Below are 57,671 nucleotides of genomic sequence, written 5' to 3' on the forward strand. Positions count from 1 at the left end.
GCCCCCGGTGACGCAACGCGTGATCGGCCAGAATAATGGCCATCATCGCCTCGCCGACGGGCACAGCGCGAATGCCGACACAAGGATCGTGCCTGCCCTTGGTGACAATATCGGTATCGCCCCCCCGAATATCAACCGTCCGGCGAGGGGTAAGGATGGAAGATGTCGGTTTAACCGCAAAACGCACCACGATCGGCTGACCAGTCGACAGCCCGCCCAGAATACCGCCAGCGTGGTTGCTGAGAAAATCCGGCCGCCCACTGTTACTGGCCCGCATTTCGTCGGCGTTTTCTTCGCCGGTCAGTTCAGCAGCGGCGAAACCTTCGCCGATCTCGACCCCTTTAACCGCGTTAATGCCCATGAAGGCACTGGCAAGATCGCCATCCAGCTTGCCATAGAGCGGCGCGCCAAGCCCGGCGGGCAGACCATCGGCCACCACCTCGACCACCGCACCGATCGAGGAGCCTTTCTTGCGGATCCCTTCCAGATATTCCTCCCACGCCGCCACAGATGATGCATCGGGGCAGAAGAACGGGTTATTGGCCGTTTCCGCCCAGTCCCAGTTTTCCCGCCCGGCTTTCAAAGCCCCCAGCTGTGCCATGGCGCCATGGACCGAGAAATTCGGATAGAGCGAGGCCAGCACCTTTTTGGCCACCGCACCGGCGGCCACCCGTGCCGCGGTTTCGCGCGCCGAGGAACGCCCGCCCCCGCGATAATCCCTCAGGCCGTATTTGACGAAATAAGGATAATCGGCATGACCGGGGCGGAACTTGTCGCGGATGTCGCCATAATCTTTGGAGCGCTGATCGGTGTTTTCGATCATCAGCGCGATGGGGGTGCCGGTGGTCAGCGGCAACTCCATCCGCTCGTCCTGAAACACGCCCGACAGAATCCGTACGGCATCGGGTTCCCGCCGCTGGGTAACGAATTTGGAGCCCCCGGGCTTACGCCGATCGAGATCAACCTGAATGTCGGCTTCGGTCAGTGGAATACCGGGCGGGCAGCCGTCGATGACGCAGCCCAAGGCGGGCCCATGGCTTTCGCCAAAGGTGGTGACGCGGAACAGCTGACCGATAGTGTTGAACGACATGAAAAAGGCCCCAACGTTTTATAACGATGGGGCCCAGTATGAACGCATTTAATTGCGAATTGAAACCGTCAGGCTTCAGTTTTCTTCACCACCAGATCGGGGGCGTCTTCGGCCTTCATACCGACGACATGATAACCGGAATCGACATGCAGGCATTCGCCGGTCACCGCCGTGCCCAGATCAGACAGCAGGAACAGCGCCGCCTTGCCAACTTCTTCGGTGGTCACGGTGCGGCGCAACGGGGCGTTATATTCGTTCCACTTGAGGATCAGGCGGAAATCACCAATACCCGAAGCGGCCAGGGTCTTGATCGGCCCGGCGGAAATCGCGTTAACGCGAATCGCCTGCTTGCCGAGATCTTCGGCGAGATAGCGCACCGAAGCCTCCAGCGCCGCCTTGGCCACGCCCATCACGTTGTAATGCGGCATAACCTTTTCCGCGCCGTAATAGGTCAGCGTCAGCATGCTGCCGCCATCTTTCATCAGCTTTTCCGCGCGCTGGGCAATGGCCGTGAACGAGAAGCAGGAGATGTTCATGCTCATGGCGAAATTATCCGCCGTGGTGTCAACATACCGGCCCTTGAGCTGTTCCTTGTCGGAATAGGCAATGGCATGAACGACGAAATCAATCTTGCCCCAAACCCTTTCGAGCTCGGCAAAAGTGGCATCAATCGAGGCTGGATCGGTGACATCGCAATCGATAACCGCTGCGGGATTCAGCGGTTCGACCAATGGCATCACACGCTTTTTGAACGCTTCCCCCTGATAGGTGAAAGCGAGCTCAGCGCCAGCCTGATGCAGTGCCTCGGTGATCCCCCAGGCGATTGAGTGGGCATTAGCGACCCCCATAATCAGACCGCGCTTGCCTTTCATCAGGCCTTCAAATGCCATGAGTTTATCTCCGATCATATTTCAGGTCCCCTAATGCTCCGAAATTGAAGAAAAAATCAAGAAAGATGACGTGAGGGAACTGTGGGATACCCTATTTTCTCTTAACTGCGAGGATGAGCAAACCGTCAGAATGGTGAAAAAAACGCCACCCCTTAGCTGGCATCTTGTTGAATTTATGGCGTTGGTCAATCTAAAGATGTGGTATAGAGTTATGATGGGACCGGTACCGGGGCAGACATTCCCTGTCGGCCACTTTTATGACGGAGCCCATCATGTTCCGATGGTGTAGCGTTGGTCTGCGATTTGATGTGCTTTTGCGGCAGGGCTGGCTCAGGCCGGTAGGCAAGCAGGTGCTGATTGTTGCCGCCGTTCTGTTAGCCGCAGCGCTGCTGCTGCTGGCGGTCAATTATGAGCATTTGCGACGCAGCTACGCCCTGCACGAAAAGACCGACGCCACCTTTATGATGCTCAGCCGCACGGAAGCAAAACTGGTCGGGATGGAAATGACCACCCGCGGCTATGCCCTGACCCGCGATCCAAGTTTTCTGGCCATGCAAACCAGCGAGCGACGGGACCTGCTTGCTCAGTGGCAGCAACTGGATGCGGCCCTGTCTGATGAACCGGCCCAGAAGGCATCCTTCGAACGCTTGCGCCCACTGATTCAGCGCCGGCTCGATCTGTATGCCTATCTTTCGACCCCGGCCCATGCCGCCGAGGTGGCCCACGCCATCACCGATCCGGCCACCCGTCAGGTGATGCGCAACGCCCAGACTGCACTGGCCCAACTGCGCCTCAACCAGTTGGTTTTATTGAAAGAACGTCAGGAATCAATGAGCGTTCAGGTGCGCACCACCGCGGCAGTGACCGCCATCATAATCTTGCTGGCGTTTGCAGGCGTGGTTTTAGGGATTGTGATGACCATGAGCGGCAACATAAAATCCACCCCGTGAGGCCTTACGCTTTGATGCCCCACACTTAAAAGATGGCGGAGCGCACCAACATCACGGAGTTCAAGGGATTTTGACCGATATGCCGAATAAGCCACCGCGCGTAGCGATATGCTTTCCGTCTGCCGATACCGTGCAGGCGGATTTCGCCCTCGCTTTGTCCGGTGTGTGTCTGGCCACCCGCGGGGTGGAGCTGGTGGTGATCAACCCCAAAAGCTCAATCGTAGCTGTGGCGCGCAACAACGGTGTCGAACGGGCGCAACAGCGCGAGGCCGATTACATCCTGTTCCTCGACAGCGACATGATCTTCCCAGCCGACACCCTGATGCGGCTACTGGCCCATAAAAAGGATATTGTCGGCGCGCTTTATACCAAACGGCTGCCGCCATATGAAATTCTCGGCACGCCACTGCCCGATGCCACGCCGGACGCAAACGGGCTGGTCGAAATGAAGCGCCTGCCGACCGGCTGCCTAATGATCGCCATGGAGGTTTTCAGCAAACTGCCCGAACCCTATTTCCACTTCGGCATCAATCCGGAAACCCACAAACTGCTGGGCGAGGATTACGCCTTTTGCGACGATGCCCGCTTCGCCGGTTTCTCTTTGTGGGCCGACATGAAATTGTCGCAGGAACTTGGCCATATTGGCCAGCATATCTGCCGGGTGCCGACCGCCCAGCCGTAAAGACGTCCCCTGCCCGGTCTTTTGTGCCATGACAACGGACCGGACAGGGCCAGAAAACCAGTAGCGTAGCCAGATTGTCCGATCAGAGTGTAGGCAGGGACCGCCAATCTGACATAAGCTGGCAGCCAGAATCGTATAAAAATTGAAATACCGTCCAAACAACAATTTTGAAGGTGACGCACGATGCGGATTGTGATGATCGGTTCAGGGTATGTCGGGCTGGTTTCTGGTGCGTGCCTGTCAGAGTTTGGCCACAACGTCACCTGCGTTGACAAGGATGCGGGCAAGATTGATGGCTTAAAGAACGGCATTATTCCGATATTTGAGCCCGGGCTGGACGATGTGGTGGCCGCCAATGTGCGTCAGGGCCGCCTGTCGTTTTCGACCGATCTGTCCGAAACGGTGCCGAACGCCGATGCGGTGTTCATAGCGGTGGGCACGCCGACGCGCCGTGGCGATGGCCATGCCGATTTGAGCTATGTCTATGCGGCGGCGGAAGAGCTGGCGCAGTATCTGACCGACTATACCGTGGTGGTGACCAAATCGACGGTCCCGGTGGGCACCAACCGCCAGGTGGCCGAGATTATCACCAAGGCGCGGCCTGATGCCGATTTCGACGTGGCCTCGAATCCGGAATTTTTGCGCGAAGGTTCGGCAATTGACGATTTCCGCCACCCCGACCGCGTTGTGGTCGGCTGTGAGACCGAACGGGCCCGCACGGTGATGAAGGAAGTCTACCGTCCGCTCTACCTCAACGAAACGCCGATCGTCTTCACCACGCTGGAGACGGCGGAAATCATCAAATACGCCTCGAACGCCTTTCTGGCGACCAAGATCACCTTCATCAACGAGATGGCCAATCTGTGCGAGAAGGTCGGCGGCAATGTGCAGGACGTCGCCCGCGGCATGGGGCTGGACGGGCGCATTAATCCGAAGTTTCTGCATGCCGGTCCGGGCTATGGCGGTTCGTGCTTCCCCAAGGATACGCTGGCGCTGCTCAAAACGGCCCAGCAATACGGCACGCCGACCCGCATCGTCGAGGCGGTGGTGACGGTCAATGACGAACGTAAGCGCCAGATGGGCGAGCGGATCGAGCAGGCCTTTGGCGGGCTCAAAGGCAAGACGGTGGCGATTCTGGGCCTGACCTTCAAGCCCAACACCGACGACATGCGCGATGCCCCGGCCTTATCGATTGTGCCGTATCTGCAGGAAAAGGGCGCCATTATCCGTGCCTTTGACCCGGAAGGGGGCAAGGAAGCCAAGTCCCGCCTGGGGCTTGATCTGTGCGCCGATGCCTATGATGCCATGAGCGGGGCTGACGGTGTGGTGATCCTGACCGAGTGGAACCAGTTCCGCGCCCTTGATCTGGACAAGGTCAAAGCCCTGCTGAAGCGCCCCCTGATGATCGATCTGCGCAATATCTACCGCCCCGATATGATGGCCGAAGCGGGTTTTGATTATCACAGCATAGGGCGGGTCAGCCGGGCGGCCGTCGAATCCTGACTGCCGCTTGATGCACCATGGGCTAGCACTTCATTCTGATACAGGTGTCGGTGCGTGCCGAAAATCCGCATCATGGTAAAATTGGTTTAATCATCCGTCCGCTTGCGTTACAGTCTCCAAAGGCTTGTTGAAACGTTTCGACAAAACGAAAAGAGACGTGGATGATCCTGGTTTATGCACCATTGATTGGCGCCGTAATTGGTATTTGGCTGATCTGTCTCGTTTTCTCGCGTCAGCATCGTTGTGCGCGGCCTTATCTGCTTGGCACCGGCGTAATCCTTACCGTTTTCGGGCTCAGTCTCGCGCTGCTGGGACTGAATTTGCAGTCCTATGTCCGTCTGGCCCCCCACCCGGTGGCGGCTGTGGCGGTCAAAACGCTCTATCCGGTCGCCAAAACCTACAGTGTGACGGTGCAGCGGCTTGATGGGGAACGGCGCAGCACCACCTGCATATTACAGGGCGAAGACTGGGCTTTGCAGGGGCATGTCCAGCAATGGCAATGGTGGGCGTTTTTCACCGGCCTGAAGCAAAGCTATGTCGTCGACCGCATTGTCGGGTTTGGCCATAATGGGCAGATCTCGACCAACTGTAGCCTGCTGCCGCCCCGGCCGAAGCTGGACCCCTATCTGCCCGGCGGATTGATCCGTTGGCTGATCGATGCGGCGATGCAGACCGAACGGGCGATTGGCCAGACGCCGCTGCGCCCGCTGAACGATGGCGCGCTATATCGGGTTGATATCGGCCCCAGCGGTTTTGTCGCGACATCGCAAATGCTGTCGTCACAACTGGCCGCCGTCAGCACAACCGAGATTCGCTAAATACATCGATAGTAAGGGGAAATGGTGTTGGCTTCAGCCAGCCCAGTCTTGCGCCGTCATACCGACGGCGTTGGGAATGCACATATTATAAGGGATTTTTGGAGGCCACGCCCGGAATTGAACCGGGGTACACGGTTTTGCAGACCGTTGCGTCACCACTCCGCCACGTGGCCTCGAGACACAGATATTGTGTGCCCTTCGCTATAGTATCTTGTCGCGCCGGGCAAGCCCCTGATGCGTCATGAACCATTCTGACAGACAAATTTGCACAGATGTCAGGCCGCAGTTTTGCGCTAAACACAAAAAGCCGCCACCCCGGAGCCCCCCGATATTCGCGCCACGGCCCAAGACCATGGGGCAGAAAATGCGAATCATTCCCGCACGACGCGGTACGAAACCATAAAAAACCGGTGCGAATCGTTTTAAGGCTCACCAATCTGTGCCCTTACAGCCCTGATATAGCGGCCATCTTTCATAATCTTAAAAGGTGAATGTTAAAATATACAGCCAATAAGAGCATTACAAAGACGATGCGGCAGCATGAACAGGGTATTACAGCCAAACAAGCGCCGTAGATCCTTGACGGAATCGTCAAAAGTGCCCTTAAGTTGTCATGTTGCTAACACCTTCTTTGCCTTTCTGGCGTAACCGTAACAAGGTAAACATTTAGGTAAGAGACGGCCGGAGCGCGCCATGGCATCGAGTCCACAAAACGAACCGACGATGGAGGAAATTCTCGCCTCCATCCGTAAGATCATATCCGAGGATTCGACCTCACAGGCCCCGGCTGAGGAAGAATCGCTCGCGCAGGAGCTGCCTGAACCGGAATCAGCCCCTGAACCGACAACAGAACCCGACCCCGAACCAGCCGCCGAGCCTGATTTCGGCCAGGAACTGGCCGCCGCCACCGAAGAAGAAGATGATGACCTGCTGGAACTGACCCCGGAGATGGAGCAGGACACCGCCCTGGCGGGTGACGATATCGCTTTTGGCGATCCCGAGCCGGAACCAGAAGCCGCCCCCCTTTTGGACGTGGCACCAGAAGAGCCGGTCGCCGAAGCCGAGCCTGTAATCGAAGAACCGGTATTGCCGGAACCAGAACCAGAGCCCGAACTGGCCGCCCCCGAACCCGAACCTGAACCTGAACCCGAGCAGGAATTAAGCGTACCCGATATGAATATGATGACGCCGCCTGCGGCGACCGAATCCGACAGTATGTTTTCGGAAAAATCGCGCCGTGCGTTAGACGATGCCATGGCCAATCTTGACCGCACCATAGTTGACGAGGAAACCGCCCACCGGGCCAGCAACCTTGAACAGACCGTCGGGGCGATCATGCTTAACGCCATGCGCGAGAAGGTTGACCCCGCCGTTAACCGCTGGCTGAGCGAGAACCGGGCCGAGATGATCGCCCATATGAAACCCTTTGTGCGTGAATGGCTGGACGAGAATTTCCCCGCCCTGCTCGAAGAAGCGGTACGCAGCGAAGTGGCCCGCACCATCAAGCTACGCAGCGCAAAAAGCTGATCCCTTAAGATTCCCGGCCCCAAAAGCCGCTAAAAGGCAAAAAGGCTTGACGGTGTGGCCCCTCTCATCTTTTCAGAGGGCGCCCTACCGTTTAAAGCCTTTTTGCCGTTTTTCATGGAAAGTGTACGATGCTCGACAAGACGTTCGATCCCAAGGAAGTGGAAGCCCGCATTTTTGACCAGTGGGTCGCCTCTGGCGCGTTCAAAGCGGGACGCCGGCCGGGAGCCGAGCCCTTCTGCATCGTCATCCCGCCGCCCAATGTCACCGGTAAGCTTCATATCGGCCACGCCCTCAACAACACCCTGCAGGATGTGCTGGCCCGGTTCGAACGCATGCGCGGCAAGGACGTGTTGTGGCAGCCGGGCATGGACCATGCCGGTATCGCCACCCAGCTGGTGGTCGAACGCGAACTTGCCAAGCAAGGCAAGAAGCGCACCGACATGAGCCGCGAAGACTTCATCAATCAGGTCTGGCAGTGGAAGAACGATTGCGGCGGCGCCATCCTTAATCAGCAGAAGCGTCTGGGCAATTCGGCCGACTGGGACCGCGCGCGCTTTACCATGGACGAAGGGCTGTCCCGCGCCGTGCTGAAGGTCTTCGTGCGGCTCTATAACGAAAAGCTGATCTATAAAGACAAGCGCATGGTCAACTGGGACCCCAGCTTGCAGACCGCCGTGTCGGACCTTGAGGTCGAAAGCATCGAGACCAAGGGCAATCTGTGGCACCTGAAATATCCGGTTGAAGGCACCGACGATTTCATCATCGTCGCCACCACCCGGCCCGAGACCATGCTGGGCGATACCGCCGTGGCGGTGCACCCCGAAAACGAAAAGCTGAAGCATCTGATCGGCAAGCAGGTTCGCCTGCCGCTGGTGAACCGGCTGATCCCGATCATTGGTGACGAACATGCCGACCCGGAAAAAGGCACCGGCGCGGTGAAGATTACCCCGGCCCATGATTTCGACGATTGCGAGGTTGGCAAGCGGCATCCCGAAATCGGCTTCATCAGCATCCTGACCAAAGACGCCAAGATCGTCAGCGATAACCCGGATATTCCCGAAAAATATCGCGGTCTCGACCGTTTTGCCGCGCGCAAGGCGGTGGTGGCCGATTTTGAAGCGCTGGAACTTCTCGACAAGATCGAGCCGATTGTGCACGCCGTGCCGCATGACGAAAAGACCAAGTCGGTCATGCTGGAACCGATGCTGACCGAGCAATGGTATCTCGATGTCCGCCCGCTGGCCGCCAAGGCGATCAAAGCGGTGGAAGACGGCAAAACCAAATTTGTTCCGGAAAACTGGGGCAATGTCTATTTCAACTGGCTGCGCAACATTCAGCCCTGGTGCATCTCGCGTCAGCTGTGGTGGGGCCATCAGATTCCGGTGTGGTATGGAATCCGCCTCGTTTATGAGCCGAAAATTGATATTGAAGTAGTGCCATTCGTCGCCGAGACGGAAGAAGAGGCTGCAAATCTTGCCATAAAACATTTTGGGCCAGGCGTACTCACCCCAAAATCGAATCCCGATGAAGCAATGGAAGCCATTCGGTTGCATGGCGGCGGACGGGTGAAGGTTGGAGAGAAAATAGTTTCTCCAGAGATCTATTTTGCACGCGACCCCGATGTGCTCGACACCTGGTTCTCCTCGGCGCTGTGGCCCTTCTCGACGCTGGGCTGGCCCCCAGAGACTGCAGACCAGACGGCGGAACTGAAGCGCTATTACCCGACCTCGGTGCTGATCACCGGTTTTGACATCATCTTCTTCTGGGTCGCCCGCATGATGATGATGGGCATCCACTTTATGGATGGTGACGTGCCGTTCGAACGCGTGTTCATTCACACCCGCGTGCTCGACGAGCACGGCAAGAAGATGTCGAAGACCAAGGGCAATGTGGTTGACCCGCTGGAACTGGTCGATGCCTATGGCGCCGACGCGCTGCGCTTTACACTGGCGCTGGCTGCGGGCCTTGGCAAAGACATGCGCATCGGGCCGAGCCGCGTGGAAGTGAACCGCAACTTTGCCACCAAGCTATGGAACGCCACCCGTTTCTCGGAAATGAATGGCTGCCAGACCGTGGCGGGCTTTGATCCGTCTGCCGTCAAACAACAGGTCAACCAGTGGATCGTGGCCGAAACCGCCGCCGTGGCCGCCGATGTCACCAAAGCGCTGGAAGATCTGCATTTCAATGATGCTGCGGCTTCAGCGTACCACTTTGTCTGGGACGTGTTCTGCGACTGGTATCTCGAATTTGCCAAGCCGTTGTTCCAGGGTACCGACGAAGCCGCCAAGGCCGAAACCCGCGCCACCACGGCCTGGGTACGCGATCAGATCCTGAAGCTGCTGCACCCCTTCATGCCCTACATCACCGAGGAGCTGTGGGCGCGGACCGAGGTGCCGGAAGCCCCGCGTGGGTCTTTGCTGATCGAAGCGGCATGGCCCGACCTTTCCGCCCTGCCCGCCTTTGCCGATGCGGCGACGGAAATGCGCTGGGTGATCGAGCTGATCGCGGGAACCCGTTCGGTGCGTGCCGAAATGAATGTGCCTGCCTCGGCCAAAATTGATCTGGTGCTGGTGGGGGCAAATGATCAGACCGCCGCCCGGCTTACCCGCCACGCCAGCCTGATCCTGACGCTGGCCCGCCTTGCCACCGCCACCATAGCGGCAAGCGTGCCCGCAGCCTCGGCCCAGTTTGTTATTGGTGAGGCCACCGTGGCCCTGCCGCTGGAAGGCGTGATCGACATCGCCAAGGAAAAGCTGCGGCTGGAAAAGGACCTCAAGAAAGCGAGTGACGAAATCGCCCGCTTTGAGGCCAAACTGAACAATCCGCAGTTCGTCGCCAAGGCACCGGAAGATGTATTGACCGAACAGCGTGAAAAGCTGGCCGAGGCACAGGATTTACAGAAGCGCCTCGGCGAAGCCATCGCACGGCTGGGTTAAGCACCCGATTCAAGGCACACGAAAAAAGGCCGGTCTTACGACCGGCCTTTTTTTATCGCACATCATCCTGAGCCCTCATCCCGAGCTTGTCGAGGGAGGCGGAGCATGAGGGAAGATGCGGAACCTTACGCCTTTTCAAAGGCGGCAGAGATGATCAGGGTGACATCGTCACCAACGGCGGGCAGGTACGGCATGATGCCAAATTCGCTGCGCTTGATCTTACCCGAAACCTCGAAACCGGCCGTGTACTGCTTATCGACCACATTGATGCCCGAGGCGTTGAATTTCGCCTTCAGCGTGACCGGTTTAGTCACACCATGAAAGGTCAGATCACCGGTGACATCCGCGGTATCTTTACCGGTGCGCACAACCTTGGTCGAAACAAAATGAATCTGCGGGAATTTTTCAGCGGCAAACCAGTCGGCGCTTTTCAGTTCGCCATCCAGCTTGGCATTGCTGGTCGAAACCGAACCCGTTTCAATGGTGACATCCAGCTTGGGGGCCTTGTCATCCAGATCCAGCGTGCCGGTGGTTTTGGTAAACTCGCCATACCAGGTTGAAAAGCCCAGATGGTTCACCGCGAACAGAACGCGGGTATGATAGGGCTCGACCTTGTAAGCGCCGCGGGTCACCTTGGCCGGATCGGTATTGATGCCATCGGCACTGGCAGGGGCTGCAACAAGAAGCCCGCCAGTCAACCCCAACAGCAGCGCAGCAAAAATCGTATTGCGTAACATGTATTTCTTCCTTTTTTGATAGCTGTAGCAAACGGACACTTGTGCAGGATAAGGCCCCCGCACCGACCACCCGGTGCGGGGGGATACTCAAAATCAGAACGGCGCGTCGATATCGACGACGTCGATCAGTTTGTGATTGACGAACTCTTTCAAACCAAGGCCAAGCAATTCGCGGCCATAGCCTGAACGACGCACACCACCGAACGGCAGATCGGCTTTGACCATCGTGGGGTGATTGACGAACACCATGCCGGTCGAAATTTTCGCCGCCACTTCCACGCCATGCTTGGGGTTGGAAGTGAAGACCGAACCACCCAGACCAAAGGGCGAGTCATTGGCAATGTGAATCGCATCGGCCTCGTCTTTGGCTTTGAGGATCATCGAGACCGGGCCGAAGAATTCCCAATAATAGGCGGGATTATCCGGCGTGACATTGGTCAGAATGGTCGGCTGGACAAAGGCACCTTTGGTGGGAACCTTGGGACCAACCTCGCTTGCAGTGGCACCATGCTTCACGGCTTCGGCGATCTTCTGCTTGACCTCGTCCGCCGCGCCCTGTGACGACAGCGGGGCCAGCGTGGTGGCCGGGTCCATCGGATCACCCGCCTTCAGGGCCGAAACACCCGCGGTGTACATGGCAAGAAACTCGTCATAGATCTTATCGACGATAATCATGCGCTTGGACGATACGCAGACCTGACCACCGTTCCAGTGACGACCAAATACGGCCCAGCCCACAGTCTTATCGAGATCCGCATCACCCAGCACGACGAAGGCATCCGCCCCGCCCAGCTCCAGCGTGGATTTCTTTAAGGCCTTGCCCGCGATGGACGCGACTTCGGCACCCGCACCTTCCGAACCGGTCAGCGCCACGCCCTGCACGCGCGGATCATTGAGGATCAGCGAAATCTGTTTGCGCGTGGCATAGAGATTTTTAAAGCCACCTTCGGGCAAACCCGCCTTCAGCATCAATTCTTCAAAAATCGCCGCCGACTGCGGCACATTCGAAGCATGCTTGAGCAGCATGGTATTACCTGCCGACAGCTGCGGCGCGATGATGCGTGCGATCTGGTAATAGGGGAAGTTCCACGGCTCGATCGCCAGCAGCACACCCAGCGGTTCGTGCACTAAAATAGCTTCACCCTCGGCCGGATCGGCGACCGGAAGCTTCTCCGGGGCGAGCAATTTCTCGGCATAATCGGCATAATATTCAAAGATTGCCGCCGACAATTCGACTTCGGCCTCGGCCTCACCGATGATCTTACCCATCTCCAGGGTGAGCAGCTCGGCATAGCTACGCTTGTCAGCGCGCAACAGTTCCGCCGCCTTGCGCATGACCCTGGCCCGCTCGGCAAAGCCCGTATCCTTCCATTTCAGAAAGGTTGCATGGGCTTTTTCAATGGCAGCAGTCACCTCGGTGTCGGTGGCATCGTTGAAGGTTTTGACCACTTCACCGGTATAGGGATTCGTTGTTGCATAAGCCATTTTATATCTCCGTTTGTGCAAATCCTGTTACAAGCGCTTCTTCACACCCGAGACATCTCTGACATGCGGCTAGCCGGAAATTAGCAGGTAAAAATCCGACTACGGATCATTTAAGTTAAACGAACAAACGCTAAGGGTCTATTTAGGTAGGTATACAAATTGTTCAGATTAGACCGTAGATTTGCATAGGCGTTATTCGTCCAGCTCATATATCCAGAAAAAGTATGGCTGTTGGAAGGCTGCCGCCCCGGCGGGGGCCGGGGCGGCGTCCCCATCTTAGCCGTGCAGTTTGGCGGCCACCTCGGCCACGCGCTTGCCCTGATAACGGGCACCATCCAGCTCGTTCTCAGACGGCTGACGCGAACCATCGCCACCGGTAATCGTTGTCGCGCCATAGAGCGAACCACCCGATACCACAGTGCTTTCATGCAATCCGGCATAGCCGGAATCGAGGCCGACAATGACCAGACCAAAATGCAAAAGGTTGGTGATGAGCGAGAACAGCGTGGTTTCCTGACCGCTATGCTGCGAACCGGTCGAGGTGAAAGCGGCGCCAACCTTACCGTTCAGCGCGCCACGGGCCCACAGCCCACCGGCCGCATCAAAGAACGCCGCCATCTGCGACGACAAGCGGCCAAAGCGGGTACCCGTGCCGATGATGATAGCATCATAATTCACCAGATCCTGGACAGTTGCCACCGGGGCTTTCTGATCAAGCTTGAAATGCGCCGCCTTAGCAATTTCTTCCGGCACGGTTTCCGGCACGCGCTTGATATCAACGGTGGCACCAGTGCTGCGGGCACCTTCTGCCACAGCTTCGGCCATCGTTTCGATGTGGCCATAGGTCGAATAATACAGAACCAGAACTTTTGCCATTTTCAGATTTCCTTGAAGTGTCATATGAGGGTTAAGCGGGAAGTCTCAGACCAGCTCATCCGAGCTATGGCTGATGTTTTCCCGGCGTTCGGGGATAACGGGAACCGGATCCAGACCGGCGACAAGAACGCCGATCTGCATCAGATTATCGATGACGGCGCTAAGCGATATCCTGGGCGTGCCATAGGCGTTGGCCCATTTCCGGTCTGCCTTGGCAATCAGATAGCGCATGGTGACATCCGTCTTTGCACTGACTTTGCACAAATGTTCGGAAACGGCGTGATGCACATTGCCGACACGTTTTGCGGCAGAGAATATCTGTTCCATTTTCATGTCCCTCCGCATGTCAGGCGGTCACAACGAGCACCAGCTCGCTGTCGGTTTCGGCCAGAATTTCGAGTGCCTTTTCGCCAGCAATCGCCACCCCGTCGCGGGCGCCTGCGCGCACGCCATTCACGGTGATGCTGCCCGAGGCAGCCACCAGATAACCATGACGATTGTCGTCAAAGGCATAATTTACCGTCTGCCCGGCGGGCACAAAGGCGCCCAGCACACGGGCCTCGGCCCGGATCGGCAAGGCGCCGTCTTCGCCGAAACCACTGGCCAACACGGCAAAGGCCCCGGCCCGGTCAGCCTTGGGAAATGGCTTGGTGCCCCAGCACGGCTCGCCGCCTTTGCGGGTGGGCTGGATCCAGATCTGGAACAAAGTGGTGGTTTCGGCTTCGCGGTTATATTCCGAATGGCGGATGCCACTGCCTGCGCTCATCACCTGCACATCGCCCGCAGCGGTACGCCCGACATTACCCAGGCTGTCCTGATGCGTGATGGCACCGGTGCGAACATAGGTGACGATTTCCATATCGCGATGCGGATGGGGGGCAAAACCACTGCCGGGGGCGATTTCGTCATCGTTCCAGACCCGCAGAGCGCCCCAGTCCATCCGCATCGGGTCATAGTAGCCCGCGAACGAGAAATGGTGCCGCGCGTTGAGCCAGCCATGGTCGGCATGGCCGAGGCGGGAAAATGGTCTGAGCTCCAACATGATCGTCCCTTTTCAGTGGCGGCGCGTCACGCGCCCCTTTTGTTGAGTAATTAGATAGGATGTTCGTATTGACAAAAGAATAGAAACTTTAGAAACTCATTGTTTCCGAAAGTGATCCAATACCCCTGCCTGATCTGGAAGCCATGGCCCTGTTTGCCAAAGTCGTCGAACAACGTTCCTTCACCGGGGCGGCGACCGATCTGAACCTGTCCAAAGCGACGGTTTCAAAGGCCATTGACCGGCTGAAAAAGCGGCTTGGCGCAAGGCTGTTCCACCGCACCACCCGCAGCCTGACACTGACCGCCACAGGCCAGATCCTGGCCGAGAAAGCGGCGGCGATCCTCAACGCTGGGGAAGAGGCCGAGGATCTTGTTCTGTCGCAATCAGCCGCCCCGCGCGGGCGGATACGCCTGACGGTGCCGATGTCGTTCGGCCTGCGCCATGTCAGCCCGCTGATCCCGGATTTTCTGACGGCCTATCCCGAGGTGCGGATCGAAATTGATTTCAGTGATGCCCCGGTTGATCTGGTCAGACAGGGTTTTGATGCCGCGCTGCGCATTGCGGCGCTGCCGGATTCCTCGCTGATGGCGCGGCGCATCCGCAGCGTGAAGACCTATATTCTGGCCGCACCGGAAGCTTTGGCGCGCTTCGGCACACCAAACCACCCGCTGGCGCTGGCCGGTAAGCCCTGCCTTTGCTACACCCACGAAATGACGGTGCTGCCCTGGCAATTCCGCCGGGGCGCCGAAGCCGCCACCATCCGCCCGGATGGACCGCTGCACGTCAATAACGGCGAGGCGGTGATGGCGGGCCTGATTGCCGGTCAGGGCTTTGGTATGCTGCCGGACTTTCTGGCCGACGATGCCATTGCCGCCGGTAAGCTGGTTGTGGTGCTGCCTGACTGGTTGCTGCCCGCCAGTGCGTTGCACTTCGTCACCCCACCCGGCAACCCACGGCCCAAACGCGTCGAGTTGCTGGGACAGTTCTTTGTCGAACGATTAAAGCGCAAACGCTGACGCTTAGCGCCGCGCCAGATGCGATCCGGCGTTGCGCGGCAAGGTGAGGGAATCCCAGACCGCCGCCACCATCACCACCGCCACCAGCGCGAAGGCAATACGGAACGACATTTCCTCGCCACTCGACACCGAGCGGCCAATACGCCAGCATATTGCCCCCAGCGCCACCCCCAGCCCCGTGCCAAGCTGGTTGGCCACCGAGGTCAGTGTGTTGGCGGCGTTCATTTCAGACTGGGGCACATCGACATAGGCCAGGGTGTTATAAGCGGTGTATTGCATCGAGCGCGACATGCCGCCGATGAACAGCACCGCCGCCATCAGCATCACCGGCAGACCGGGGGCGAACAGCGCGCAGGCACCAATGCTGACGGCATTGATGAGGCCATTAAAGATCAGCACATTGCGAAAACCAAAACGGCGCAACACATAGGTGGTGCCCGGCTTCATCACCAGATTGCCGATAAAGATCGCCATCATCATCATGCCCGCATCAAACGAGCTGAAGCCGAAAGCGAGCTGAAACATCAGCGGCAACAATAATGGCACTGCGCTTAGGGACAGCTTAAACAGCGAGCCACCCCACACCGTTACAGCGAAGGTTTGGGTCCGCAGCGCCCTCAGGCCGATCAGCGGATAGGGACAGCGCAGTAAATGGCGCACCGCTACAATGCCAAGCCCGAAACCGACGACGGCGCACAAGCCGACATACAGCCAGTTGATATTGGCGCGCCCCAACAACTCGGCCGCAGCCAGCAGCGTGAACAGCGAGATACCGGTCAGCACAAATCCCACGCTGTCAAAGGGCCGCGGCGCGCCGGTGACGTTGGGGATTTTCCACCATGCCAGCGCAATTGCGATAATGCCGAGCGGGACATTGAGATAAAAAATCCAGCGCCAGTCGGCATGATCGGCAATGAAGCCGCCCAGCGGCGGCCCCAATGCCAGCGCAATCAACGTGGGCCAGGTCAAAAAGGCGATGGCTTCGAACAATTTTTCTTTGGGTGTGACGCGCAAGACCACCAGTCGGCCCACCGGCACCATCATCGCCCCGCCGATACCCTGCAAAATGCGTAAAGCCACGAAGGCCGTCAACGACCCAGCCATACCGCATAACAGCGAGGCGATGGTGAAAATCGCAATCGCCGCTGAGAACACCCGCTTGGCACCGAAGCGATCGGCAATCCAACCGCTGATCGGAATGAAGACCCCCAGTGTCAGCATATAGGCGCTGATACCGATGCTAAGGTCGACGGGGTGGACAGCAAAATCGCGTGCCATATCGGGCAGCACCGGGGCAATCACCGTGCCGTCGAGATTTTCCATGAAGCCGGTGCCCGCCACAATCAGGGCGACGATGGCATTCAGCCCGGTAGCGGAAGCAACTTTAACGGGGGTATCAATCTGATCGTTCGGCACAGCACATGACCTAAGTTCATCCGTACAAAGACCGCACGTCAAACAAGGACAACCGTGTCGGCGTGACACCCTTGCCTTGCCCGACAAGCATGGCAAAAAAAAGCCAAAATAACGTGAATGTCAGAGTTTACTGTATACGTCATGAACAGCCGGTTGCGCGCCCCCCCATCCACCGCGGGGTAAACCCAAAAGCCCGCCAGCCCGTGTCAGCTCAGCCCCCAATGCGCCGCAATGCGCGGCAGACTGGTTTCAATCCAGTCGGCCAGAATGCGCACCTTTTCTGCCGCCTCGCCCCCGATATCGGTCAGGCGATATTCAACATGCGGTGGTACTTCCTGAAAATCGTGGCGCAGAACAAACCCATCCCCTTCCAGATTTTGCAGGGTCTGGGCCAGCATCCGTTCGGAAATCCCACCAATCTGACGGCGCAGGGCACTGAACCGCTGCGGTCCCTGTTCCAGGATCAGCAGCACCAGCACACCCCACCGGCTGGTCATATGGCTTAAAACCTGCCGCGCCGGGCAGGCGGCTGCCATCAGATCCCCCCGCCCGGCGATGGCGTCGAGCAACAGGGAGGGGGCGGTTTTAGACATTTTAACACTTACCTTTTTGTGCGTACTTACGAAAAGTAAGTACGTCTATTATATGGTACCTGTCAACCAATCAGGAGCCTTTCCATGAGCATTGCCGTTACCGGTGCCACCGGCCAGCTTGGCCGCCTTGTTATTGCCGAACTGAAGAAGCGCGTTGCCACCAGCGAGATTATTGCGCTGGTCCGCACACCGGCCAAAGCCGCCGATCTGGGCGTTGCCGCCCGCGAGGCCGATTATAACCGCCCCGAAACCCTGAAAACCGCACTTACGGGCGTTGAAAAACTGCTGCTGATCTCGTCGAGCGAAGTGGGCAAACGCGGCCCCCAGCATCAGGCCGTGATCGATGCCGCAAAGGCCGCCGGGGTTACGTTTATCGCCTATACCAGCCTGCTGCATGCCGATACCTCGCCGCTGGGTCTGGGCGTTGAACACCGCGCCACCGAAGCCGCGCTGGCGGCTTCAGGCATACCGCACGCCCTGTTGCGCAATGGCTGGTATAGCGAGAACTATGCCGCCTCCATTCCCGGTGCGCTGGCATCTGGTGCCTTCATCGGCAGTGCGGGGGATGGCAAGATTGCCTCGGCTGCGCGGGCCGACTATGCCGCCGCCGCGGCAGCCGTCCTCACCGCCCCGGATGCGGCGGGCAAGATCTATGAACTGGCCGGTGACGAAGCCTATACGCTGGCGGATCTGGCGGCGGAGATTTCCCGCCAGACCGGCAAGACCATTCCCTATCACAATCTGACCGAAGCCGATTTTGCCGCCACACTGGTCAAGATCGGTCTGCCGGAGGGGCTGGCCAACATGCTGGCGGATTCTGATGCGAGCGCTGCCAGGGGCTGCCTGTTCGATGACAGCCATACCTTATCAAAGCTGATCGGCCGGCCCACCACCGCGCTCAAAGACGTAGTTGCCGCCGCACTGCAATAATCCCAGCCCTACAAACCGGCAACCACCCAAAGTGTTTGCCGGTTTGTTTTACCGGTTAGGCTGGCGCATCAGATGCGCGCCGGTTTTACGCGGTAATTTGAACGAATCCCACAGCGCCGCCAGCATCACCAGCGTCACCAGAATGAACGCGATGCGAAACGACATTTCTTCGTTATGCGACAGCGCCAGCCCGATGCGCCACGCGATTGCCCCCAGCGCCACCCCCATACCGGAGGAAAGCTGCATCGACACCGCCGCCAGCGTGTTAGCCGCGTTCATCTCTTTTGAAGGCACATCCAGATAGGCCAGCGTGTTGTATGCGGTAAACTGCAGCGTGCGCGACAGCCCGCCGGCAAACAACAGGGCGATCATCAGGCTCATCGGCAGACCGGGGTCGAAGAAGGCGCATACCGCAATGCTTACCGCGTTGAGCAGCCCGTTGACGATCAGCACTTTACGGAAACCATAGCGACGAATGACAAAGGTAATTGCCGGCTTCATCGCCACATACCCGGCAAACACCGCCATCATCATTAAACCGGAGGCAAACGCGCTGTAGCCAAACGCCATCTGGAACATCAGCGGCAGCAGGAATGGCACCGCCCCCAGACTGAGGCGAAACAGCGAACCACCCTGAACCGAAATCGAGAACGTCTGTACCCGCATCATACCGAGGTCGATCAGCGGATAGGCGCAACGTTTCAAATGGCGCACGGCAAAGCCGCCGAAAGCCAGCCCCGCCACGATAAACACCCCAACCCGGCCCCAGTCGATATCCGCCCGCCCCATCAGCTCGGCCGCAACCAACAACAAAAACAGCGAAATACCGGTCAGCACAAAACCAATGCCGTCGAAGGGACGGCGTTCGCCATAGGCATCGGGAATTTTGAACCAGGCCACAATCAGCGCGATGGCCCCCAGCGGCAGATTGACGAAGAAAATCCAGCGCCAGTTGGCGTGGTCGGTAATCAACCCGCCCAAGGGCGGCCCCAGCACCAGCGCCAGCGCCGTTGGCCAGGTCAGCAGGGCAATCGCCTCCAGCAGCCGTTCTTTGGGGGCAACCCGCAGCACCACCAGACGGCCCACCGGCACCATCATCGCCCCGCCAATACCTTGCAAGACGCGAAACACCACAAAGCCGGCAAGTGAGCTCGCCGTAGCGCATAACAGCGAGGCCAGGGTAAAAATCGCGATGGCCGCGCAGAAAACCCGCCGTGCACCGAAGCGGTCGGCAATCCAGCCGCTGATCGGTATGAACACGCCCAGCGTCAGCATATAGGCCCCAATACCGATATTGAGATCGACCGGGTGAACAGCAAAATCCCGCGCCATAGCAGGCAGGGCTGGCCCAATGACGGTACCGTCAAGATTTTCCATAAACCCGGTGCCCGCTACGATCAGCGCCACGACGATGCTGAATTTGTATGGGGCGGCCATGGAGGCGGATTGGGGGGCAGGCTCTGCGGTATCGGACAAAACGGCCATCCTTTGCACTGGCCAATATTACCTTGGCCAAGACCATCGGGCGAACGCGGCGTAACAACCCTTTGGGTTGCTGCGGCATCGCCGATCCCGTCCATAAAGAAAAGCAAAACTTCCGTGATAGACTTACGAAAGGTTGATCCTTTATGGATTTAGCGTTAACGGCGGCAGGCTTGCCGCCACGCAGACAATTACCTAGAGTAAAATTGTACGATGATCCGGAGAATATAATGCACAGCGTCAGCGCCCTGCCCCGCCCACAGCTTCGTCTGCGTCAGGTGGGAATGGTGTTTCTTGGTACCGCCCTTCTGACACTTTCGTCCTATATCGAGGTGCCGATGTTCCCGGTACCGATGACGATGCAAACGCTGGCGGTTACCTTTATCGGCGCATTTTATGGCTGGCGTCTGGGCGCGATCACCGTATTGGCCTGGCTGATGGAAGCCGCTTTTGGCCTGCCAGTGCTGGCCGGTGGGGCTGCAGGCTTTGCCCCCTTTGTCGGGCCGACGGCGGGCTATCTGATGGCCTTTCCGGTGGCCGCAATGGTCAGTGGGCTGATCGCCGGACCGGGCAACCATCTGTTACGCAATCTGGCCGCCATGATTGCGGGCAATGCGATCTGCCTGATGGGGGCCCTGTGGCTGGCCCGTCTGGTCGGACCGGAAATGGCGCTCTATCTCGGCGTGATACCATTTGCACTGGGCGCACTGGTCAAATCGGGCATCGGGGCCGTCGGCCTCGTGCTACTGCGCCGCTAAGCGCCTGATTGGAAAAAATGCTCCGGCTCAGGCCGCACCATTTACTCTGTACACTGACCTATATCGGGCGGGGCTACAGCCCCGCCTTCACCGCCAATATGGATGCGATCTGCGCCCGGCTCTGCACCGGTGAAACCGCCATCATCGTCAGCGGGGCGGACGACATCTGCGCCCCCTTACACAACACCGATCAGGATCATTGCCGGAACGCATCCGTTACCACGCGCGATACCTCCGCCGCAGCAGATCTTGGCATTGTGGTTGGAGCGTCCCTTACCCCACGCGCTCACCTGGCCCGCTGGCGCAAAGATTTTTCCGCCGGAATAATCCGCAGCGCCTGCACCGGGTGCCCGTGGCACGATCTGTGTACGAATATTGCTGCATCCGGATTTGCAGGTACGAAGTTCACCACACCGGGTTAGACCCAAAATAAAAAGGGCCGCCATCGGCAGCCCCTTTAATGCAAAATTATCTTCCTACGCAATTTACGCCAGATCGGCACGCAACTGCTGACGCAGCACGTCGATCGGGATCAGCTTGCCGTGATATTCAAACTGCCAGAAGGTCCAGCCATTGCAGGATTCCGCACCCTGCACATGGGCGCCAATGCGATGGATCGAGCCGGTAGCATCCCCGCTAACCAGCGTACCATCGGCGCGCACCTTAGCCCGGAAACGCTTCTGCGGCCCCTGCAACATGGTGCCGGGCGGCAACAGACCACGCTCGACCACCCAGCCAAAAGGAATACGTGGCTCGGCCCGTTTGGACTTAGTCACCGCAATGGCTTCCGGATCGGTCGGTGAAATCGTGGCAATACGCGAACGGGCAATGCGGGCGTAACCCGGATCGCGTTCGATACCGATGAATTTGCGGCGCAGTTTACGCGCCACCGCACCGGTGGTGCCCGAACCAAAGAAAGGATCGAGCACGATGTCGCCCGGCTTGGTCGAGGATAAAATCACCCGGTAGAGCAGGCTTTCCGGCTTCTGGGTCGAATGGGCTTTGTCGCCGTTTTCGTCCTTGATGCGTTCATGGCCCGAGCAGATCGGCAGCGTCCAGTCTGACCGCATCTGCACCTCCTCATTCAGCGCCTTCATGGCCTCGTAATTGAAGGTGTAGATGCTCTTCTCGCTTTTGGCCGCCCAGATCAGAGTTTCATGGGCGTTGGTGAAGCGCTTGCCGCGGAAATTCGGCATCGGGTTCGACTTGCGCCAGATCACATCGTTGAGGGTCCAGAAATGGAGATCCTGCAATGCCGCACCGACGCGGAAAATATTGTGATACGAGCCGATCACCCACATGGTGCCGTTGTCTTTGAGAACCCGACGCGCCTCAGCCATCCAGGCGCGGGTGAAGCTATCATAATCGGCAAAGCTGCCAATCTGGTCCCATTTATCATCGACGGCATCGACCTTGGAATTATCCGGTCGACGCAGCTCGTTTTTCAGCTGCAGATTATAGGGCGGATCGGCAAATACCACGTCAACGGAACCTGCCGGCAGGTTGCGCATCGTCTCAATGCAGTCGCCCTCGATGATACGATCGACAGCGTCTTCAAGCTTGATTTCCGGCATGATGCCGCCCCTCTTTAACCATTAAGAGGCGCAATGTGATTCGTTTGTGATTCGCCGTCAAGAGTCTTGTGAATCAAAGTGTTAGCGAGACTCTAATTTGAGTCTCACCGATTCGTCACCTACTACATCTAGTCATTATGGATGAAGCTCAGACGATGGTGCGGGGTGGTCCCCAACGCCAAAATCGCATCACGATGTGATTTGGTGCCGTAACCGGCGTTCTGCTCCCAGCCGTAACCGGGGTATTCGAGGGCAAGTTTGGCCATCAGCCGGTCACGCGTCACCTTGGCGATGATCGAGGCCGCACCAATCGACAGCGACTTGCCATCGCCTTTGACCACCGCCTCGGCCGGGATGGCCAGACCAGGCAGCTTGTTGCCATCGACCAGCGCATATGCGGGCTTCACGTTAAGCCCCGCCACCGCGCGGCGCATGGCCAGAAAGGTCGCCTGCAGAATGTTGATCTGGTCGATCTCCTCCACACTCGCCTCGCCAATGGCAAAAGCCACCGCGTCGGCGCAGATCGTATCGAACAGCGCTTCGCGTTTGGCGTGAGACAGTTTTTTAGAGTCATTGATCCCGGCCGGAATCCGGGCGGGGTCCAGAATGACCGCAGCGGCCATAACGGGGCCAGCCAACGGCCCACGTCCCACTTCGTCAATACCGACGATGGGGGAAAACCCTTTGGCGATGGCGGCGGTTTCAAAAGACAGATCAGGCATGATGCCGGTATAGCGCAGGATGGCAATAAACCAAACAAAAACGGCCCGGATTGCTCCGGGCCGTTTCGTATCCAATCGCGAATATTAGCGCTTGGAGAACTGGAAGCTCTTACGCGCCTTCGGCTTACCGTACTTCTTACGTTCGACGGATCGCGGATCGCGGGTCAGGAACCCACCGGGCTTCAGAGCGGCGCGCAGCGTCGGCTCGTAAGCGACCAGCGCACGGCTGATACCGTGACGGACCGCACCGGCCTGGCCCGAAAGACCACCACCATCAACCAGGATCATGATGTCGAACTGACCATCGCGGCCAGCGGCATTGAGCGGCTGACGGACGATCATACGCAGCACCGGACGGGCGAAATAAACCTTTTCGTCCTTGCCGTTGACCGTGATCTTGCCGCTGCCGGGTTTGATCCAGACGCGGGCCACGGCGTCCTTACGACGGCCAGTGGCATACGCACGGCCGAGCGCATCACGCTTGGGCGCACCGGGTTCAGTGGATTGAGTGGCGCCAGCCTGCGGCTTCGCCTTGATCAGCGTTGATTTCAACTCGCTGAAGCTTTTGACTTCTTCGGCCATATCAAATCGCCTTTGCCGGATGATAGTTGGTGTTCTTGGGGTTCAGCTTCGCCACGTCGAGCACAACAGGGCTCTGTGCAGCATGGGGATGCTCAGCACCCGCATAAACCCGCATGTTGGCGAGCTGACGACGGCCCAACGGACCATGCGGCAGCATACGTTCCACGGCCTTTTCGAGAACACGGCCCGGGAACTTGCCCGCCATGATCGCACCAGCAGTACGTTCTTTGATACCGCCGATATAGCCCGTGTGGTGGTAATACACTTTTTTCTTCAGCTTGGCGCCGGTCAGGCGAACCTTGTCCGCATTGATGACGATGATATTGTCACCATCATCCATATGCGGGGTATAGCTGGGCTTGTGCTTGCCACGAAGACGCAGCGCGATGATCGTTGCGAGGCGGCCGACCACCAGCCCTTCGGCGTCGATCAGCACCCACTTCTTCTCGATCTCGGATGCCTTGGCCGAGTAGGTGTTCATATGTCTTTCTCCAGTGCCGGGGGCGGCCGCTTAAAAGACCGCGCATCCCATTCGCGAGGTGCCGTCTATACGGAGCGTTTTGCCGTCCGTCAAGCGCAATAAGTGTATATATCATGGGCATTTCTGTTAAGCGGTACTATATTACCGCATATATTTGACCGCCCCACCCCTGGCGTATTAAATCGCGCCCCAAGGATCGCGCGTCGCACTAATTACACAATTAAATGTGCAGAATAATAAATTCTGCATTGACGTGACGATAATTTAGTGATTAAACATATTATCCCCTGCGGAATGGGGATGGAAAGACGCCCAATGCCTGACTACGCCGACAGTCTTATCAAATCCGTCCTGCGTTCAACCAAAGTGATCGCCATGATCGGTGCCAGTGCCAACCAACAACGCGCGAGCTATTTCGTGCTCGGCTACCTGCTCGACCACGGTTACGAAGTCCACCCGATCAACCCCGGTCTGGCCGGTCAGGAAATTCTCGGCCGCAAGGTCTATGCCGCACTGAAAGACGTGCCCGCCCCCGTTGATATGGTCGACGTGTTCCGCGCCGCCGATGCCGTGCCCGGCATTCTGGACGAGGTTCTGGCCGAAAAAGACCGCCTGGCGATCAAGACCCTGTGGTTGCAGCTTGGCATCGTGCATGAAGAAGCCGCCACAAAGGCCAGCATAGCGGGGCTTACCGTCATCATGGACCGATGTCCCAAGATCGAATATGGCCGTTTTTCCGGTGAAATCGGCTGGATGGGCGTTAATCGCGGCATCATCGACAATCGCAAGCCGGCGCTGTTCCGCAAGGGCGGCTCACTGAAGTGGAATTAAGTACTCGTGATTTTGGCGGGGCAAGGGCCCCAGAGGGAGAATAAAATGGCAGAGTATGGTTTCAATACGTTGAGTGTTCACGCTGGTGCCCAGCCCGATCCGGCCACCGGTGCCCGCATTACGCCGATTTATCAGACGGCATCCTACGTTTTTGAGAACGCCGAACAGGCCGCAGCCCGTTTTGGCCTGCGTGAATTCGGTAATATCTACTCGCGCCTGACCAACCCGACCACCTCGGTGCTGGAAGAACGCATTGCGGCACTGGAAGGCGGCTCGGCTGCCGTTGCCGTCTCCTCGGGCCACGCCGCACAGTTCTCGCTGTTGTTTGCGCTGCTCAGCCAGGGTGATGAATTCGTCGCCGCCACCCAGCTTTATGGCGGCTCGATCAACCAGTTCAGCCACACCTTCAAGCAGTTCGGCTGGAATGTGAAATGGGCCGACGGCACCAATCCCGAAAACTTCAAAAGCGTTATCACCGAAAAGACCAAGGCGATCTGGATCGAAAGCATCGCCAACCCGGCGGGCACCTTTACCGACATCGAAGCCATCGCCAAGATTGCCCACGCCCATAACATTCCGCTGATCGTCGACAACACGCTGGCGACGCCGTACCTGATCCGCCCGTTTGAATGGGGTGCCGACGTCATCACCCATTCGGGCACCAAATTCCTCAACGGTCACGGCAACTCGATCGCCGGTCTGGTGGTCGACAGCGGCAACTTCAATTTCGGCAATGGCCGCTACCCGCTGATCACCGATCCCAACCCGTCCTATCACGGGCTGAAGTTCTGGGAGACCTTCGGGCCGAAGCTGGCACTGGCCGTGGTGCTGCGCGCCCTGGCCCTGCGGGATCTGGGCCCGACGCTGGCCCCGTTCAATTCCTTCCTGACACTGACCGGTATCGAAACCCTGCCGCTGCGCGTGCAGCGCCATAGCGACAACGCCCTGACGGTGGCCAAATGGCTCAAGACCAACCCGCATGTGTCGTGGGTCAATTATGCCGGTCTGCCCGACAATCCGAGCTATCCGCTGCAGCAGAAATACGCCCCCAAGGGTGCGGGCAGCGTGTTTACCTTTGGCGTCAAAGGCGGCTTTGATGCCGGCAAGAAGCTGGTCGATAACGTCACGCTGTTCAGCCATCTGGCCAATATCGGTGACACGCGCAGCCTGATCATTCATCCGGCATCGACCACCCACAGCCAGCTTTCCGGCATTGAGCTGGAAAAGGCCGGTGCCGCCCCCGATGTGGTGCGCCTGTCGGTCGGTATTGAAGATCCGGCGGACCTGATCCGCGACCTTGAACAGGGTCTGGCCGCCTAAAAGGTCCGTTCCCCGTCTTAAAACCCCGTCACGCTCTCTCCCGACAGGGTTCACTGACGCCCCACTTCCTTACTCAGGGAAGTGGGGCTTTTTTTATCGGCTAAGATCGATGGCCTTACCATCGGTATCGCGGCCCGGCTTTAGCCCCTGCAAATGGAGCACCGTCGGGGCGACATCGATCATCCCGATCCGGGGCAGGATTTTGCCCGCCGCCACGCCATCGCCCCAGGCATAAAAGATTGCCTGCATGTCCGCCCGCTCGGGCAGAAAGCCATGCATGGCGTTAAACCATTTGACCTCGGGCGCATAAATCGCCGGTCCGGATGTGTTTTCTGCTCGCGCCGCAATATCGGGTTTCATCAGTTCATGCCCCTCAAACGCATAGGGCGGATGGGTGATGAGGAGCAGATCACCAACACGCGGCCCGTCACCAATCTGCACGAAGGCGGGAAAATGCCCCCTGCGATAGACCGCAAAAACATCGCGGTATTTCGCCAGCGCCTGCGCCACCCGCTGCGGATTTTCACCGGGCTTGAGATACAGCATCGCCGTGCCGCTGCCATACGCAGCTTCGGCCGTGAAATGATGCAGGCTTTCAAGCCGGTCGATATTGATGACTTTATCGACCTTGGTCATGCCGTGATCGGCACCAACCACCAGCGTCACCTTTGCCCCAGTGGGTTGGGCCACAATCGCGTCCATCAGCCGCCCGATAACCGCATCGGCCCGCGCTACGGCCAGCTTTGTCTTGTCGCCATGCACGCCATCGCCATGGGCGACAGAGTCCGGGTAGTCGAAATACAGCGCAATCAGGCGGGGCCGTTCAGTATCGGTGCGGTTCAGCGCCGCGATAGCTTTGGCGAGAATGGTCTCGTCATCCTCATGCGCGCTCCACGGCACCTCCGCATTGATGGTGCTGGCGGCAGCCCCGGTTTTGCTTGACCAGCGGCCGACGATATTAAATGCCGCCGCCTTCACGCCCTGCCGTTCAGCCGCCTGCCACACCGCCTCGCATCCGGTGCGCCAGGCGGCGTCGGCGCGATCTGCCTTGGTATCATAGCGGCCCCGCACCGGGTCACGGAATTCGTTGGCGACGATGCCATGCTTTTGCGGCTGGCAACCGGTCTGAAAGCTGGTGTGGTTGACCATCGACAAGGCTGGAAACACCGGAACGAGATGGCGGGAAGATACCCCCTCAGCCGCCAGCCGGTCGAAATGTGGCGTGGCGACACCCTCCATCATGAAAGGTGAAAAACCGTCAAACAGCACCACGACCACGGTGCGATCTGGTGCCGGTGCCCCACCGGCCCAGGCCGCCCCACCCACCATTGCCAATAAAACCGCCGCAGCGGCAGCCCTTAGCCCACCCAATTTTGCCATCTTACGCATGGCGTCCCCCAGCATCTGTGCAAAGGCGGCAGTACCACGCTTTTATGGCAAGGCCAAAACAGTACGGGCACCTCAGCCTTTTGTGATGCTACCGGTGTCAGGAATTGGTATATCCTTATTCGCGTAACAGACCGCAGCATAAAGCGGCATCGATAGCGGGGAGTATTATGGCTGGAAATTTTGGATGCAATCGGCGCATCCTGATCGGCGCTGGGGCCACCCTGGCCGCAGTGGGGGCCATCACCAGCCCGGCATTGGCCGGGGCGCCGGCCCGCCCGGTTGCCAAAACCGATGCCGGACCGGTGCGCGGCGAAAATCGCGACGGCATTCTGGTGTTCAAGGGCATCCGCTATGGCGCTGACACCCGCCTTACCCGGTTCCAGCCCCCCGTAAAGCCGAAGCCATGGCACAGTGTGCAGGACGCCACCCAGTACGGCCCAGCCTGCCCGCAGGCGAGCAAGGAAGCCGGACAGAGCGAGGATTGCCTGTTCCTCAATGTCTGGACCCCGGCCCTGCATGACGGGGCCAAACGGGCCGTGATGTTTTACATTCATGGCGGCGCCTATGCCGGGGGATCGGGTTCCGACCCGGTGACCGATGGCGCCAATTTAAGCCGCCGCGGCAATGTCGTGGTGGTCACCGTCAACCACCGGCTCAATGCCTTTGGCTATCTCTATCTTGGCAGCGACGGACCATGGCCCGACAGCGGCAATGCCGGGCAGCTTGATCTGATTGCCGCGCTGAAATGGGTGCGTGAAAACATCGCCGAATTTGGCGGTGATCCCAATACTGTCATGGTGTTTGGCCAGTCGGGCGGCGGGGCCAAGATCGCCACGCTGATGGCGATGGAAAAAGCCGCCGGATTGTTCCATCGCGCCACCACCATGAGCGGCCAACAGCTCACCGCATCCGGCCCCCTGCACGCCGCGGGGCGCACCGATGTGTATCTCAAAGCGCTGGGGCTGGACCGCAGTCGGCTAGCCGCACTGAACGAAGTGCCAACCGACGCTCTGGTGCAGGGGCTTAAAGCCACCGATCCGATCATCGGTTCGGGCGGGGTCTATTTCGGCCCGGTGCTCGACATGCGCAATCTGATGCGCCATCCATTTTACCCCGATGCCCCGGCGATCAGCGCCCAGATCCCGATGATGATCGGCAACGCCCATGATGAAACCCGCGCCTTCATTCAGGCTGACTGGGCCTACAATCTGACATGGGAAGATCTGCCCCAGCGACTGGCGGAAAACATGCGGGTGGACATACTGCCCGGCCATGTCATTGCCGAATACAAAAAGCTTTATCCCGGTATTTCAGCCAGTGATCTGTTCTTCGCCGCCACAACCGCATCACGGTCCTGGCGTGCCGCGATTGAAGAGGACGAGGCCCGTGCCAAGGCCGGATGCCCAGCCTTCGCCTATCAGGTTGATTGGCGCACGGTGCTGAACGGCGGCAAACTGCGCGCCCCGCACACCATCGATATTCCGCTCGCCTTCAACAACACCGATGTGCCCGGCGCCATCACCGGGACCGGCCCGGAGGCAAAAAAAATGGCTACCATCGTCAGCGAATGTTTCATCGCCTTTGCCAAGACCGGCAATCCGCAAAATGCCTTGGTTAATGACTGGCAACCTTATTCCCTGAAAAATCGCGAAACACTGTTGTTCAATTTACCTCCGCGTATGGTTAACGATCCACGTGGGGCGGAACGCCGGATATTCGAAAAAGTTCCGTTTATTCAGCAGGGTACCTAACTGACAGCCCTTCCTGATTGCGGACGCGGGTAAATCCTCCAGTAACAACTTGTGCGTTTTTCTCTCAAAAAATAAACGTAGTGGTTATATACATTCATTACCTTGTCGGTGATTGATGAGAGAGATCGGCCGTGCTGCAACAAACTCCGGTTGAGATCAGAGCTTTGGCATCGCCCGCCTTCCTGGAGCGCGGTTGTGTCAATGTGATTAGCATTGCCACAATCAAGGAAGAGGCGGGCCCACGTTGGGCGCGCATCCGTACCAACGTTTACGACCGGCTGGAAACACTGCTGCGTCAGCGCCTGGGTCCATCGGACTTTTTCGCCCGCATTGAAGAGACCAAATACATCGTCACCATGCCGTCGACCGAACCGGAAGACGTCAACATCATCTGCATGCGTGTCGCCTTTGATCTGTGTACCAACCTGCTCGGCCAATGCGACCTCAAACAGGTCAGGGTCCTTAAGGCGGTCAATGCTGGTGAAAACCAGATGCAGCTGGTGGAAATTCCCACCGAGCGGCTGTCGATCCTGGCGGAAAAAGCCGGACTGGGAAACGAGGAGGCGGCCCATCCACCAGCGCATGGCGGTGATGGGACCCATTTCAAGACCGATGATAATTTCCCCGCCACCAATCAGACCATCAATGTTCACGAGGGGGTCGACGACCGCGTCAAAACCCTGACTATTGTGCACCAGTTCGTGCCGCTGTGGTCGGCCGCCAACAATGCCATCACGACATACATTTGCGAACCGCGTCAGATCATGACGCTGGATATTCCCCGCCGCACCATCACGGTGCCGCAATTATCACTTAAAGAACGTGGCAAGATCGAGCTGGCAACTTTACGCGAAGGCGTTGCCAAGCTCACCTCCTGCATTGAAACCGGCAACCGTTTCATCCTCGCTCTGCCGGTTTCGTTCGATGTGCTGGGCACACCGAGCGGACGGCTGGAATATCTCAACGAATGTCGCAATTTCTCTAATCAGTACCGGCCCTATCTTGATTTCATCATCACCGATGTCCCGCACGGCATTGCACACACCCGCCTCAGCGATCTGGCCAATACATTGCGCCCGTTTGCCCGCAGCGTGTCGGCCACCGTGGCACCGGGCACCCGCAATCTGGCCCCCTATCACGGCATTGGCCTGCGCTCGATCGGCTATAACCGGCATGATTTTTTGCAGGAACATCTGTTACGCCACGAAGATGTTCATGCACTGGTGCAGGCGGCACGCGCCCAGCGGCTCAGCACGTTCCTGCTGGGGGTCCGTAAACTCAACACTCTGCAGATGGCCTATAGTGGCGGCATCCAGATGCTGAGCGGACCGGCCATACTGCCCGCCACCCCCGACCCCAAGGGCATGATGCGGCTAACCTGGGAAGAGATCGTCAACAGCCACACGCTGCTGTCGAGCTAAACCACCAGCAAGCCGCGACCCACTTTGGGGGGCGTTAGGCTTTCCCCTCGCAACGCCTGATCCAAAAACCGGTACCCACTTTTTGGGGCGTTGCGTTATTCCCCCGCCAGATTGGAGAAACGGGTGAAGCGGTCGTCGAACTGCAGCTCGAACGAATTGGTCGAGCCGTGGCGGTGTTTTTCGATCATCACCAGCGCCTTACCCTGTACCCGTTCCATCCGCTCGGCCCACTTACTGTGTTCCTTACGCTCGTCTTCCGCCCCGTTAAGGTCAGGTTCGCGCGATTTCAGATAATATTCTTCACGGTACACAAACATAACCACGTCGGCGTCCTGCTCAATCGAACCGGATTCACGTAAATCCGACAACACCGGGCGCTTATCATCACGGGCATCAACGCCACGCGACAGCTGCGACAGCGCCATTACCGGCACATTCAGTTCCTTGGCCAGGGTTTTGAGGCCTTTGGTGACTTCCGTAATTTCCTGCACGCGGTTTTCGGCTTTGCGCGACGGCGAGATCAGTTGCAGATAGTCGATAACGATCAGCCCGATATTCTTTTCGCGCTTCATGCGGCGGGACCGTGCCGCGATCTGTGCAATCGAGATACCGCCAGTATCGTCGATATAAAGCGGCAGGGTGGTCAGTTCCTGCATCGCCAGCACGAACTTCTCCCACTCGCTGTCGGAGAATTTACCGTTACGGATCTTGTACATCTCCAGCTCGGCCTGCTGCGACAGAATACGGGCGGCCAATTGCTGGGCGGCCATTTCGAGCGAGAAGAACAGCACCGGCGCACCGGCGGTGTTTTCTTCGCCCGCCGCCATATCCCGCACATAAAAACGCGCGGCGTTAAACGCCATGTTGGTGGCCAGCGCGGTCTTGCCCATACCCGGGCGACCGGCGACGATCAGAAGGTCGGATTGCTGCAAACCGCCGAGCAAACCGTCGATATCGGTCAGGCCGGTGGAAACGCCCGAAATGCGCCCACCACGAGCCTGGGCCTTTTCGGCAATCTCGACCGCGCGGCGCAAGGATTCCGAGAAATCGATCGGACCTTCGCCATATTTATTGGTTTCTGAAACGCGATAAAGCGCTTTTTCGGCATCGCCGATCAGATCCTGCGGCGTCTTATCCTGCGGCGATTCATAAGCCCCGTTGACGATATCCTCGCCGATGCGCACCAGCGTGCGGCGGGTGAACAGATCCTGCAGAATCTTCGACAGATCACGCACATTGGGCAGCGCCGGGGCGGCATCGGCCAGACTGCCCAGATAGGCATGACCGCCAACCTCGACCAGCCCCGGATCGGCCTTCATCGCGGCATGCAGGGTCAGCGGTGTGACCGCCATCGTGCCGCGCTCAAGGAAAACCGTCATGGTAGCGTAAATGCGCTGATGCAACGGATCGTAGAAATGCTCAGGCTTGAGCTGACCGGCGACGGCCTCCAGCGCGGCATTATCAACCAATATCGCGCCGAGCAGTGCCTGCTCGACTTCGATGTCATAAGGGACGTGACGAACGGCTTCGCGATCCATACTGTTGCCCATGTGGTAGCAAAAGACGCGAATCAACAGACATGCCCCCCTCCCCGCAAGAGGGAAAACGCACTCGCCCCACTTTCATGAACAGTTTAATGCCACTGGCGACATAATCTTGCCCGCTGAGCGCACCACAGCAACATTCGCTTGCATATTTTCGTGGCAATTGTCCGTATGTCTCAAGGGACATGGCCCATAACAGTACCGCCTGCCCAGCTCGTTACAGCGTGACAGGCGGCAACCGTCATCAAAATGTCTTCAGAACGCTTATTGGGCAGCAAGCGCGGGATAATCCGTGTACCCCACTTCACCGGCCCCATAAAAAGTTTCCATATTATAGGGATTGAGCGGCGCACCGGTGCGCAGGCGTTCCACCAGATCGGGATTGGAAATGTAATCCTTGCCAAAGGAAATCGCATCGGCCCAACCGGCATCCAGTGCGGCCTGCGCCGTCTCACCGGTGAAGCCTTCATTGCCAATCAGCGGACCGCCGAACGCCTTTTTTACCGCCGGGGCGATGCTGTCATCACCGCTATGTTCACGCAGGAACAGGAAGGCGATACCGCGTTTGCCCAACTCGCGCGCCGCATAGCTGAAGGTGGCGAGCGGATTACTGTCGCTCATTTCGAAGCTGTCACCACGGGGGGCGAAATGCACACCGACCCGGCCGGCACCCCACACCGAAATGGCAGCGTCCGTCACTTCCAACAGCAGGCGTGCCCGGTTCTCGACCGGCCCGCCATAGGCATCCGTGCGTTTGTTGGTGCCATCCTGCAAAAACTGATCAATCAGATAGCCGTTGGCGGCATGGATCTCGACACCATCAAAACCGGCCAGTTTGGCGTTCTCGGCAGCCCGGCGATAGGACGCGATCAAAGCCGGAATCTCGACCAGCTCCAGCGCCCGCGGCGTCACATAGGACCGCATCGGCCGCAAGAGACGGACATGGCCAGACGGCGCAATCGGGCTGGGCGCGACCGGTAAGGCCCCCATCAACAGCTCGGGGTCGGAAATGCGCCCGACATGCCATAACTGCATGACAATGGTGCCGCCCTTTTCATGCACGGCCTCAACAATCGGCTTCCAGGCTTCGACCTGCTCGGGCGAATAGATTCCCGGCGTAGCGGCATAGCCCGCCGCCAGAGGGTCAATCACCGTGGCTTCGGTCAGGATCAGCCCGGCCGTGGACCGCTGCCGGTAATACTTCACCATGACCGGTGTCGGTACCCGGCGGTCAGCCGTGGCACGGGCCCGCGTCAGCGGCGCCATGACCAGGCGGTTGGCAAGCTTCAAATCACCAAATTTTGTAGGATCAAAAAGGGATGGCATCGCAGGATCTTTCTGTAGGGGCAGCGCATTGTAATCGTGATTGTTACAGAAAATAAGAACCCGCCCATGGCTCTGCAAGGGCGGGTCCGCAACCATTTGCGCAAGGGGGCCGAATTACTCTTGCAGCAGGCCCGCAACGAAACCGTGCAGGCCCGGCTGACGCACCCGTTTCAGCCGCTCGGCCTTCAGAATACTGACAATCTGGGTGAACGCGGTTTCAAGATCGTCGTTAACCACGACATAGTCATATTCGGCCCAATGGCTCATCTCGTCATTAGCCTTGGCCATACGGGCGGTCAGCACATCCTGGGGCTCGTTCCTGCCGGTCAGGCGCTTGACCAGCTCGGCCTTGGATGGCGGCAGGATGAAAACCCGCACCAGATCCGCCGGCACCTTCTGGCTGAGCTGCTGGGTGCCCTGCCAGTCGATATCGAACAGCACATCACGGCCACGGGCCAGCGCATCCATCACCGGGGCCTTGGGCGTGCCGTAACGGTTCTCAAACACCGTGGCATATTCGAGAAACTCGTTCTCGCTCACCATATGTTCGAAGTCGGGCCGGTTGACGAAATAATAGTCCTTACCGTTGACCTCGCCGGGGCGGGGAAACCGCGTCGTCGCCGAAACGCTCAAGGTAATGTTGGCATCGCTGGCCAGCAGCCTGCGCGCCAGGGTCGATTTACCCGCCCCTGACGGCGACGACAGCACCAGCATCAAACCACGCCGATCCATCACATCACTCCACATTTGCCGATTGTTCGCGAAACTGATCGATCACCGACTTCAGTTCAAGACCAATCGTCGTCAATTCAACATCCGAGGATTTTGAGCATAAGGTGTTGGCTTCGCGATTAAATTCCTGTGATAGGAAATCAAGCTTGCGGCCCGCCGCAGCACCCACATCCACCAGCCGCCGGGCTTCAGCGACATGGGCAGTCAGCCGGTCCAGTTCCTCGCGGACATCGGCACGCACCGCCAGCAATGCCACTTCCTGCGCCAGCCGTTCCGGCGTCACCGTACCGGGGGCAACCAGATCGGCCAGCTGTGCCACCAGACGATCACGCAACGCGGCAGGCTGGGTTGCCGCCAGAGTGGCCGCCTTTTGTGTCAACTGTTCGATGGCATCGATATCGCCAGACAGCAAAGTGGTAAGCTTGGCGCCTTCGTTAGCGCGCGCCTCGGCCAGGGCCGCAAAGCATGCCTCCAGCGTGACCAGAACAGCCTCAGCAGCGGCGGCTTTTTCTTCGCGCTCATCACCCTCATCATCCTGCACAATGACGCCCTTGAGCGCCAGCAAGCCATCTACGCGGGCAGGCGATAAACCGGTCTGCATTGCCACATCTTTGGCAATGGCCACGGCGGCATCCAGCGCCGCTTTATCAATGCGCAGGCCTTGGGTGATCCCGGCCTTTTCCAGCGTCAGGGTGACCTGCAAATTTCCCCGCTTGAAATGGGCGGCAGCCAGAGCACGAACCTTAGCCTCGATCGCCTCGAACCCCGGCGGCAGGCGCAGGCGCAGCTCAAGCCCGCGACCATTAACGCTTTTGGCCTCCCAGCGCCAATGCGCCCAATCATTTGCACCCTGCGCATCGGCGAAACCGGTCATGCTGACAAGCGCCATGGAATACCTTTCCTGCTTAAGCCCCGACCGTGTCGCCACCAGCGGAACCTATCTACGGCTTAAAAAAATAGCGGACGGAAGAAGACTCTTCCGTCCGCTAGGATATTCCGCCCCCCGGTGGAGGGCAATGCGCTGCCGCATGACGCAGCAGAGCGGTGCTTAAAATTCTTCCCACTTCTCGTCCGGCTTGGAGAGTTTCTTCGACACCATCACCGCAGCCGCCTTTTGCGCCGGGGTGGGGTGAGCCGTGGACGCCGCTGTCGGCACAGCCTTCAGCATTGGCACCGGGCGCCGCGCAGATTCCGAACGGACCGGGGTTTCCGGTTTAGCCTCAGCCGCAGGGCCAGAATTCTTGGCAACAGCCTGACGGATCTGAGAAATCTTGGCCAGCGGGGCTTCACGATAGCCTTCAACCTTGAACCGGTTGAGCAGCTGCACCAGTTCTTCGGCCTGCTCGGCCAGAGAACGGCTGGCAACGGTGGTTTCCTGCACCATAGCCGAGTTCTGCTGGGTCACCGCATCCATATCGTTGACGGCGGTATTGATCTGCTCCAGCCCGGTCGACTGTTCCTTGGCCGACGCCGCGATCTGCCCGACAACATCGTTGATGCCAACGATCTGCGAGACGATACGTTCCAGCGTCTTGCCGGTTTCGCCGACCAGCTCGACACCCTGATGCACCTTGGTGCTCGAGATGCCGATCAGGCTCTTGATTTCCTTGGCCATCTTGGCGGTGCGATGCGACAGCTCGCGCACCTCGGTCGCGACCACGGCAAAACCGCGCCCCGCTTCACCGGCACGCGCCGCCTCGACACCGGCGTTCAGGGCCAACAGGTTGGTCTGGAACGCGATTTCGTCAATGGCACCAACGATCTGGCTGATCTGATCGGAGGAGGTCCGAATCTCGTTCATCGCCTGAACCGCATCGGTAACAACGTGGCCGGAGCCGACGGCATCTTCCTTGGCGGCAGAGATCGACACGCCGACATTGGCGGCGCCTTCAGCGGTGGACTTGACCGTCGCGGTGATCTCGTCGAGTGCCGCCGCCGTCTCTTCCAGCGTTGCCGCCTGATGTTCGGTGCGCTTGGACAGATCATCGACCGCCAGATTGACATCGCCCGAGCCGGACTGAATCACGCTGGTGACTTCGCGGATGGTGCTTAAGGTTTCGCCCATCTTGTCGAGCGCGGCATTAAAGTCGTCGCGCAGGCGACGATATTCCGGCGGCACCGTACCCGAAATACGATAGGTCAGATCGCCTTCAGCCAGATGGTCGAGACCGGCGGCCAGCATGGCCACCACTTCGGCCTGTTCCAGGGCTTTGGCTTCCTGTGTCGCCTGATGCTCCTCACGCAGGCGCACAATGCGCTGCTGATTTTCGCGGAAAGCTTCCAACGCGGTAACCAGCGCCGCACCGGTGGCCTGCAAGGTGGTGGCCCGCGACACTTTGGCGCCACTGCCGCCCTCACCGCCCATGGTCTCGGCCTGAATGTCGGCGGTGACCTTGGTGATGACCTGCAACGTGCTTTCCAGCTCAGCGATAGTGCGATTAAAATCGGCCTGCAGCGTGCGATACTCTTCCGGGAACTGCTCGCTCAAGCGGTAGGTCAGATCGCAGGCCGCCAGATGGTCAAGCGCGGTACCCAGCGCGGCAATAACCCCGGCCACTTCCTTGGCCCGGGCAGCCTGCGCTTCCTCATTTTCCTTGCGCATCTGAATCATGCGCAGCTGATTGTCGCGGAAGACCGTCAGCGAACGGATAATCGCCCCCATCTCGTCCTTGCGTTCGAGAGCAGCCAGATCAATCCCGTTATCACCGCCCGCCAGCTTTTCGGTGGCATCGGCAATTTTGCGGATATCGTCACGGGTATTGAACGCGCTGATCCAGGCGACGCCGAGCACTAACAAAAATGTGATGAGCGCTTCTAGGCCAAGCAGCCAGCTGGTACGCACCGCAGCGGCCTCGCTGTCGGCGGCGCTGGCATTGGTGGCATCCTGGGTCTGTTTCACCACAGTGGCCAGCGTTGCAACCATCTGCTTATAGCTGGCTTCAAACGGTTCAATGAAACTGGCGGCGGCGGAAAAATCGGCGGTCATCATGCTGCCAACCAGATCAGCAGCACTACGGGTTTCTTCCACCTGCTTACGCAGTTTGGCGAATTGCGGGCGCTCGTCTTCGGGCGCGGCATCCTCGACCGTTTTGACGTCCTTTTCGATCTGAGCCAGATCCGACACCAGAGCCTTGCTCTGCGCCTCGATCTTGTTGGGCTCGATCTTGCCGGCCTGATGGGTCAGCAGCAGATACAATCGACCGTGCGTTTCGGTAATTCGCTCGGAAATCCGTTGAATCTGGATGCTGTTGGCCATGTCGACATGGACGGCCTTCTGGAATTCCGCCACGGACTGCATCTGGGCGTAAACGGCAACCCCCGCCGTTACCGCCAACATGAACAGTGCCAAAACCGGCGCGAACCCAATCTTAACGATAAGCGGCAAATCAGCCAGACGAATACGCTTCACGACACTTCCCCGTTAACTGATCGTCGCGTGATGCTCCAAGTGTGAACACACGCCGTCACCTTTTATTATCATAAGCAGCAAATTATGCCACACGTACCAGAATAAAAAACAAGCTACTAACGCATACCTTATAAAAGCCTCAAATCCTTTACTACTTGTTAAGGCTAACCGAGAGAGTTGTCATATCGCTGACAGCTTGTCGTTTACGTTAATTATCACTAAAGTTGCCAGATATGGTCCACGGAGAAACCGGGGAACACGAAACCGTAAGCACTTGAGAGACTATAAGCCCATGCGTAAGTATTTTGTCCTGGCGGTCGCGCTGACCGGGATTGCACTGACGGCCGGGGGAGTTCAGGCCGCCAGTTTGGCTGAAGCCTATTCCACCTGTGTCAGTAAATTTGCCAGCCCGAAGCAGAGCGCGTCCGTGATGCTGCAATGCACCGCGGCCGACGGCAAGCTGACCGACTGCAAAGTGTTGGAAGCGCCAACCCCGAGCAATGGCTTTGACAAGGCTGCGATCTGCGTTGCCGATGCCATTCCAGTTGGTTCCAAGACCGGCTCGATCAAAGTTCCAATTCGCTTTCAGGCGAACTGATCTGGCCTAACTGCACAGCGTGCGGCTTAATCCTCAAAGCCGCACGCTTGATGCGAAGATAAATATAGAATTTTAGTAAAACTTAATCACTCTGCTTACGGATTATTTTTTAGCCTGTTGTTTCTCAAGCTTACGCCAATGGCGCACATTACGAACCTGCTCATCTATGGTAGCGGCGAAGGCATGGCCGCCGCTGCCATCCGCGACAAAATACAAATCTTTGGTATCAGCCGGATTGAGCACCGCAGCCAGTGAGTCGCGCCCCGGGTTACAGATTGGCCCGGCCGGCAGGCCCGTCACCACATAGGTGTTGTAGGGCGAGCTGCCCTTAATCTCGCTCTCACGGATACCGCGGCCAAGCGGATAGCCCTTGGTAATGCCGTAGATGATCGTCGGGTCGGATTGCAGCTTCATGCCCTGACGCAGCCGGTTGATGAAGACCGATGCGACATGGCGCCGTTCCTCGGGCAGTGCAGTTTCCTTCTCGACCACCGAAGCCATGATCACCGCTTCGCGCTTAGTTCTGAACGGCAGCCCCTTGGCGCGGGTTTCCCACAACTGGTCGATCACATCCTGCTGCGCTTTTTGCATCTTGGCGAGGATTTCGGTCCGCGTTGTACCGCGCTGGAATAAATAGGTTTCCGGCAGCAGACTGCCTTCTTCCGGTGTTGCAGGTTTATCACCGGTCAGCGCCGGATTGTCGGCAAGGATATTGACCGCCATCTGGCTGGTCAGCCCTTCGGCAACGGTCACCTTATAGACCAGCACACGGCCATCGGCGATCTGATCGGCAATAGCCTTCATGCTGGCGCCGCTTGCGATGGCGTAATCGCCCGCCTTGAGCAGATGGGCCCGCCCGGTCAGGCGCGCCCCGACCATAAAGACATCATCGTCAGCAATCACCCCGGCGCCTTTTAACGCCCGGGCGATGCCACGTAAGCCTATACCGGATTTGATGGTGACAATCGTCTCATTGCCCTTGGCCGCTTGTGGACCCGGGCGCGTATAGACGGAATAGCCCCACTGCGCGATGCCGGCGATAACCACCGCCAGCACCACGATCAGAGCCAAAAACTTTTTCATGTGATCGGCCTTTAAACAGCATCCGCCGATCTGAAAAAGAGAGGGGCGGACCCAAATATTGCCCCTACCCTGCCGTTATGCCACTGCCTTGAAAATCAGCGAGGCATTGGTCCCACCGAAGCCAAAGGAGTTGGACATTGCTACCTGGACCGACCGCTTCTTGGCCACATGAGGCACCAGATCAAGCCGGGTCTCATGTTCAGGATTGTCCAGATTAATTGTCGGCGGCACGATCTGATCGCGCATTGCCAACAAACAGAAAACCGCTTCGACAGCACCGGCAGCGCCCAACAGATGGCCAATTGCCGATTTGGTCGAACTCATTGATACGCTGCTGGCAGCATCACCCAGCAGACGTTCAACCGCCCGGGCCTCGATCCAGTCCGCCATGGTCGACGTGCCATGGGCATTGACGTAATCGATTTCGGACACCGCAATACCAGCGCGCTTGACCGCCATTTCCATGGCGCGGAAGCCGCCATTGCCGTCTTCCGACGGCGCCGTGATATGATAGGCATCGCCCGACAGGCCATAACCGATCACCTCACCATAGATTTTGGCGCCACGGGCTTTGGCATGCTCGTATTCCTCAAGCATGACAATGCCGGAACCCTCACCCATGACGAATCCATCATGGTCCTTGTCATAGGGGCGCGAGGCCTTTTCAGGCGTATCGTTGAACCCGGTCGACAAAGCGCGGCAGGCGTTAAACCCGGCGATACCAAGCGGGCAGACCGCCCCTTCGGCACCACCGGCCAACATCAGATCGGCATCGTCATACGCAATCAGACGGGCCGCATCGCCAATGGCGTGCGAACCGCTGGCGCAGGCCGTCACCACCGAGTGGTTGGGGCCTTTAAAACCATGGTCGATCGAAACATAACCGGATGCCAGATTGATCAGGCGTCCAGGAATGAAGAAGGGCGAAATGCGCCTTGGCCCCTTTTCTTGCAGGACCAAAGAAGCCTGCGCAATACCGTCGAGACCACCGATACCTGCGCCAATCATGACGCCGGTGCGGCAACGTTCCTCTTCGGTCTGAGGCACCCAACCGCTGTCAGCCACGGCCTGTTTGGCCGCGGCGACTGCGTAAACGATGAAGTCGTCGACCCGGCGTTGTTCCTTGGGATCGAACCACGCATCAGGATTAAAGGTGCCGTCCTCGCCGGTCCCCCGCGGCACTTCACACGCGATCTTCGTCGCGAAACCCTCTGTCGAGAATTTCGTGATCGCTTTTGCACCAGATTGGCCGGCCAAAAGGCGCGACCAGCTAATATCAACACCACACCCTAACGGGGTGACGAGACCAAGCCCCGTGACGACGACTCTACGCATAGCGCCCAACTTTATTAGGCGTTAGCTTTTTCGATGTACTTAACCGCATCGCCAAAGGTGACGATGGATTCAGCGGCATCGTCGGGAATTTCGATACCGAATTCCTCTTCGAATGCCATGACCAGCTCGACCGTATCCAGGCTGTCGGCGCCCAGATCGTCGATGAAGGACGCGGCTTCAACGACCTTTTCGGCATCAACGTTCAGATGCTCGACAACGATCTTCTTAACGCGTTCGGCAGTATCGCTCATTGCTGTTTAGGCCTCTCTTCTGCATTTTACGGCCGCATTCGGAACAACCCAGCCCGCGGCAACGGCATTTCGATTAACAACTCTTATGGGGGAGTGCAAGCGCAGCAACCCCAAAAGGCCATCTTGTTTACCAAGACGGCCCCCTCAAGGGCCCCGAAGGGCACCCCAAGTTTACGAAATCATCGCCATCCCGCCATTGACGTGGATGGTCTGACCGGTGACATAACCGGCCTCTTCGCTGGCCAGATATACCACTGCGTGGGCAATGTCATCAGCCGAGCTGAGGCGACCGAGCGGAATCTTCTGCAACAGGGCCGCCTTAACCTCGTCCGACAGGACATCGGTCATCGGAGTCTTAACAAAACCGGGGGCAACACAGTTGGCGGTGACGCCGCGGCTGGCCACTTCCTGGGCCAGCGACTTGGACATGGCGGTAATACCCGCCTTGGTCGCCGAATAGTTGCACTGACCGGGGTTGCCCGTGGCACCCACAATCGACGAGATCGAGATGATACGGCCAAAGCGCTTTTTGATCATACCGCGCAGGAAAGCACGCGACAGGCGGAATACCGCCGTCAGATTAACGGCGAGAACGGCATCCCATTCCTCGTCCTTCATGCGCATCATCAGATTGTCGCGGGTGATACCGGCATTATTGACCAGAATATCGACCGAACCAGCCAGTTCCTCGACAGCCTTGGGCAAATCGGCAACCGCCGCCGCGTCGGTGACATTGCACACCAGGGCGTGAGCACGCTCACCCAGCTCGGCTTTGAGCTTCTCAACACCCTCGGGGCGCATATCGACCAGCACCACCGTGGCACCCTGCGCATGCAGGGCACGGGCGGTCGCGCCGCCGATGCCGCCGCCGGCACCGGTGATGAGGGCAACTTTTCCAGAAAGATCGAACATCACAGGGTCCTCGCAAAGGTTTCAAGATCGTCGGGGGTATCAAGACCGGTGGTGGCCAGAGTCTTGTCGATCCGCCGCACCATACCGCTTAACACTTTATTCCCACCGCATTCCACCGTGGCATCAATACCGGCTGCGGCAAGCCCGGCGATGCTTTCACGCCAGCGCACCCGCCCGCAAACCTGCTCAACCAGCTGGCGGCGGATGGTATCGGGATCACGCGTTTCCGCCGCCGTAACATTGGCAATCAGTCCGACTTTGGGGGCCTGAATCTGGACTGCCGCCAGCGCTTCGGCCATTTTTTCGGCCGCAGGCTTCATCAGGGGCGAATGGAACGGCGCACTCACCGCCAGCGGTACGACTCGCTTGGCACCCTTGGCCTTGGCGATCTCGCCAGCCCGGACCACCGTCGCAGCAAGGCCGGAAATCACCACCTGACCAGAGGCATTGTCGTTGGCGACCACGCACAAAGCATTGGCCTCGGTAGCGGCAGCAACGGCTTCAGCCGCCACCGCTTCGGCAAAATCAATCTCAACGCCGATCAGCGCGCTCATCGCGCCCACGCCCACCGGCACGGCGGCCTGCATGGCCAGACCGCGAATCTTCAAAAGCCGCGCCGCATCGGCCAGCGTGAAACTGCCAGCAGCGGCCAACGCGCTGTATTCGCCCAACGAATGTCCTGCGACCAGCCTGGCGTGCTTGGCCCAGTCGAAACCGGCCTGCTCGAGCACCCGCACCACCGCCATGCTGACGGCCATAATGGCAGGTTGAGCATTTTCCGTCAGTGTCAGCTCGTCAGCAGGGCCTTCCCACATCAGGCGAGACAGGTTCTGCGACAGAGCCTCGTCGACTTCGGCAAACACATCACGGGCCGGGGCGAAGGCCTCGGCCAGGACTTTGCCCATACCGACAGCCTGACTGCCCTGACCGGGAAAAAGAATTGCACGCATTGCGCTACCCATAAAAATCGGGCGCGAGACAAATCAAGCGCCGGACGTTAAGTCAAGAGAATAGAAATATTATGACATAAATAGATACTGGCCCGCATTGCTACAAGCCCTATCTGGCTGGGGCATTTTAAAGCCCCGCAACCACCATTTACGGCTTTGCCCCGGCAGATTCCGCCCCGTAAAGACGCAGGAACAACCCTACAATATCCATAGCATGGGTACGGATATCAATCCCGTCACCAAGTGGATCATCCGGGCAAAGCAGCCGCCCAAGCGTGTAAACCCCGGAGCACAGCGACAACAAAAACCTTGCACAACGACGGGGATCTTCGGCCTTCAAACGACCATCCGCCATCATGCGACCGATAAATTTTTCTGCATGCACCACGCCCTGCTCGATACATTCACGAAAGAACGCCCGCCCCAGTTCGGGAAACTGCGGCGATTGCGCGACCACCATGCGCAAAAACTCGACGGCATCGGGTTGGAAGGTTTCCCCCATGAAGCGGGTGCAGAAATCCTCCAGAATGGTCCGCGTATCGCCGGAATAATCATGGTTGCTGTACAGCCGATCCATGAACTTGGCACATTCTTCCCGCGCCACGGCAATAAACAGCGCGTCTTTGGACGGAAAGTAATGGTACAGCGTGGTCTTCGACCCGCCCAGCTTGGTTGCAATCGCCGACATCGAGGTGGCGGCATAGCCGTTTTCCAGAAAGCTGCGATGAGCGACATCCAGAATCGCATTACGGCGGTCATCGCGCCAGTTTTTCACCATTTCAGCCATTACACACCCTCGAATGCGCCCCATTTTTTACGGGGACCATAACGCACTGGGGCCATAACAAGTATCGCCCCGAAAAGCAGCCGGAAAACACCTTGCTGAGAGCCCGAAACAAAAAAACTGAACCGTACGGGTCAGTTTTTTTGTTGACAACGGACGCACCCAACCCTTATACACGGACTAAATTGAACCGTACAGTACTGTACAGAAATAATTGTGTGAGTGCAAGTGGTTACACAAGCAGCTACGACCTCTATACCTCTCCCCAAGCGACCGGAACCCAAGGGCTTCCTGCTGGCGGTCATCATCTTCATCCTGGCAATGGCGAACTTTCTCGCCATTCTCGACACCACGGTCGCCAACGTGCTGGTCAACCATATCGCCGGCGGCCTGGCCGTTTCGACCAGCAGCGGCACCTGGGTCATCACCGGCTACAGCGTCGCCGAAGCCATCATGGTGCCACTGACCGGGTGGCTGGCCGAGCGATTCGGCCCGGTGAAGGTTTTCTCGGTCGGCATCCTTGGCTTTGGCCTGTTTTCGCTGCTGTGCGGCATGGCCACATCGCTCAACATGCTGATCGCCTGCCGCATTCTGCTCGGCATGTCTGGCGGGCCGCTGATGCCGCTGTCACAGACACTGCTCCTGAAAATCGTGCCCCGACGGTTTGCCACCCCCGCCATGGCGGTGTGGTCAATGACCACCGTTCTGGCCCCGATTGCCGGGCCGGTACTGGGCGGCTGGCTGGGTGATAACTGGGGCTGGCAGTGGGCTTTCTACGTCAAGGTGCCGTTTGCCCTGGCGCTGGGCTTTCTGGCCTGGAAGATGCTGCGCCCCTATGAGACGCCGATCAAAAAAGAGCAGATGGACTTCTCTGGTCTGGCTTTGCTGATCCTGTGGGTTGGTGCGTTGCAGATCCTGCTCGGCACCGGTCAGGACGCCGACTGGTTCAATTCCGACATGATTGTCGGCCTGGCCATTATCAGCGCCGTTGGCTTCAGCACCTTCCTGATCTGGGAAGGCAACGAAAAAAGTCCGGTGGTCAATCTGTCGATCTTCGCCAACCGCGCCTTCTCGGTTTCGCTGGTCGTTATCTTCCTGGCCTTTGGTGCGGTGTTTGCCGCCATGGTCCTGACGCCGATGTGGCTGCAGGGTGCCATGGGCTATACCGCGACCTGGGCGGGCTATAACTCGGCCATCAGCGGCGTGCTGGCAGTGGCTGCCGCCCCTGCCGCCGCCATTCTGATGACCAAGATAGACCACCGGCTGATCATCATGGTGGGGCTTCTGGTTGGCGCCGTGTCGGTGCTGATGCGCGTCGGCTACACCGACCAAGTTACCTTCTGGCAACTGGCCGTGCCGCAATTGCTGCAAGGACTCTGTCTGCCGCTGGTGATGATTCCGCTGATGGATATGTCGGTCAGTTCGCTGCCACCCAAAGACATTGCGGCGGGTGCCGGTCAGTTCAACTTCGTCAGAACGCTGGCCACCGCCTTCAGCACCGCGATTGTCTCCGCCATCTGGCAGGATGCCATGAAGTTCAAGCGCGATTCACTGGTGGGCAGCATGGATACGCGCGGCGCCCTCAACCATTTCACCGCACAGGGCACACCGATCGAACAGGTCCGCAGCACACTGGATGGTCTGGTGCAGGGGCAGGCTGTGCAGCTTGCCACCAACTACACCTTCCTGCTGATCGGCGTCACGCTGCTGATTGCGGCCGGTGCAGTATGGCTGGCCCCGCGCCCGCGCCCCGCTGGCGGCAGCGGCCCGGCACCACATTAGGGGGGACAAACATGCGTCACCATCCGTACCAACCATACCTGTCCACCCCGGCATTCCTGTTTAACAGCTTGCGTAGGCAGCAAAGCACTACGCCCCAACACGAAGAGAAAATAATGGGCCCAGTACATACCATTCCCCTTAAGGCGCCCCATATGAGCGGTTTAGCTTCTTCCCATAGCGCAGCCAGCTGCGCGACCGCTTATGCCTTAAGGGGTCTTAGCAAGGGCGGCGTCCCCCCCAAATTTCGCGTCGCCCTTGCCCTTCTTCTGAGCGGTCTGGCTTTGGCCGCCTGCACACCGAACCTTGGCCCGAAGCCGCATGTGCAGGACGTCTCGCAGTTTGCCGCAAGCGACAGTTTCAAGGCCGCGCCCAGCGACTGGCCCAAAGAAGACTGGTGGAAAGGCTATAACGACGCCCAACTCACGGCACTGATCGACGAAGCCCTCAAAGATTCGCCAAGCTTAAAAATCGCCTCGGCGCGCGTGCGGGCCGCGGTGGCACAGGCGGGTGTCAGCGAAGCCAATTTGTGGCCGACGATCAACGCTTCGGGCAGCTTTTCAGAAACGCAGCTCAGCCAGAACCAGCTCGGCAAATTCCAGCGCGCCTATATTCCGTCGGGCTGGCATCACGAGGCCCAGATCACCGCAGGCCTGCAGTATGAGCTGGATTTCTTCGGCAAGAACCGCGCCGCGCTGGCCGCTGCCACATCGGCTGCCGAAGCGGCCAAAGCCGATGAAGCCGCCGCCCGCCTGCAGATCTCGACTGCCGTTGCCACGGTCTATGCCCAGCTGGTGCAACTTTATGCTGACCAGAAACTGGCGCAGGAAGCCCTGCAGCAGCGCGAGGAAAGTGCAGGCCTGACCAAACAGCGTTTTGCCAACAATCTGGAAAATGACTCGGCCGTGGCGCAGGCTGATGCCCAGGTCTGGAGTGCCAAGGGTAATCTCGATACCGTGGCGCGCCAGATTACGCTGACCCAGAACCAGCTGGCGGCCCTGATGGGCAAAGGCCCGGATCGTGGCCGCAGCATCACCGCCCCGTCGGGGCAGGCCAGCCTGCGCTCGCTTGGTCTGCCGGATCAGTTGGCCCTGTCGCTGATCGGACGCCGCCCGGATATCGTGGCGGCCAAGAAACGCGCCGAATCTGCCGCGTCCGGGATCAAGGTCGCCAAAGCCGGTTATTACCCCGAGATCAATCTGGTCGGTCAGTTTGGTGTGCAGTCTCTGGATGCCAAATATCTCATGACCGAGATGTCGGAAGTCGGTGGCTTTGGCCCATCGATCACCCTGCCGATCTTTGATTATGGCCGTCTGGACAGCCAATATGGTCAGGCCCGGGCCAATTACGACACCGCCGTGGCCAGCTATGACGCCACGCTGACCGACGCCTTACGCGATGTCGCCGATGCCTATGCCAACCGCAAAAGCGTCGAGACGGAACTGACCCATGCCCGCGGTGCGCTCAAAGCCGGCGAGAAGGCCTATCGCGTCATCAAGATCCGCTATGCGGCGGGGCTGGCACGCTACATCGAAGTGCTGTCGGCCGAAACCGATCTGATCAATCAGCGCCGTACGGTCGCTGATCTGCAGACCGGAGCCTTTGCCTATGACATTGCCCTGATCCGGGCCCTTGGCGGTGGCTACACCGCCCCTTCCAAAAATACTGGCGATACCACCGCCACCACCAACAAACGCTAAGACGTAAGGAGTTCGTTTCATGGCTCGCAATGGGTCCACATCTGGTCCGATGGGTTGGTTGAAGGGCAGCGACCTGTCGGTGCTGACCGAAGAAGACCGCAAGAAGCAAAGGCGCGGTCGTCAGCTGGCCGCGTTTGCGGTGGTGCTGGCGCTCATCGCCGCTGCCGCCGTATTGTGGTGGCTGCTGGTTGGTTCGCGCTATGTCTCCACCGACAACGCCTATGTTCAGGTCTCGTCCGCCGAAGTGACGCCGCTGACCTCGGGCACGGTGCTGGATGTGCCGGTGCACAATGCGCAAAGCGTCAGAAAGGGCGATGTGTTGATGACCATCGATCCGGCGGATGCGCAGCTCGGCTACAATCAGGCCGAAGCCGGCTATCAGCTCACCATCCGCAAAGTGCAGGGTTATTTCACTGCACTGGATGCCCGCAAGGCTGATGTCGAACGCGCCCGTCTCGACTATGACCGCCGCGAAAAAATTGCCAAAAGCGGTGCGGTTTCCGGCGATGAAATCGCCGCCGTACGTAACGCCTATGAATCCGCCAAGGCCGCGCTGGCTGCTGCGGAAGCCCTGACCCACGGCACCGACGTAATGAGCCACCCGGAAGTGCTGGCGGCCAAGGCCGCCCGTGATACCGCCAAGCTCAATCTGGACCGTACCGTGGTGCGTAGCCCGGTCGATGGCGTGGTCACCAGTCGTTCGGTGCAGATCGGCCAGCGCGTGCAGGCTGGCACCCCGGTGATGGTGGTGGTGCCAATCGCGCAGGTCTATGTCGATGCGAACTACAAGGAAGACCAGCTGGCCAAGGTACGGGCCGGTCAGCCTGTCGTTCTGACTTCGGACCTCTACGGTTCCTCGGTCAAATTCCACGGCCGTGTCGCCGGTCTGTCGGGTGGTACGGGTTCAGCCTTCTCGGTCATCCCGGCCCAGAACGCCACCGGCAACTGGATCAAGGTCGTCCAGCGCGTACCGGTGCGTATCGAGCTTGATCCCAAAGAGCTCGCTATCCACCCCTTGCGCGTTGGCCTGTCAATGGACGCCACCATCGACGTCTCAAAATAAAAGCATCGGAGAAGAACCAGTGCCGGAAACCAGACCTGTAATGGGTTGGCTTCCGGCGGGCTCCCACAGAAACCACAGATCTAAGGAAGCGGATATGGATATTGCAACACCAGACCAAGCTGGCAACAACAGTACTGACCGTAGCGGTTCCTATCACCATGGCGATCTGAAGAATGCGCTGCTGACAGCCGCGCGGACCATGTTGGAAAACCAGACCACAGCCAGTATCAGTTTCCGGGGTGTGGCCCGCGCCGCCAATGTCAGCCATGCCGCACCCTACCGCCATTTTGCCAGTCAGGAAGCCCTGCTGGCCGAAGTGGCCCGCCATGGCTTTATCGAGCTGCGCGACGAAATTTCGACCATCTGCGGTGAAAACCAGCAGAGCCAGATTTCCAGCCTGTGCCGGGTTTACATGGGCTATATACGCAATCATCCGGCCTTGTCGCGGCTGATGTTTGAATCGCAGATCCTCAACCGGCAGAGCTATCCGGCCTTACGCAGTGCCGCACGCGACATCGGTGTTGAGATCGGCATCATCCTGAACAACACCACCCTTGGCCTGTCGGTCTGGGGCGCCCTGCACGGCATGGCGATGCTGATGCTGGAAGATATCATCGAGTTTGAACACAGCCCGTCAAATATCGAGGACTATGCGACGCGGGCGGAGCATATGCTGAATACCCTGGCATCCCCGCGTGACATGAAGGCAGCATAATCACTGCACGCCATCAGATACGATAAACGCCGCACCACACCGTGCGGCGTTTTTTTTGATCAGACCGCCACCGAATGCACCGCCCCGCCACGCGGCAGATAGGCATCGAAGGCCGCCGCGGCCAACCGCACGCCAAAACGCGCCTCGGGCGGCACCGACAGGCGACCATGTGCATGGTGGACGAAGCCTGCCTCACACAAGGGCTGCAGCCGTTCAAGCTCGTCACGGAAATCGGCTGATGACTTGCCGAACGGTGCGGCAACAGCATCAAGGTCGACCGCCAGATCGCACATCAGCCGTTCAATAATCGCGCCACGCAAGCGATCCTCGTCCGACAGCGCCACACCACGGGCCACCGGCAGCATGCCCGCCTCGACCTGTTTGCGATATTCCGGCACCGGGGCGATATTCTGGACATAGCCCTGCGGCAAGGCCCCGATGGACGAAGCCCCCAGCCCGATCAGCGCGGGGGCGCCATCATCGGTATAGCCCTGAAAGTTGCGCATCAGTTTGCCCGCCGCCAGCGCCTTGGCCAGCCCATCGTCAGGCAGAGAGAAATGATCCAGCCCCACCGGCACATAACCGCCAGCGCAGAGCAGCCGATGGGCCAGCTCATATTGTTTGAGCCGCGCCTCGGCACCGGCCAGCGTTTCCGGCCGGATCAGTTCCATATGCTTTTTGAAATGCGGCACATGGGCATAACCGAACACAGCAAAACGCTGCGGCTTCAGTTCCAGCGTGCGGGCAACCGTTGCGGCCACCTCGGCCTCGCCCTGATGGGGCAAACCGTAAATCAGATCGATATTGATGCCGGTAATTCCGGCGGCGCGTAAGCGCTCAATCGCCGACTGGGTGACTTCGTGTGGCTGAATGCGATTGATCGCCTGCTGCACCACTGCGCTTTCGTCCTGCACGCCGATACTGGCGCGGTTGACGCCCGCCTCGGCCATTGCGGCAATGGTGGCGTCGGTCAGATCGCGCGGATCGATTTCAACGGCAAATTCCGCATCCGGCGCGAAGGGAAAATGGCGGCGCAAGGCAGCAGTCAGCCGGGCAATATGTTCGGGTGACAAAATCGTTGGCGAGCCCCCGCCCCAGTGCAAATGGGTGACGGGGTGGTCAGGTCCGATTTTCGCCGCCAGAAGCTCAATCTCGGCCAGCAGGGTGTCGAGATAGGCCCCCACCGGCGCATAGTGATTGACCACCGAAGTGTGACAGCCGCAGAACCAACACAGCGTATCGCAGAACGGCACGTGGATATAGAGCGACAAGGGTTGCCCCGGCTGCAAACGGCCCAGCCAATCGGCATAGACAGCAGCATCAACCGCGGCGGAAAAATGCGGTGCGGTCGGATAGCTGGTGTAACGCGGCACCCGGGCCGACAAAAGATCAGACAGATTCATCATGGCGGGGGGACTTTACGCGTGGAATGCCCCGCCCGTCCAGCAGGCCGGTGACCTTACTTTTGTGGGGAGATCGGGCGTTTTAGCGGGCATCAAGCCCCATCCGCCTAAGGACTATCCTGTATTTTGTCGATGACGTTCAACATTCAACAACCATAGCCGCAGGAAGACCGTCAAAACGGTCTGCCGACACGCGTTTAAGCCCCATTTTCCTTGCATTTTAGGGCCTGTTGTGCGATACATATCTTGTCCCGCTGGGATGCCAGCAAAAGGGACGCAAAGACGGATCCGCTCCGCGGATCTGTCGGCCTCAAGCCACAGTGCTAGGCCGAAACAGGGCGCTGCCGCAAGCGACAGCGCCCACTGTTTTGAAGACGGTTTAAAGTTTCCAAAGCCAGACTTACACGTATCCTGCATAACAGCCTGACTTAAAAAAAAGCCGCACCGCCAATGCGGCTTTTTTTTGTCTGCCGTTACGCAGGCAGGGTTTCCGCCACACAGCGGCCTTCGATATGGCCCAGCTTATCGATCTCGATACGGACGATATCGCCGTCCTTGAGAAAAACCGGCGGTTTGCGCCCCATGCCAACGCCACCAGGCGTGCCGGTGAAGATCAGATCGCCCGGCTCCAGCGTCATGACCTGGCTGACATAAGACAGCTGATCCCACACATTGAACAGCAGATGGCGCGTGTTGGAAGATTGCCGTTTCTCGCCATTGACGTAGCTGGCAATGTTCAAATCATGCGGGTTACCAACCTCGTCGGCGGTCACAATCCAGGGGCCGAAGGGGGCATGGCCGTCAAAGCCCTTGCCCAGCATCCATTGCGGCGTGGCGTTCTGCCAGTCGCGGGCGGAGATATCATTGCCGCAGCAAAAGCCGAACACCGCCGCCGGGGCATCCTCTTTGCCAATGTAGCGCCCGCCGGTGCCAACCACCGCGACCAGCTCGGCCTCGTAATCGACCTTGGCCGACACCTTTGGCAGGGGGATCGAATCGTAAGGCCCGTTTGCCGAAGTCGGCTGCTTGCAAAACCATGTCGGATTTTCCGGCAAAGCGTGGCCCATTTCCGCAATATGATCGCGATAGTTTAGTCCGATCGCCAGAATCTTGCCCGGCCGCGGGATCGGCGCCAGCAGCCGGACTGATTCCAGCGCCAGCCTTTCGGTGCTGTTTTCGGCCAGCACCTTGAGCCCGGCGGACAGGGTATCCCACGCGGCAATCAGCCGGATCGGATCTGTTCCCAGCGCCGGAGCTGCACGCGATACGGGAAATATGCCATTTTCATCAATAATACCAAGCTCAGCCGCCCCACCGGCGCTAAAGCGAGCGAGTTTCATAGCTGTATCCTTTTTATGACATGAGACGGTTATTTTTCCAGTTTAAGTATAGACCGGCAAGCGCTATGTAATATGTCTGACAAATACCCCCGCGAACTCTGGCCGCAGTGGGGGTATGCGAGGGTATCGTTTTGCCCCTCGACCAGATAATACTACGGCGATCGATAAAGACGACCGGGAAACTGCCCGGCAGAAACGACGAAGGACCCGCGTATCCAAGATGAACCCGCTGAAAGATCTCGAAAAATTCGGACAAGCGCCCTGGCTGGACAATTTAAGCCGCGGGCTGGTGCAGAGCGGCGAGCTGAAACGGCTTGCTGACGAGGAAGGCATTAAGGGCCTGACCTCCAACCCCGCCATTTTTGAAAAAGCTATCGGTCACTCCGACGAGTATGATGCGGAGATTGCCGAGCTTCTGAAAAGCGGTGTCACCGATATTGCGGCCCTTTTCCGCCGTCTGGCCGTGACCGATATCAAGGCCGCTGCCGATGCGCTGAAGCCGGTTTATGCCGCGACCAAAGGCGTTGACGGTTACGTCAGCCTGGAAGTCTCGCCCTATATCGCCCATGACGAAGCCGCTACGGTGGCCGAAGCACGCGAGATCTGGGCCGATGTTGATCGCCCCAACCTGATGGTCAAGGTGCCCGCCACTGCCGAAGGCGTGAAGGCGTTCCAGACGCTGATCTCGGAAGGCATCAACATTAACGTTACGCTGCTGTTCGCCAAGGACGTCTACGTCCAGGTGGCTGAAGCCTATATCGCCGGCCTGGAAGCGCAGCCAAAGGATGCCGATCTGTCCAAGATGGCCTCGGTCGCGAGCTTCTTTGTCAGCCGTATCGACGCCATGATTGACGATAAGCTGGATAAGCTGATTGCCAAGGCTTCGGGCGACAAGAAGGCTCTGCTGGAATCGCTCAAGGGCAAGGTGGCAATTGCCAACGCCAAACAGGCGTACAAGGAATATCACAAGCTGTTCTCTGGCCCGCGCTGGGAAAAGCTGGCGGCCCGTGGTGCCCATCCGCAGCGTCTGCTGTGGGCCTCGACCGGGGTAAAGAACAAAGACTATTCTGACGTGCTCTATGTCGAAACCCTGATCGGCCAGAACACCGTCAACACCATGCCGCCCGCCACCGTGGAAGCCTTCCGCGACCATGGCACGGCTTCCGACAGCCTGCCGCTGGATCCCGAAGGCGCCGACAAGGTGCTGGCGGATCTGGCCAAGGTCGGCATCTCGCTGGACGAAGTGACCGATTTCCTCGTCGTCGATGGCGTGGACAAGTTTGCCGTCGCCGCTGACCAGCTGTTTGGCGCGATTGCTCAGAAGTCGGACAAGCTGACCGGCCATGCGCTGAAGCTGACCATTGATGCGGCTAAGGCAACCGCCGCTTTCGAAGCCGCCAAAGCGAAGTGGACCGCCGAAGGCACCATTCGTAAGCTGTGGGCCAAGGACGCCTCGGTGTGGTCGAAGACAACTGAAGCCAAGTGGCTCGGCTGGCTTAATATCCCGACGCGGATTGCGGCCGAACTGCCGGCGCTGGAAGCCTTTGCCGCCAAGGTCAAGGCCGCTAACTACAGCGACATCGTGCTTCTGGGCATGGGCGGTTCCTCGCTCGGTGCCGAGGTGGTGTCGACCACCATCGGCCAGCAGCCGGGCTTTGCCAAGTTCCACATTCTCGACTCCACCGATCCGGACGAAATTTCCAGCCTGGATGCCAAGATCAATCTGGCAACCACGCTGTTCATCGTCGCGTCGAAGTCGGGCAGCACGCTCGAACCGAACATTTTCAAGGCCTATTATTTCGATAAGGTCACCAAGCTGGTTGGCAAGGCACATGCTGGCAAGCAGTTTGTTGCCATTACCGACCCGGGCTCGAAGATGGAAAAGGTCGCCAAGGCTGATGGCTTTGCCGATATTTTCCTAGGTGATGCCACCATCGGCGGTCGCTTCTCGGTGCTGTCGATGTTCGGTCTGGTTCCGGCCGCAGCGGCAGGCGTTGACCTGAAGAAGCTGCTGACGGAAGCCACCCAGATGCAGGCCGCCTGTGGCGAGCTTTCGCCCCCGGCCACCAACCCCGGCGTGCAGCTGGGTCTGGCGCTGGGCACGCTGGCCACCCAAGGCGTCGACAAGCTGACGGTGTTCGCCTCGGCGGGCCTCAAGAGCTTTGGTGCCTGGCTTGAACAGCTGGTGGCCGAATCCACCGGCAAGGGCGGCGTTGGCATCATTCCGGTCGATGGCGAACCGATTGCCAAGGCCAACAAGTATGGTGACGACCGCGTTTTCGTCTCGCTCAAAATCAAGGGCGAGAACGAGAATGACGAGATCATTGCCCAGCTGGCCAAGAAGCATCCGGTCATCACCATCGAAGTGGATGGGCCGTATCAGCTGTTCCGCCTGTTCTATCAGTGGGAAATGGCGACGGCGGTTGCCGGTGCGGTGCTCGGCATCAATCCGTTCGATCAGCCCGACGTTGAAGCCGCGAAAATCAAAACGCGCGAGCTGATGGATAAGGGCGGCGCTGGCACCTATGTTCCCGCCACGATCAGCGAGAATGGCGTGTTGGTCTTTGCCGATGCCGCCAATGCCAAGGCACTCAAGGGCAAGAAGACGCTGGCCGACGTGCTGGCGGCGCATTTTGCCCGCATCGCCCCGAACGATTATGTGGCGATCCTTGCCTTCATTGAACGCTCAGAAGCCAATGCGGCGGTGCTGGATGCCATTCGCGCCAACATCCGTGACAAGAAGGGCGCTGCGGCCGGTCTCGGCTTTGGTCCGCGCTTCCTGCATTCAACCGGCCAGGCCTATAAGGGCGGCCCGGCCACCGGCGTGTTCCTCCAGATCACCGGCAACCACAAGGTCGCGCACAATGTGCCCGGCGAACAGTATGGTTTCGGTGCCGTGGTGGATTCGCAGGCCGCGGGCGATCTGGCGGTGCTGGAAGAACGCGGTCGCCGCGTCATCCGCATCCATCTGCTCGACGTCGAAAAGGGCCTCAAAACCCTGAAGGCGGCGGTCAAGCAGGCGCTGGTCTAAACCTAGCGTCTTACATACAGAAAACGGGCGGCTCATCACCGCCCGTTTTTTTGTTGCCGGTTAGCTTAAAACCGCTATTTAGCGGCTGCCATCTTCTCCGGAATAGCATCTTCGGTCAGCCTGTCGGCCAGCGCCCGCGCAGCCTGGGCCACCATGTCCCAAACATCCTGAAATTCCTGCGCGCCGCCATAATAAGGATCGGGCACCGAAGTCCCGACTTTACCGTGAACATAGTTCATCAGTAAATCGACATGCGCGGGGGCCCCGGGCGGGCTTAAACGCTTCAGATCGTCGGTAATTTCACGATCCAGTCCCAGGACGAGATCGTAGTGATAGAAGTCTTTCTCACGGATCTGACGGGCCTTATGGCCTTCTATGTCAACCCCGTGCGCCTTGGCGACATCACACGCCCGCGGATCGGGAGACTGGCCTTCATGCCAATCACCGATACCAACGGAGTCGTATTTGATATCCAAGTTGCGGCGCGCACATTCGGCGCGGAAAGCGGCTTCAGCCATGGGCGAACGGCAGATGTTGCCCAAGCAGACAAACAACACGGCGAGTTTTTCACTCACTTCGCGCACTCCCTTACGTTTCCACTTATAGGGTTAGCACAAAACTGTCATGCTGGTTAGCCATCAATCAGACATTAGGACGCTTTGCCTCAACCCCAAATAGTAACAATTCTTGCCAGAGTGCCCCGCCAGATGCAGGAATACTGCGATGCGATATGTACTGATTTTGGCCCTTTTAACGGTTCTTGCGGGATGTGCACTGGACGATGCCGCCCCGGTCCATTCGGTTTATCGCAGCCCGGACGCCCGCCCCACCCTTGCCAGTATCGTATATGTTACCGACCGCGCCGCCGACACGGCGGCCCCGGGCGGCTTTGGCACCCGGTGGGCGGCCACGGCGTCGTGCGGTCAGGTCGATGCGGTTATTCCGGCGGCACCGTTACCGGGACAGGATATGCCGTGGGGCTATATCACCGCCAATCACCCCACCGCCTGCACCACAACGGCACAAAGCGGCGCACTGGCCGGTGCCGTAACGCCCCTCGTCGCCGCAGCCGCGGCACAGAACTGTCATCAGGTTCTGGTGTTTGTGCATGGCTTCCACACCGGCTTTGATGGCGCGGTGCTGCGCGCCGGTCAGATTCGGGCCGACACGGCCTATCCCTGCCCAGTGGCTGCCTTCAGCTGGACCAGCGAGGTTGCCCTGAAACGCTATGAGGTGGATCTGGAACGCAGCTTTTATGCCCAGCCGCTGTTTGCCGAATTTCTCCGCGAACTGAACGAAGCGGGGCTTGGCGTTAACATCATTGGCCACAGCATGGGGGCAAGGCTGGCGCTGGCGACACTGGCCGGGTTTGCCGATGGCCGGACCGCAGCGCTCAAACCGGTGCCCAAACCGGTGGCCGAACTAATCCTGAGTGGGGCTGACATCGGGGCGGAGCCGGGGCAAAACGACTTTCTGCAACTGGCAGCCCGTGCCGCGCCCTATGTTGGCCGCATCACCCTTTATGCCTCGCACGCCGACAGCATGTTGGCATTGTCTGCACGCAACCATGGCGGCGTCGCCCGTCTGGGGGCCAGACTGGATCCACCAGCCCCGGACGCCGTAGCCACCAGCATCGACCTGATTGATGCGGGGCATGTGCCCGCCGACACGGTGGGCCACAGCTATTACGCCATGAGCTATGAGGTGCTGGCCGATATGGCCCGCGTGCTGAAAGGTGAAACGCTGGCCAGCCGCATGACAGACAATTTGACCCCGGCCAGCGTAACCGGCGGCACCCCACCCCGCCCGCGATCGGACCGCAGCCCCCGCCTGATCAGCCATGTGCTGGCCGACCTGATCCCCTAGGGGCAGGCCCTGTAAACCATCCTCCGGCCCCGGCTTGGCAGCGGGGGCGGCTTGGGGTAAAACGCCCGCCGTGGCCACAGCCACATTCTCAGAGGCGGGGTGCAATTCCCCACCGGCGGTATAGCCCGCGAGCGCCCGTGTAACGGGGTCAGCAGATTTCGGTGTAATTCCGAAGCCGACGGTACAGTCCGGATGAAAGAGAAGGTGTAATGTTTAAATCGCTATTCCGGTCGGCCCCTTTGCGCGGCGCGGCCTATATGGTGACGGCAGGTGTGCTGTTCGCCCTGATTAACATCCTGACCCAGTGGCTGGCGCTGCACTATCACTATCCGTCGATGGCGCTGGCGTTCTGGCAATATGGGCTGGCGCTGGTTTTCTTTCTGCCGCTGCTGATCCGCCATGGCGTGCGCGCCTTTCGCACCACGCGGCCGTGGCATCACATTCTGCGTGTGGTGCTGGCCACCATCGGGGTGCAGTTCTTTGTTGCAGCCCTGACCCATGGCGTGGCGATCTGGCAGGTGGTGGCACTCGACATGACCTCGCCCTTTCTGGCCATTCTGGGCGCGCATCTGTTTCTGGGTGAAAAGATCGGTGTCCGGCGCGGATTGGCTGCCCTTGTGGGCTTTGCCGGTGGCATGCTGATCCTGGCACCATGGTCAACGACGTTCACGCTCTACAGCCTGTTCCCGCTCGGCTCGGCCGCAATGTGGGCGGCGTTTTCGCTGATGACCAAATCCTTTGTCGCCACCGAAAAGCCCGAAGCGGTCACGGTGTATCTGCTGGCGCTGCTCACCCCGATCAACGCGGTGTTTCTGGCGGCGGGCAGCGGCTTTGCTTTGGCCACCTTTGCTCCACCCACAGGGAATGTGCTGGGCATCATTGTGGCGCTGGGGGCGCTGACCGCCGTCGCGCAAGCTCTGCTCACCCGCGCCTATGCCAGCGCCGATGCGGCCTTCTTACAGCCCTTCGATAATATCCGTCTGCCGCTTAATATCGCCGCGAGCTATCTGGTGTTTGCCACCGCACCGCACGGCTATCTGTGGCTGGG

Annotated in this window: 51 protein-coding genes, 1 tRNA gene and 1 riboswitch (2 of these 53 running past the window's edge); of the genes, 22 read left to right on the plus strand and 30 right to left on the minus strand. The window is 58.9% G+C overall.

Features of this window, described 5'->3' with window-relative positions; translation table 11 throughout:
- A protein-coding gene (gene aroC / locus ACZ5RI_RS11755; RefSeq protein WP_464513370.1) for a chorismate synthase crosses the window boundary here: on the minus strand, positions 1–1,090 show its 5' portion. 14 nt of this gene lie to the left of the window's left edge; only the first 1,090 of its 1,104 coding nucleotides appear in the window; it begins with the start codon at positions 1,088–1,090; the stop codon falls past the left edge of the window.
- 68 nt (positions 1,091–1,158) lie between these two features.
- On the minus strand, positions 1,159–1,980 hold the full coding sequence (gene fabI / locus ACZ5RI_RS11760) for an enoyl-ACP reductase FabI (protein WP_464513371.1): 822 nt from the start codon (positions 1,978–1,980) through the stop codon (positions 1,159–1,161).
- A gap of 272 nt (positions 1,981–2,252) precedes the next feature.
- Here fabI and ACZ5RI_RS11765 point away from each other — a divergent pair, with 272 nt between their 5' ends.
- The 4 genes from ACZ5RI_RS11765 (at position 2,253) to ACZ5RI_RS11780 (ending at position 5,933) form a co-directional block, all read left to right on the plus strand.
- On the plus strand, positions 2,253–2,930 hold the full coding sequence (locus ACZ5RI_RS11765) for a CHASE3 domain-containing protein (protein WP_464513372.1): 678 nt from the start codon (positions 2,253–2,255) through the stop codon (positions 2,928–2,930).
- 79 nt (positions 2,931–3,009) lie between these two features.
- Entirely contained in the window at positions 3,010–3,612 is a 603-nt protein-coding gene (locus tag ACZ5RI_RS11770; protein ID WP_464513373.1) for a glycosyltransferase family 2 protein, read from the plus strand.
- Between the two features lie 183 nt (positions 3,613–3,795).
- Positions 3,796–5,115, plus strand: a complete 1,320-nt coding sequence (locus tag ACZ5RI_RS11775) for a UDP-glucose dehydrogenase family protein (protein WP_464513374.1) — start codon at positions 3,796–3,798, stop codon at positions 5,113–5,115.
- A gap of 161 nt (positions 5,116–5,276) precedes the next feature.
- Entirely contained in the window at positions 5,277–5,933 is a 657-nt protein-coding gene (locus tag ACZ5RI_RS11780; RefSeq protein ID WP_464513375.1) for a hypothetical protein, read from the plus strand.
- Between the two features lie 99 nt (positions 5,934–6,032).
- Here ACZ5RI_RS11780 and ACZ5RI_RS11785 read toward each other — a convergent pair.
- Positions 6,033–6,106 (minus strand) — tRNA-Cys (locus tag ACZ5RI_RS11785).
- 520 nt (positions 6,107–6,626) lie between these two features.
- Here ACZ5RI_RS11785 and ACZ5RI_RS11790 point away from each other — a divergent pair.
- On the plus strand, positions 6,627–7,460 hold the full coding sequence (locus ACZ5RI_RS11790; RefSeq protein WP_464513376.1) for a DUF2497 domain-containing protein: 834 nt from the start codon (positions 6,627–6,629) through the stop codon (positions 7,458–7,460).
- Between the two features lie 128 nt (positions 7,461–7,588).
- Complete coding sequence (locus ACZ5RI_RS11795) at positions 7,589–10,396, plus strand: valine--tRNA ligase (RefSeq protein ID WP_464513377.1); 2,808 nt, start codon at positions 7,589–7,591, stop codon at positions 10,394–10,396.
- 125 nt (positions 10,397–10,521) lie between these two features.
- Here the strand turns inward: ACZ5RI_RS11795 and ACZ5RI_RS11800 are convergent, their stop codons facing one another.
- The 5 genes from ACZ5RI_RS11800 to ACZ5RI_RS11820 all read right to left on the minus strand — a co-directional run bounded on the left by ACZ5RI_RS11800 (position 10,522) and on the right by ACZ5RI_RS11820 (position 14,536).
- On the minus strand, positions 10,522–11,133 hold the full coding sequence (locus tag ACZ5RI_RS11800) for a YceI family protein (protein WP_464513378.1): 612 nt from the start codon (positions 11,131–11,133) through the stop codon (positions 10,522–10,524).
- A 93-nt stretch (positions 11,134–11,226) separates the two neighbouring features.
- Positions 11,227–12,618: an NAD-dependent succinate-semialdehyde dehydrogenase gene (locus ACZ5RI_RS11805; protein WP_464513379.1), complete on the minus strand. Its 1,392-nt coding sequence runs from the start codon at positions 12,616–12,618 to the stop codon at positions 11,227–11,229.
- Positions 12,619–12,894: 276 nt separating this feature from the next.
- Complete coding sequence (wrbA, locus tag ACZ5RI_RS11810; RefSeq protein WP_464513380.1) at positions 12,895–13,494, minus strand: NAD(P)H:quinone oxidoreductase; 600 nt, start codon at positions 13,492–13,494, stop codon at positions 12,895–12,897.
- 45 nt (positions 13,495–13,539) lie between these two features.
- A complete protein-coding gene (locus ACZ5RI_RS11815; protein WP_464513381.1) occupies positions 13,540–13,821 on the minus strand; it encodes a hypothetical protein in 282 nt (93 codons plus the stop codon).
- A 19-nt stretch (positions 13,822–13,840) separates the two neighbouring features.
- Positions 13,841–14,536, minus strand: coding sequence for a pirin family protein (locus tag ACZ5RI_RS11820; RefSeq protein WP_464513382.1), 696 nt, complete (start codon positions 14,534–14,536; stop codon positions 13,841–13,843).
- 143 nt (positions 14,537–14,679) lie between these two features.
- Between ACZ5RI_RS11820 and ACZ5RI_RS11825 the strand changes: the two genes are divergently transcribed.
- Complete coding sequence (locus ACZ5RI_RS11825) at positions 14,680–15,552, plus strand: LysR family transcriptional regulator (RefSeq protein WP_464513383.1); 873 nt, start codon at positions 14,680–14,682, stop codon at positions 15,550–15,552.
- 3 nt (positions 15,553–15,555) lie between these two features.
- Here ACZ5RI_RS11825 and ACZ5RI_RS11830 read toward each other — a convergent pair whose 3' ends face one another.
- The gene (locus tag ACZ5RI_RS11830; protein WP_464513384.1) at positions 15,556–16,968 is read right to left on the minus strand and encodes an MFS transporter; all 1,413 of its coding nucleotides are present in this window, start codon (positions 16,966–16,968) and stop codon (positions 15,556–15,558) included.
- Between the two features lie 206 nt (positions 16,969–17,174).
- Positions 17,175–17,561 (minus strand): winged helix-turn-helix transcriptional regulator, encoded by a 387-nt coding sequence (locus tag ACZ5RI_RS11835; RefSeq protein WP_464513385.1) that lies wholly within the window; start codon positions 17,559–17,561, stop codon positions 17,175–17,177.
- A gap of 84 nt (positions 17,562–17,645) precedes the next feature.
- Between ACZ5RI_RS11835 and ACZ5RI_RS11840 the strand changes: the two genes are divergently transcribed.
- On the plus strand, positions 17,646–18,491 hold the full coding sequence (locus ACZ5RI_RS11840) for an SDR family oxidoreductase (RefSeq protein WP_464513386.1): 846 nt from the start codon (positions 17,646–17,648) through the stop codon (positions 18,489–18,491).
- Between the two features lie 48 nt (positions 18,492–18,539).
- Here the strand turns inward: ACZ5RI_RS11840 and ACZ5RI_RS11845 are convergent, their stop codons facing one another.
- Positions 18,540–19,976, minus strand: a complete 1,437-nt coding sequence (locus tag ACZ5RI_RS11845; RefSeq protein WP_464513387.1) for an MFS transporter — start codon at positions 19,974–19,976, stop codon at positions 18,540–18,542.
- Between the two features lie 227 nt (positions 19,977–20,203).
- On the opposite strand from ACZ5RI_RS11845, the gene ACZ5RI_RS11850 reads away from it, so the two are divergent.
- Together ACZ5RI_RS11850 and ACZ5RI_RS11855 are read left to right on the plus strand one after the other, a co-directional pair.
- Positions 20,204–20,731: a biotin transporter BioY gene (locus ACZ5RI_RS11850; protein ID WP_464513388.1), complete on the plus strand. Its 528-nt coding sequence runs from the start codon at positions 20,204–20,206 to the stop codon at positions 20,729–20,731.
- A gap of 17 nt (positions 20,732–20,748) precedes the next feature.
- On the plus strand, positions 20,749–21,153 hold the full coding sequence (locus ACZ5RI_RS11855) for a DUF1284 domain-containing protein (RefSeq protein WP_464513389.1): 405 nt from the start codon (positions 20,749–20,751) through the stop codon (positions 21,151–21,153).
- 63 nt (positions 21,154–21,216) lie between these two features.
- Here ACZ5RI_RS11855 and ACZ5RI_RS11860 read toward each other — a convergent pair whose 3' ends face one another.
- The 4 genes from ACZ5RI_RS11860 to rplM form a co-directional block, all read right to left on the minus strand.
- On the minus strand, positions 21,217–22,305 hold the full coding sequence (locus ACZ5RI_RS11860; protein WP_464513390.1) for a DNA methyltransferase: 1,089 nt from the start codon (positions 22,303–22,305) through the stop codon (positions 21,217–21,219).
- A gap of 128 nt (positions 22,306–22,433) precedes the next feature.
- Complete coding sequence (locus tag ACZ5RI_RS11865) at positions 22,434–23,027, minus strand: ribonuclease HII (protein WP_464515594.1); 594 nt, start codon at positions 23,025–23,027, stop codon at positions 22,434–22,436.
- Between the two features lie 84 nt (positions 23,028–23,111).
- Entirely contained in the window at positions 23,112–23,609 is a 498-nt protein-coding gene (gene rpsI, locus ACZ5RI_RS11870) for a 30S ribosomal protein S9 (protein WP_464513391.1), read from the minus strand.
- A gap of 1 nt (position 23,610) precedes the next feature.
- Positions 23,611–24,090, minus strand: coding sequence for a 50S ribosomal protein L13 (gene rplM, locus ACZ5RI_RS11875; RefSeq protein ID WP_464513392.1), 480 nt, complete (start codon positions 24,088–24,090; stop codon positions 23,611–23,613).
- Between the two features lie 315 nt (positions 24,091–24,405).
- Here rplM and ACZ5RI_RS11880 point away from each other — a divergent pair, with 315 nt between their 5' ends.
- Together ACZ5RI_RS11880 and ACZ5RI_RS11885 are read left to right on the plus strand one after the other, a co-directional pair.
- On the plus strand, positions 24,406–24,921 hold the full coding sequence (locus ACZ5RI_RS11880) for a CoA-binding protein (protein WP_464513393.1): 516 nt from the start codon (positions 24,406–24,408) through the stop codon (positions 24,919–24,921).
- A 45-nt stretch (positions 24,922–24,966) separates the two neighbouring features.
- On the plus strand, positions 24,967–26,241 hold the full coding sequence (locus ACZ5RI_RS11885; protein WP_464513396.1) for an O-acetylhomoserine aminocarboxypropyltransferase: 1,275 nt from the start codon (positions 24,967–24,969) through the stop codon (positions 26,239–26,241).
- 93 nt (positions 26,242–26,334) lie between these two features.
- On the opposite strand, the gene ACZ5RI_RS11890 is transcribed toward ACZ5RI_RS11885, so the two are convergent.
- Entirely contained in the window at positions 26,335–27,630 is a 1,296-nt protein-coding gene (locus ACZ5RI_RS11890) for an alkaline phosphatase family protein (protein ID WP_464513398.1), read from the minus strand.
- Between the two features lie 167 nt (positions 27,631–27,797).
- Here ACZ5RI_RS11890 and ACZ5RI_RS11895 point away from each other — a divergent pair, with 167 nt between their 5' ends.
- Both ACZ5RI_RS11895 and ACZ5RI_RS11900 read left to right on the plus strand, forming a co-directional pair.
- Positions 27,798–29,381, plus strand: a complete 1,584-nt coding sequence (locus ACZ5RI_RS11895) for a carboxylesterase/lipase family protein (RefSeq protein ID WP_464513401.1) — start codon at positions 27,798–27,800, stop codon at positions 29,379–29,381.
- Between the two features lie 131 nt (positions 29,382–29,512).
- Positions 29,513–30,802 (plus strand): hypothetical protein, encoded by a 1,290-nt coding sequence (locus ACZ5RI_RS11900; RefSeq protein ID WP_464513405.1) that lies wholly within the window; start codon positions 29,513–29,515, stop codon positions 30,800–30,802.
- 95 nt (positions 30,803–30,897) lie between these two features.
- Here the strand turns inward: ACZ5RI_RS11900 and ACZ5RI_RS11905 are convergent, their stop codons facing one another.
- The 5 genes from ACZ5RI_RS11905 to ACZ5RI_RS11925 all read right to left on the minus strand — a co-directional run bounded on the left by ACZ5RI_RS11905 (position 30,898) and on the right by ACZ5RI_RS11925 (position 37,813).
- Complete coding sequence (locus tag ACZ5RI_RS11905) at positions 30,898–32,340, minus strand: replicative DNA helicase (protein ID WP_464513408.1); 1,443 nt, start codon at positions 32,338–32,340, stop codon at positions 30,898–30,900.
- A gap of 270 nt (positions 32,341–32,610) precedes the next feature.
- Entirely contained in the window at positions 32,611–33,672 is a 1,062-nt protein-coding gene (locus tag ACZ5RI_RS11910; RefSeq protein ID WP_464513411.1) for an alkene reductase, read from the minus strand.
- Between the two features lie 114 nt (positions 33,673–33,786).
- Complete coding sequence (gmk, locus tag ACZ5RI_RS11915; RefSeq protein ID WP_464513414.1) at positions 33,787–34,404, minus strand: guanylate kinase; 618 nt, start codon at positions 34,402–34,404, stop codon at positions 33,787–33,789.
- A 4-nt stretch (positions 34,405–34,408) separates the two neighbouring features.
- On the minus strand, positions 34,409–35,293 hold the full coding sequence (locus ACZ5RI_RS11920) for a YicC/YloC family endoribonuclease (RefSeq protein ID WP_464513416.1): 885 nt from the start codon (positions 35,291–35,293) through the stop codon (positions 34,409–34,411).
- 159 nt (positions 35,294–35,452) lie between these two features.
- Positions 35,453–37,813 (minus strand): methyl-accepting chemotaxis protein, encoded by a 2,361-nt coding sequence (locus tag ACZ5RI_RS11925; RefSeq protein WP_464513418.1) that lies wholly within the window; start codon positions 37,811–37,813, stop codon positions 35,453–35,455.
- A 292-nt stretch (positions 37,814–38,105) separates the two neighbouring features.
- On the opposite strand from ACZ5RI_RS11925, the gene ACZ5RI_RS11930 reads away from it, so the two are divergent.
- Complete coding sequence (locus tag ACZ5RI_RS11930) at positions 38,106–38,411, plus strand: hypothetical protein (RefSeq protein ID WP_464513420.1); 306 nt, start codon at positions 38,106–38,108, stop codon at positions 38,409–38,411.
- A 102-nt stretch (positions 38,412–38,513) separates the two neighbouring features.
- On the opposite strand, the gene mltG is transcribed toward ACZ5RI_RS11930, so the two are convergent.
- The 6 genes from mltG to ACZ5RI_RS11960 form a co-directional block, all read right to left on the minus strand.
- Positions 38,514–39,494 (minus strand): endolytic transglycosylase MltG, encoded by a 981-nt coding sequence (gene mltG, locus ACZ5RI_RS11935; protein WP_464513424.1) that lies wholly within the window; start codon positions 39,492–39,494, stop codon positions 38,514–38,516.
- A gap of 75 nt (positions 39,495–39,569) precedes the next feature.
- Positions 39,570–40,829, minus strand: a complete 1,260-nt coding sequence (gene fabF, locus ACZ5RI_RS11940) for a beta-ketoacyl-ACP synthase II (protein WP_464513427.1) — start codon at positions 40,827–40,829, stop codon at positions 39,570–39,572.
- Positions 40,830–40,843: 14 nt separating this feature from the next.
- Complete coding sequence (locus ACZ5RI_RS11945) at positions 40,844–41,080, minus strand: acyl carrier protein (RefSeq protein ID WP_464513428.1); 237 nt, start codon at positions 41,078–41,080, stop codon at positions 40,844–40,846.
- Positions 41,081–41,251: 171 nt separating this feature from the next.
- Positions 41,252–41,992, minus strand: coding sequence for a 3-oxoacyl-[acyl-carrier-protein] reductase (fabG, locus tag ACZ5RI_RS11950; RefSeq protein WP_464513430.1), 741 nt, complete (start codon positions 41,990–41,992; stop codon positions 41,252–41,254).
- Positions 41,992–42,942: an ACP S-malonyltransferase gene (gene fabD / locus ACZ5RI_RS11955; RefSeq protein WP_464513432.1), complete on the minus strand. Its 951-nt coding sequence runs from the start codon at positions 42,940–42,942 to the stop codon at positions 41,992–41,994. The genes fabG and fabD overlap by 1 nt, the downstream gene beginning before the upstream one ends.
- Positions 42,943–43,090: 148 nt before the next feature.
- Entirely contained in the window at positions 43,091–43,729 is a 639-nt protein-coding gene (locus tag ACZ5RI_RS11960; RefSeq protein ID WP_464513435.1) for a TetR/AcrR family transcriptional regulator, read from the minus strand.
- Positions 43,730–43,954: 225 nt separating this feature from the next.
- On the opposite strand from ACZ5RI_RS11960, the gene ACZ5RI_RS11965 reads away from it, so the two are divergent.
- The 4 genes from ACZ5RI_RS11965 (at position 43,955) to ACZ5RI_RS11980 (ending at position 48,983) form a co-directional block, all read left to right on the plus strand.
- Positions 43,955–45,508, plus strand: coding sequence for a DHA2 family efflux MFS transporter permease subunit (locus tag ACZ5RI_RS11965; protein WP_464513438.1), 1,554 nt, complete (start codon positions 43,955–43,957; stop codon positions 45,506–45,508).
- Positions 45,509–45,660: 152 nt separating this feature from the next.
- Positions 45,661–47,205 carry an efflux transporter outer membrane subunit gene (locus ACZ5RI_RS11970; protein ID WP_464513441.1) on the plus strand — a complete coding sequence of 515 codons (1,545 nt, stop codon included), beginning with the start codon at positions 45,661–45,663 and terminating at the stop codon, positions 47,203–47,205.
- 19 nt (positions 47,206–47,224) lie between these two features.
- Positions 47,225–48,268 carry an EmrA/EmrK family multidrug efflux transporter periplasmic adaptor subunit gene (locus ACZ5RI_RS11975; protein ID WP_464513443.1) on the plus strand — a complete coding sequence of 348 codons (1,044 nt, stop codon included), beginning with the start codon at positions 47,225–47,227 and terminating at the stop codon, positions 48,266–48,268.
- Between the two features lie 94 nt (positions 48,269–48,362).
- Positions 48,363–48,983, plus strand: coding sequence for a TetR/AcrR family transcriptional regulator (locus ACZ5RI_RS11980; protein ID WP_464513445.1), 621 nt, complete (start codon positions 48,363–48,365; stop codon positions 48,981–48,983).
- Between the two features lie 59 nt (positions 48,984–49,042).
- On the opposite strand, the gene hemN is transcribed toward ACZ5RI_RS11980, so the two are convergent.
- Positions 49,043–50,389, minus strand: coding sequence for an oxygen-independent coproporphyrinogen III oxidase (gene hemN / locus ACZ5RI_RS11985; protein WP_464513447.1), 1,347 nt, complete (start codon positions 50,387–50,389; stop codon positions 49,043–49,045).
- Positions 50,390–50,859: 470 nt separating this feature from the next.
- Complete coding sequence (locus tag ACZ5RI_RS11990; protein ID WP_464513448.1) at positions 50,860–51,726, minus strand: fumarylacetoacetate hydrolase family protein; 867 nt, start codon at positions 51,724–51,726, stop codon at positions 50,860–50,862.
- 220 nt (positions 51,727–51,946) lie between these two features.
- On the opposite strand from ACZ5RI_RS11990, the gene ACZ5RI_RS11995 reads away from it, so the two are divergent.
- Complete coding sequence (locus ACZ5RI_RS11995) at positions 51,947–54,757, plus strand: bifunctional transaldolase/phosoglucose isomerase (RefSeq protein WP_464513449.1); 2,811 nt, start codon at positions 51,947–51,949, stop codon at positions 54,755–54,757.
- A gap of 74 nt (positions 54,758–54,831) precedes the next feature.
- Here ACZ5RI_RS11995 and ACZ5RI_RS12000 read toward each other — a convergent pair whose 3' ends face one another.
- Positions 54,832–55,332 (minus strand): low molecular weight protein-tyrosine-phosphatase, encoded by a 501-nt coding sequence (locus tag ACZ5RI_RS12000; RefSeq protein ID WP_464513450.1) that lies wholly within the window; start codon positions 55,330–55,332, stop codon positions 54,832–54,834.
- Positions 55,333–55,480: 148 nt separating this feature from the next.
- Between ACZ5RI_RS12000 and ACZ5RI_RS12005 the strand changes: the two genes are divergently transcribed.
- Both ACZ5RI_RS12005 and ACZ5RI_RS12010 read left to right on the plus strand, forming a co-directional pair.
- Positions 55,481–56,623 carry an alpha/beta hydrolase gene (locus ACZ5RI_RS12005; protein ID WP_464513451.1) on the plus strand — a complete coding sequence of 381 codons (1,143 nt, stop codon included), beginning with the start codon at positions 55,481–55,483 and terminating at the stop codon, positions 56,621–56,623.
- Between the two features lie 80 nt (positions 56,624–56,703).
- Positions 56,704–56,831, plus strand: a riboswitch (FMN riboswitch).
- Between the two features lies 1 nt (position 56,832).
- Positions 56,833–57,671, plus strand: the 5' portion of a protein-coding gene (locus ACZ5RI_RS12010) for a DMT family transporter (RefSeq protein WP_464513452.1). 61 nt of this gene lie beyond the right edge of the window; only the first 839 of its 900 coding nucleotides appear in the window; it begins with the start codon at positions 56,833–56,835; its stop codon lies off the right edge, out of view.

This window comes from Micropepsis pineolensis, assembly GCF_055392125.1.

What these genes read in the sequence shown, in the direction of transcription:
- ACZ5RI_RS11990 (WP_464513448.1), bottom strand. Translation starts at nt 51,726, where the DNA reads ATGAAACTCGCTCGCTTTAGCGCCGGTGGGGCGGCTGAGCTTGGTATT.
- fabD (WP_464513432.1), bottom strand. Translation starts at nt 42,942, where the DNA reads ATGCGTGCAATTCTTTTTCCCGGTCAGGGCAGTCAGGCTGTCGGTATG.
- ACZ5RI_RS11920 (WP_464513416.1), bottom strand. Translation starts at nt 35,293, where the DNA reads ATGGCGCTTGTCAGCATGACCGGTTTCGCCGATGCGCAGGGTGCAAAT.
- ACZ5RI_RS11865 (WP_464515594.1), bottom strand. Translation starts at nt 23,027, where the DNA reads ATGCCTGATCTGTCTTTTGAAACCGCCGCCATCGCCAAAGGGTTTTCC.
- ACZ5RI_RS11780 (WP_464513375.1), top strand. Translation starts at nt 5,277, where the DNA reads ATGATCCTGGTTTATGCACCATTGATTGGCGCCGTAATTGGTATTTGG.
- rplM (WP_464513392.1), bottom strand. Translation starts at nt 24,090, where the DNA reads ATGAACACCTACTCGGCCAAGGCATCCGAGATCGAGAAGAAGTGGGTG.
- ACZ5RI_RS11880 (WP_464513393.1), top strand. Translation starts at nt 24,406, where the DNA reads ATGCCTGACTACGCCGACAGTCTTATCAAATCCGTCCTGCGTTCAACC.
- ACZ5RI_RS11930 (WP_464513420.1), top strand. Translation starts at nt 38,106, where the DNA reads ATGCGTAAGTATTTTGTCCTGGCGGTCGCGCTGACCGGGATTGCACTG.
- ACZ5RI_RS11970 (WP_464513441.1), top strand. Translation starts at nt 45,661, where the DNA reads ATGAGCGGTTTAGCTTCTTCCCATAGCGCAGCCAGCTGCGCGACCGCT.
- ACZ5RI_RS11765 (WP_464513372.1), top strand. Translation starts at nt 2,253, where the DNA reads ATGTTCCGATGGTGTAGCGTTGGTCTGCGATTTGATGTGCTTTTGCGG.
- ACZ5RI_RS11790 (WP_464513376.1), top strand. Translation starts at nt 6,627, where the DNA reads ATGGCATCGAGTCCACAAAACGAACCGACGATGGAGGAAATTCTCGCC.
- ACZ5RI_RS11840 (WP_464513386.1), top strand. Translation starts at nt 17,646, where the DNA reads ATGAGCATTGCCGTTACCGGTGCCACCGGCCAGCTTGGCCGCCTTGTT.
- ACZ5RI_RS11945 (WP_464513428.1), bottom strand. Translation starts at nt 41,080, where the DNA reads ATGAGCGATACTGCCGAACGCGTTAAGAAGATCGTTGTCGAGCATCTG.
- gmk (WP_464513414.1), bottom strand. Translation starts at nt 34,404, where the DNA reads ATGGATCGGCGTGGTTTGATGCTGGTGCTGTCGTCGCCGTCAGGGGCG.
- ACZ5RI_RS11800 (WP_464513378.1), bottom strand. Translation starts at nt 11,133, where the DNA reads ATGTTACGCAATACGATTTTTGCTGCGCTGCTGTTGGGGTTGACTGGC.
- ACZ5RI_RS11835 (WP_464513385.1), bottom strand. Translation starts at nt 17,561, where the DNA reads ATGTCTAAAACCGCCCCCTCCCTGTTGCTCGACGCCATCGCCGGGCGG.
- ACZ5RI_RS11895 (WP_464513401.1), top strand. Translation starts at nt 27,798, where the DNA reads ATGGCTGGAAATTTTGGATGCAATCGGCGCATCCTGATCGGCGCTGGG.
- ACZ5RI_RS11980 (WP_464513445.1), top strand. Translation starts at nt 48,363, where the DNA reads ATGGATATTGCAACACCAGACCAAGCTGGCAACAACAGTACTGACCGT.
- ACZ5RI_RS11805 (WP_464513379.1), bottom strand. Translation starts at nt 12,618, where the DNA reads ATGGCTTATGCAACAACGAATCCCTATACCGGTGAAGTGGTCAAAACC.
- hemN (WP_464513447.1), bottom strand. Translation starts at nt 50,389, where the DNA reads ATGATGAATCTGTCTGATCTTTTGTCGGCCCGGGTGCCGCGTTACACC.
- ACZ5RI_RS11775 (WP_464513374.1), top strand. Translation starts at nt 3,796, where the DNA reads ATGCGGATTGTGATGATCGGTTCAGGGTATGTCGGGCTGGTTTCTGGT.
- wrbA (WP_464513380.1), bottom strand. Translation starts at nt 13,494, where the DNA reads ATGGCAAAAGTTCTGGTTCTGTATTATTCGACCTATGGCCACATCGAA.
- ACZ5RI_RS11855 (WP_464513389.1), top strand. Translation starts at nt 20,749, where the DNA reads ATGCTCCGGCTCAGGCCGCACCATTTACTCTGTACACTGACCTATATC.
- ACZ5RI_RS11995 (WP_464513449.1), top strand. Translation starts at nt 51,947, where the DNA reads ATGAACCCGCTGAAAGATCTCGAAAAATTCGGACAAGCGCCCTGGCTG.
- ACZ5RI_RS11815 (WP_464513381.1), bottom strand. Translation starts at nt 13,821, where the DNA reads ATGGAACAGATATTCTCTGCCGCAAAACGTGTCGGCAATGTGCATCAC.
- fabI (WP_464513371.1), bottom strand. Translation starts at nt 1,980, where the DNA reads ATGGCATTTGAAGGCCTGATGAAAGGCAAGCGCGGTCTGATTATGGGG.
- ACZ5RI_RS11910 (WP_464513411.1), bottom strand. Translation starts at nt 33,672, where the DNA reads ATGCCATCCCTTTTTGATCCTACAAAATTTGGTGATTTGAAGCTTGCC.
- ACZ5RI_RS11850 (WP_464513388.1), top strand. Translation starts at nt 20,204, where the DNA reads ATGCACAGCGTCAGCGCCCTGCCCCGCCCACAGCTTCGTCTGCGTCAG.
- ACZ5RI_RS11885 (WP_464513396.1), top strand. Translation starts at nt 24,967, where the DNA reads ATGGCAGAGTATGGTTTCAATACGTTGAGTGTTCACGCTGGTGCCCAG.
- fabF (WP_464513427.1), bottom strand. Translation starts at nt 40,829, where the DNA reads ATGCGTAGAGTCGTCGTCACGGGGCTTGGTCTCGTCACCCCGTTAGGG.
- ACZ5RI_RS11890 (WP_464513398.1), bottom strand. Translation starts at nt 27,630, where the DNA reads ATGCGTAAGATGGCAAAATTGGGTGGGCTAAGGGCTGCCGCTGCGGCG.
- mltG (WP_464513424.1), bottom strand. Translation starts at nt 39,494, where the DNA reads ATGAAAAAGTTTTTGGCTCTGATCGTGGTGCTGGCGGTGGTTATCGCC.
- ACZ5RI_RS12005 (WP_464513451.1), top strand. Translation starts at nt 55,481, where the DNA reads ATGCGATATGTACTGATTTTGGCCCTTTTAACGGTTCTTGCGGGATGT.
- ACZ5RI_RS11905 (WP_464513408.1), bottom strand. Translation starts at nt 32,340, where the DNA reads ATGGATCGCGAAGCCGTTCGTCACGTCCCTTATGACATCGAAGTCGAG.
- ACZ5RI_RS11825 (WP_464513383.1), top strand. Translation starts at nt 14,680, where the DNA reads ATGGCCCTGTTTGCCAAAGTCGTCGAACAACGTTCCTTCACCGGGGCG.
- ACZ5RI_RS11975 (WP_464513443.1), top strand. Translation starts at nt 47,225, where the DNA reads ATGGCTCGCAATGGGTCCACATCTGGTCCGATGGGTTGGTTGAAGGGC.
- rpsI (WP_464513391.1), bottom strand. Translation starts at nt 23,609, where the DNA reads ATGGCCGAAGAAGTCAAAAGCTTCAGCGAGTTGAAATCAACGCTGATC.
- ACZ5RI_RS11770 (WP_464513373.1), top strand. Translation starts at nt 3,010, where the DNA reads ATGCCGAATAAGCCACCGCGCGTAGCGATATGCTTTCCGTCTGCCGAT.
- ACZ5RI_RS11820 (WP_464513382.1), bottom strand. Translation starts at nt 14,536, where the DNA reads ATGTTGGAGCTCAGACCATTTTCCCGCCTCGGCCATGCCGACCATGGC.
- ACZ5RI_RS11845 (WP_464513387.1), bottom strand. Translation starts at nt 19,976, where the DNA reads ATGGCCGTTTTGTCCGATACCGCAGAGCCTGCCCCCCAATCCGCCTCC.
- ACZ5RI_RS11960 (WP_464513435.1), bottom strand. Translation starts at nt 43,729, where the DNA reads ATGGCTGAAATGGTGAAAAACTGGCGCGATGACCGCCGTAATGCGATT.
- ACZ5RI_RS11795 (WP_464513377.1), top strand. Translation starts at nt 7,589, where the DNA reads ATGCTCGACAAGACGTTCGATCCCAAGGAAGTGGAAGCCCGCATTTTT.
- fabG (WP_464513430.1), bottom strand. Translation starts at nt 41,992, where the DNA reads ATGTTCGATCTTTCTGGAAAAGTTGCCCTCATCACCGGTGCCGGCGGC.
- ACZ5RI_RS11860 (WP_464513390.1), bottom strand. Translation starts at nt 22,305, where the DNA reads ATGCCGGAAATCAAGCTTGAAGACGCTGTCGATCGTATCATCGAGGGC.